54 protein-coding genes, 1 pseudogene and 1 other annotated feature (1 of these 56 running past the window's edge) are annotated in these 57,671 nt (G+C 32.9%); of the genes and pseudogenes, 14 read left to right on the top strand and 41 right to left on the bottom strand.

The window, feature by feature from the left end:
• From EF514_RS08300 to EF514_RS08195, 22 genes are all read right to left on the bottom strand, one after another.
• A protein-coding gene (locus tag EF514_RS08300) for a dihydroorotate dehydrogenase (protein ID WP_127724977.1) crosses the window boundary here: on the bottom strand, positions 1 to 183 show its 5' portion. It extends 723 nt beyond the left edge of the window; only the first 183 of its 906 coding nucleotides appear in the window; it begins with the start codon at positions 181 to 183; the stop codon falls past the left edge of the window.
• The gene (locus tag EF514_RS08295; RefSeq protein WP_127724976.1) at positions 180 to 890 is read right to left on the bottom strand and encodes a dihydroorotate dehydrogenase electron transfer subunit; all 711 of its coding nucleotides are present in this window, start codon (positions 888 to 890) and stop codon (positions 180 to 182) included. The genes EF514_RS08300 and EF514_RS08295 overlap by 4 nt, the downstream gene beginning before the upstream one ends.
• Positions 891 to 900: 10 nt before the next feature.
• Positions 901 to 2,373 (bottom strand): sodium:solute symporter family protein, encoded by a 1,473-nt coding sequence (locus EF514_RS08290; protein ID WP_127724975.1) that lies wholly within the window; start codon positions 2,371 to 2,373, stop codon positions 901 to 903.
• Positions 2,370 to 2,594, bottom strand: coding sequence for a hypothetical protein (locus EF514_RS08285; RefSeq protein WP_127724974.1), 225 nt, complete (start codon positions 2,592 to 2,594; stop codon positions 2,370 to 2,372). Before EF514_RS08285 ends, EF514_RS08290 begins: the two co-directional genes overlap by 4 nt.
• On the bottom strand, positions 2,591 to 3,874 hold the full coding sequence (locus EF514_RS08280) for a dihydroorotase (RefSeq protein ID WP_127724973.1): 1,284 nt from the start codon (positions 3,872 to 3,874) through the stop codon (positions 2,591 to 2,593). Before EF514_RS08280 ends, EF514_RS08285 begins: the two co-directional genes overlap by 4 nt.
• Positions 3,875 to 5,104 (bottom strand): M20 family metallo-hydrolase, encoded by a 1,230-nt coding sequence (locus tag EF514_RS08275; protein ID WP_127724972.1) that lies wholly within the window; start codon positions 5,102 to 5,104, stop codon positions 3,875 to 3,877.
• Between the two features lie 325 nt (positions 5,105 to 5,429).
• Positions 5,430 to 6,059, bottom strand: coding sequence for an orotate phosphoribosyltransferase (gene pyrE, locus EF514_RS08270; RefSeq protein ID WP_127724971.1), 630 nt, complete (start codon positions 6,057 to 6,059; stop codon positions 5,430 to 5,432).
• Position 6,060: 1 nt separating this feature from the next.
• The gene (gene pyrF / locus EF514_RS08265; protein WP_127724970.1) at positions 6,061 to 6,762 is read right to left on the bottom strand and encodes an orotidine-5'-phosphate decarboxylase; all 702 of its coding nucleotides are present in this window, start codon (positions 6,760 to 6,762) and stop codon (positions 6,061 to 6,063) included.
• A 93-nt stretch (positions 6,763 to 6,855) separates the two neighbouring features.
• Positions 6,856 to 7,173 (bottom strand): YbjQ family protein, encoded by a 318-nt coding sequence (locus EF514_RS08260; protein ID WP_127724969.1) that lies wholly within the window; start codon positions 7,171 to 7,173, stop codon positions 6,856 to 6,858.
• A gap of 9 nt (positions 7,174 to 7,182) precedes the next feature.
• Positions 7,183 to 8,293, bottom strand: a protein-coding gene (gene prfB, locus EF514_RS08255; RefSeq protein ID WP_127724968.1) for a peptide chain release factor 2 whose coding sequence is annotated in 2 segments (ribosomal slippage) — positions 7,183 to 8,214 and positions 8,216 to 8,293 — 1,110 coding nt in all. Because the reading frame shifts where the segments join, the coding sequence is not laid out codon by codon here.
• 11 nt (positions 8,294 to 8,304) lie between these two features.
• A complete protein-coding gene (locus tag EF514_RS08250; protein ID WP_276317182.1) occupies positions 8,305 to 9,360 on the bottom strand; it encodes a PIN/TRAM domain-containing protein in 1,056 nt (351 codons plus the stop codon).
• A 97-nt stretch (positions 9,361 to 9,457) separates the two neighbouring features.
• The gene (locus EF514_RS08245; RefSeq protein ID WP_127724966.1) at positions 9,458 to 9,943 is read right to left on the bottom strand and encodes a CarD family transcriptional regulator; all 486 of its coding nucleotides are present in this window, start codon (positions 9,941 to 9,943) and stop codon (positions 9,458 to 9,460) included.
• Positions 9,944 to 10,200: 257 nt separating this feature from the next.
• Entirely contained in the window at positions 10,201 to 11,559 is a 1,359-nt protein-coding gene (gene radA / locus EF514_RS08240; protein ID WP_127724965.1) for a DNA repair protein RadA, read from the bottom strand.
• Entirely contained in the window at positions 11,528 to 13,975 is a 2,448-nt protein-coding gene (locus tag EF514_RS08235) for an ATP-dependent Clp protease ATP-binding subunit (protein ID WP_127724964.1), read from the bottom strand. The genes radA and EF514_RS08235 overlap by 32 nt, the downstream gene beginning before the upstream one ends.
• On the bottom strand, positions 13,975 to 14,952 hold the full coding sequence (locus EF514_RS08230) for an ATP--guanido phosphotransferase (RefSeq protein WP_127724963.1): 978 nt from the start codon (positions 14,950 to 14,952) through the stop codon (positions 13,975 to 13,977). The genes EF514_RS08235 and EF514_RS08230 overlap by 1 nt, the downstream gene beginning before the upstream one ends.
• Positions 14,952 to 15,449, bottom strand: coding sequence for a UvrB/UvrC motif-containing protein (locus EF514_RS08225; RefSeq protein WP_127724962.1), 498 nt, complete (start codon positions 15,447 to 15,449; stop codon positions 14,952 to 14,954). The genes EF514_RS08230 and EF514_RS08225 overlap by 1 nt, the downstream gene beginning before the upstream one ends.
• A gap of 13 nt (positions 15,450 to 15,462) precedes the next feature.
• Positions 15,463 to 15,915, bottom strand: a complete 453-nt coding sequence (locus EF514_RS08220) for a CtsR family transcriptional regulator (protein ID WP_127724991.1) — start codon at positions 15,913 to 15,915, stop codon at positions 15,463 to 15,465.
• 99 nt (positions 15,916 to 16,014) lie between these two features.
• Positions 16,015 to 16,386 carry a hypothetical protein gene (locus tag EF514_RS08215; RefSeq protein WP_127724961.1) on the bottom strand — a complete coding sequence of 124 codons (372 nt, stop codon included), beginning with the start codon at positions 16,384 to 16,386 and terminating at the stop codon, positions 16,015 to 16,017.
• Between the two features lie 144 nt (positions 16,387 to 16,530).
• Positions 16,531 to 17,163: an RraA family protein gene (locus EF514_RS08210; RefSeq protein ID WP_205666405.1), complete on the bottom strand. Its 633-nt coding sequence runs from the start codon at positions 17,161 to 17,163 to the stop codon at positions 16,531 to 16,533.
• A gap of 91 nt (positions 17,164 to 17,254) precedes the next feature.
• Positions 17,255 to 18,607, bottom strand: a complete 1,353-nt coding sequence (locus EF514_RS08205) for a sodium/glutamate symporter (protein ID WP_127724959.1) — start codon at positions 18,605 to 18,607, stop codon at positions 17,255 to 17,257.
• A gap of 29 nt (positions 18,608 to 18,636) precedes the next feature.
• Positions 18,637 to 19,455 carry a carbon-nitrogen hydrolase family protein gene (locus EF514_RS08200; protein WP_127724958.1) on the bottom strand — a complete coding sequence of 273 codons (819 nt, stop codon included), beginning with the start codon at positions 19,453 to 19,455 and terminating at the stop codon, positions 18,637 to 18,639.
• Positions 19,456 to 19,469: 14 nt separating this feature from the next.
• Positions 19,470 to 20,201, bottom strand: coding sequence for a creatininase family protein (locus tag EF514_RS08195; protein ID WP_127724957.1), 732 nt, complete (start codon positions 20,199 to 20,201; stop codon positions 19,470 to 19,472).
• A gap of 177 nt (positions 20,202 to 20,378) precedes the next feature.
• Between EF514_RS08195 and EF514_RS08190 the strand changes: the two genes are divergently transcribed.
• Complete coding sequence (locus EF514_RS08190) at positions 20,379 to 22,139, top strand: sigma-54 interaction domain-containing protein (protein ID WP_127724956.1); 1,761 nt, start codon at positions 20,379 to 20,381, stop codon at positions 22,137 to 22,139.
• 389 nt (positions 22,140 to 22,528) lie between these two features.
• On the opposite strand, the pseudogene EF514_RS08185 reads toward EF514_RS08190, so the two are convergent.
• A pseudogene (locus EF514_RS08185) lies at positions 22,529 to 23,479 on the bottom strand (IS30 family transposase).
• Positions 23,480 to 23,583: 104 nt separating this feature from the next.
• Here EF514_RS08185 and EF514_RS08180 point away from each other — a divergent pair.
• Positions 23,584 to 23,910 carry a helix-turn-helix domain-containing protein gene (locus EF514_RS08180; RefSeq protein WP_338067658.1) on the top strand — a complete coding sequence of 109 codons (327 nt, stop codon included), beginning with the start codon at positions 23,584 to 23,586 and terminating at the stop codon, positions 23,908 to 23,910.
• Positions 23,850 to 24,758, top strand: a complete 909-nt coding sequence (locus tag EF514_RS08175) for an IS3 family transposase (RefSeq protein WP_127724954.1) — start codon at positions 23,850 to 23,852, stop codon at positions 24,756 to 24,758. Before EF514_RS08180 ends, EF514_RS08175 begins: the two co-directional genes overlap by 61 nt.
• Positions 24,759 to 24,806: 48 nt before the next feature.
• Here EF514_RS08175 and EF514_RS08170 read toward each other — a convergent pair whose 3' ends face one another.
• Complete coding sequence (locus EF514_RS08170) at positions 24,807 to 27,500, bottom strand: calcium-translocating P-type ATPase, PMCA-type (RefSeq protein WP_127724953.1); 2,694 nt, start codon at positions 27,498 to 27,500, stop codon at positions 24,807 to 24,809.
• Positions 27,501 to 27,794: 294 nt separating this feature from the next.
• Here EF514_RS08170 and EF514_RS08165 point away from each other — a divergent pair, with 294 nt between their 5' ends.
• Positions 27,795 to 29,159, top strand: a complete 1,365-nt coding sequence (locus tag EF514_RS08165; RefSeq protein WP_205666404.1) for an aldehyde dehydrogenase family protein — start codon at positions 27,795 to 27,797, stop codon at positions 29,157 to 29,159.
• A gap of 83 nt (positions 29,160 to 29,242) precedes the next feature.
• Positions 29,243 to 31,216 (top strand): M13-type metalloendopeptidase, encoded by a 1,974-nt coding sequence (locus EF514_RS08160; RefSeq protein ID WP_127724951.1) that lies wholly within the window; start codon positions 29,243 to 29,245, stop codon positions 31,214 to 31,216.
• A gap of 42 nt (positions 31,217 to 31,258) precedes the next feature.
• Here the strand turns inward: EF514_RS08160 and serS are convergent, their stop codons facing one another.
• Complete coding sequence (serS, locus tag EF514_RS08155) at positions 31,259 to 32,548, bottom strand: serine--tRNA ligase (RefSeq protein WP_127724950.1); 1,290 nt, start codon at positions 32,546 to 32,548, stop codon at positions 31,259 to 31,261.
• Positions 32,549 to 32,585: 37 nt separating this feature from the next.
• Positions 32,586 to 32,752 (bottom strand) — a binding site (T-box leader).
• A gap of 104 nt (positions 32,753 to 32,856) precedes the next feature.
• Between serS and EF514_RS08150 the strand changes: the two genes are divergently transcribed.
• Positions 32,857 to 33,525: an MgtC/SapB family protein gene (locus tag EF514_RS08150; protein ID WP_127724949.1), complete on the top strand. Its 669-nt coding sequence runs from the start codon at positions 32,857 to 32,859 to the stop codon at positions 33,523 to 33,525.
• Positions 33,526 to 33,562: 37 nt separating this feature from the next.
• Here the strand turns inward: EF514_RS08150 and EF514_RS08145 are convergent, their stop codons facing one another.
• Positions 33,563 to 34,651, bottom strand: a complete 1,089-nt coding sequence (locus tag EF514_RS08145; RefSeq protein WP_127724948.1) for an HAD family hydrolase — start codon at positions 34,649 to 34,651, stop codon at positions 33,563 to 33,565.
• Positions 34,652 to 34,943: 292 nt separating this feature from the next.
• Between EF514_RS08145 and hisG the strand changes: the two genes are divergently transcribed.
• The 6 genes from hisG to hisIE are packed head-to-tail and all read left to right on the top strand — an operon-like array spanning position 34,944 to position 40,353.
• Positions 34,944 to 36,557 (top strand): ATP phosphoribosyltransferase, encoded by a 1,614-nt coding sequence (gene hisG / locus EF514_RS08140; RefSeq protein ID WP_127724947.1) that lies wholly within the window; start codon positions 34,944 to 34,946, stop codon positions 36,555 to 36,557.
• 51 nt (positions 36,558 to 36,608) lie between these two features.
• Complete coding sequence (gene hisC, locus EF514_RS08135; RefSeq protein WP_127724946.1) at positions 36,609 to 37,676, top strand: histidinol-phosphate transaminase; 1,068 nt, start codon at positions 36,609 to 36,611, stop codon at positions 37,674 to 37,676.
• Positions 37,669 to 38,256, top strand: coding sequence for an imidazoleglycerol-phosphate dehydratase HisB (gene hisB / locus EF514_RS08130; RefSeq protein ID WP_127724945.1), 588 nt, complete (start codon positions 37,669 to 37,671; stop codon positions 38,254 to 38,256). The genes hisC and hisB overlap by 8 nt, the downstream gene beginning before the upstream one ends.
• Positions 38,256 to 38,972, top strand: coding sequence for a 1-(5-phosphoribosyl)-5-[(5-phosphoribosylamino)methylideneamino]imidazole-4-carboxamide isomerase (gene hisA / locus EF514_RS08125; RefSeq protein ID WP_127724944.1), 717 nt, complete (start codon positions 38,256 to 38,258; stop codon positions 38,970 to 38,972). Before hisB ends, hisA begins: the two co-directional genes overlap by 1 nt.
• 2 nt (positions 38,973 to 38,974) lie before the next feature.
• Positions 38,975 to 39,730, top strand: a complete 756-nt coding sequence (hisF, locus tag EF514_RS08120) for an imidazole glycerol phosphate synthase subunit HisF (protein ID WP_240649042.1) — start codon at positions 38,975 to 38,977, stop codon at positions 39,728 to 39,730.
• An 11-nt stretch (positions 39,731 to 39,741) separates the two neighbouring features.
• The gene (hisIE, locus tag EF514_RS08115) at positions 39,742 to 40,353 is read left to right on the top strand and encodes a bifunctional phosphoribosyl-AMP cyclohydrolase/phosphoribosyl-ATP diphosphatase HisIE (RefSeq protein ID WP_127724942.1); all 612 of its coding nucleotides are present in this window, start codon (positions 39,742 to 39,744) and stop codon (positions 40,351 to 40,353) included.
• 7 nt (positions 40,354 to 40,360) lie between these two features.
• Here hisIE and EF514_RS08110 read toward each other — a convergent pair whose 3' ends face one another.
• From EF514_RS08110 to EF514_RS08090, 5 genes are read right to left on the bottom strand one after another with little or no spacing between them, the layout of a single operon-like run.
• Complete coding sequence (locus EF514_RS08110; RefSeq protein ID WP_127724941.1) at positions 40,361 to 40,759, bottom strand: metal-dependent transcriptional regulator; 399 nt, start codon at positions 40,757 to 40,759, stop codon at positions 40,361 to 40,363.
• Positions 40,760 to 40,761: 2 nt separating this feature from the next.
• Complete coding sequence (locus EF514_RS08105; RefSeq protein ID WP_127724940.1) at positions 40,762 to 41,892, bottom strand: metal ABC transporter permease; 1,131 nt, start codon at positions 41,890 to 41,892, stop codon at positions 40,762 to 40,764.
• Positions 41,879 to 42,769, bottom strand: coding sequence for a metal ABC transporter permease (locus EF514_RS08100; RefSeq protein WP_127724990.1), 891 nt, complete (start codon positions 42,767 to 42,769; stop codon positions 41,879 to 41,881). Before EF514_RS08100 ends, EF514_RS08105 begins: the two co-directional genes overlap by 14 nt.
• Entirely contained in the window at positions 42,762 to 43,490 is a 729-nt protein-coding gene (locus tag EF514_RS08095) for a metal ABC transporter ATP-binding protein (protein WP_127724939.1), read from the bottom strand. Before EF514_RS08095 ends, EF514_RS08100 begins: the two co-directional genes overlap by 8 nt.
• Positions 43,491 to 43,492: 2 nt before the next feature.
• Positions 43,493 to 44,428: a metal ABC transporter substrate-binding protein gene (locus tag EF514_RS08090; RefSeq protein WP_127724938.1), complete on the bottom strand. Its 936-nt coding sequence runs from the start codon at positions 44,426 to 44,428 to the stop codon at positions 43,493 to 43,495.
• A 161-nt stretch (positions 44,429 to 44,589) separates the two neighbouring features.
• On the opposite strand from EF514_RS08090, the gene EF514_RS08085 reads away from it, so the two are divergent.
• Positions 44,590 to 45,294 carry a pirin family protein gene (locus tag EF514_RS08085; RefSeq protein ID WP_127724937.1) on the top strand — a complete coding sequence of 235 codons (705 nt, stop codon included), beginning with the start codon at positions 44,590 to 44,592 and terminating at the stop codon, positions 45,292 to 45,294.
• A gap of 74 nt (positions 45,295 to 45,368) precedes the next feature.
• Here EF514_RS08085 and rbr read toward each other — a convergent pair whose 3' ends face one another.
• The 4 genes from rbr to gltS all read right to left on the bottom strand — a co-directional run bounded on the left by rbr (position 45,369) and on the right by gltS (position 49,327).
• Positions 45,369 to 45,956 (bottom strand): rubrerythrin, encoded by a 588-nt coding sequence (rbr, locus tag EF514_RS08080; protein ID WP_127724936.1) that lies wholly within the window; start codon positions 45,954 to 45,956, stop codon positions 45,369 to 45,371.
• Positions 45,957 to 46,026: 70 nt separating this feature from the next.
• Positions 46,027 to 46,749, bottom strand: coding sequence for a TIGR03915 family putative DNA repair protein (locus tag EF514_RS08075; protein WP_127724935.1), 723 nt, complete (start codon positions 46,747 to 46,749; stop codon positions 46,027 to 46,029).
• 1 nt (position 46,750) lies between these two features.
• Positions 46,751 to 47,986 (bottom strand): putative DNA modification/repair radical SAM protein, encoded by a 1,236-nt coding sequence (locus tag EF514_RS08070; protein WP_127724934.1) that lies wholly within the window; start codon positions 47,984 to 47,986, stop codon positions 46,751 to 46,753.
• A gap of 117 nt (positions 47,987 to 48,103) precedes the next feature.
• Complete coding sequence (gene gltS / locus EF514_RS08065; RefSeq protein WP_127724933.1) at positions 48,104 to 49,327, bottom strand: sodium/glutamate symporter; 1,224 nt, start codon at positions 49,325 to 49,327, stop codon at positions 48,104 to 48,106.
• Between the two features lie 225 nt (positions 49,328 to 49,552).
• Between gltS and EF514_RS08060 the strand changes: the two genes are divergently transcribed.
• On the top strand, positions 49,553 to 50,740 hold the full coding sequence (locus EF514_RS08060) for a CaiB/BaiF CoA transferase family protein (RefSeq protein ID WP_127724932.1): 1,188 nt from the start codon (positions 49,553 to 49,555) through the stop codon (positions 50,738 to 50,740).
• Between the two features lie 102 nt (positions 50,741 to 50,842).
• Here EF514_RS08060 and EF514_RS08055 read toward each other — a convergent pair whose 3' ends face one another.
• From EF514_RS08055 to EF514_RS08030, 6 genes are all read right to left on the bottom strand, one after another.
• Positions 50,843 to 51,136: a hypothetical protein gene (locus EF514_RS08055; protein WP_127724931.1), complete on the bottom strand. Its 294-nt coding sequence runs from the start codon at positions 51,134 to 51,136 to the stop codon at positions 50,843 to 50,845.
• Positions 51,126 to 52,493 carry a hypothetical protein gene (locus EF514_RS08050; protein WP_127724930.1) on the bottom strand — a complete coding sequence of 456 codons (1,368 nt, stop codon included), beginning with the start codon at positions 52,491 to 52,493 and terminating at the stop codon, positions 51,126 to 51,128. Before EF514_RS08050 ends, EF514_RS08055 begins: the two co-directional genes overlap by 11 nt.
• 33 nt (positions 52,494 to 52,526) lie before the next feature.
• Positions 52,527 to 53,828: an acetyl-CoA hydrolase/transferase family protein gene (locus EF514_RS08045; RefSeq protein WP_127724929.1), complete on the bottom strand. Its 1,302-nt coding sequence runs from the start codon at positions 53,826 to 53,828 to the stop codon at positions 52,527 to 52,529.
• An 11-nt stretch (positions 53,829 to 53,839) separates the two neighbouring features.
• Complete coding sequence (locus EF514_RS08040) at positions 53,840 to 54,130, bottom strand: NifU family protein (RefSeq protein ID WP_127724928.1); 291 nt, start codon at positions 54,128 to 54,130, stop codon at positions 53,840 to 53,842.
• Between the two features lie 12 nt (positions 54,131 to 54,142).
• A complete protein-coding gene (locus EF514_RS08035) occupies positions 54,143 to 55,606 on the bottom strand; it encodes a 4-hydroxyphenylacetate 3-hydroxylase family protein (protein ID WP_127724927.1) in 1,464 nt (487 codons plus the stop codon).
• A 343-nt stretch (positions 55,607 to 55,949) separates the two neighbouring features.
• Positions 55,950 to 57,389, bottom strand: coding sequence for a sigma-54 interaction domain-containing protein (locus tag EF514_RS08030; protein WP_240649041.1), 1,440 nt, complete (start codon positions 57,387 to 57,389; stop codon positions 55,950 to 55,952).
• Positions 57,390 to 57,671: the final 282 nt, after the last annotated feature.

Genomic DNA, 57,671 nt, shown 5'->3' with positions numbered 1-57,671 from the left:
TATTCGGATTCCGTCATTTCCTCCTCTCGGATTTAATGTAAGTCCCTTTGAGGAGATTCCACCTACTTTTTCAAGGTCAAAGATGTCCTTGAATTCACGACCGAAACCACAGGTTCCCGATGCCAGTACTATTGGATTTTTAAATTTAACTCCTGCAAATTCCGTACTTAGTAGATTTTTCATATTTCAAATACCTCCTTTGCACTAAAGATCGGACCGTCCTTACAGACTTTTTTATTACCTTCTGTGGTCTTACATGTACATCCGAAACAAGCTCCCACTCCACAGGCCATTCTACTTTCCATTGACACTGTAAGTCTATCTTCCACACCTACTCTCTTACACTTTTCATAAAGGACCTTCATCATTATCTCAGGTCCGCAGGTAAAGATATGGTCGTAGTTTTCTACTTCTATATCATCTGTTACAAATCCGCCTACGTTTATTTTTAAGTTGTCGCAGACTTTGCCGTACTCTTCCTCTAGCAATGCTACGTCACTAAAGCCCAAGTAGATGTCTATTTTATTTTCAGGATTTAGTTCCTTTAGTGTCTTTGAAGCAAGGTAAAGTGGAGCTATTCCCACTCCTCCGCCTACCATGGCTATTTTCCCCTCCACTTCGGGAAAACTTTCGCCAAGAGGTCCTTGAAGGGTTATTTCATCACCGGGTTTTAATTTTGCAAATAATTCCGTTCCCTCTCCCACTACTTTATATAAAAAGGAGATGGTTTTTCCGTCTGAATCGTAAATACTTATAGGTCTTGACAGTAGGGGATAGTAGTCCCACGATCTCAACATATAGAACTGGCCCATTTTTACTTCTTTTTCCTCTTTTGCCTTTAAAAGATAAAAGTCCTTTGAAAGCTTTTCATTAGAAATTATATTTCCCATTTAACTCTCCTTATATTTTACTTATATTTCCAAAACCTTCCGGTAATGTATTCTTATTTTCCATTAACGATATTACCACTAATAAAATTATATTTATAAAAAACGCCCACATAAATCCAGGCCATCCCAAAGGAGTGATATTTAAAATTCTCGTGCCGAATAAAATTACAGTTCCAACTGTAAGTCCAACGGCAGCTCCCTTTTTACTTGCCTTACTCCAGTAAAGTCCCGCTATAAAAGGAGGGGCCAGCTGTGCAAGTCCGGTATAGGCCACATCTTGTACCACTTGAACTAAAGTTTCAGGAGGTCTTAATGCTATAATAGCACAAACTATTGATATTATAAGAACTATTATACGTGAAATAAAAATATTTTGTTTATCTGAAACCTTGTCCTTCCTACCAAATAGAACCAAGTCCTGAGATACTATTTGTGAAGATACCAGCAACATTGCATTAATTGTAGAAGTTCCGGCAGATATTGCCGCCGCCATTACAAAAGCTGCAACTAACCAGCTTGAATACTTTGTCATCATCAATGGAAGCACGTTGTCGGCAGCTGTAAGTTCACTTGGATTTATTAATATATGTCCTGCAAGACCTATAAACAAAGCTGAAAAAGCATAGATTATAACCTGAGATACGGGTATACTAATTGCCGAACGAGCCAACGCCCTTTCATCCTTTGCCATTAGCGACTTGTTCCAAATATGCGGACATAGCCAAATTCCAAAAGGCAGAACAATAAACTGCATAACCCAGTATTTATCGTTGTAAAGACCTTGAGGTCCCGGACGACTTAACAACTCAGGCATAGTAGCAGCTGTAGTTTCAAAAAGAGCTTTAACTCCTCCTACAGGTTTTAGAGCTATAAAAGCCGCAACTACCATTCCCACCATTAGTATAACCGCTTGAATGGCATCAAGTAAAACCACTCCGCTTGCCCCGCCGATAAGTACGTATAAAAGTGAAAATACCACTGCCACTATTATTGCAAATTGGTAACTTATAAATCCGTCTGTAACTATAGAAAGAGCACGTGCATTTCCCACATACTGCATAGATAAAAAAACCATAGTCATAAGTACTGAAATAATTGAAGCTATTATTTTTAAATAGGAGCTTTGAAATCTATCTTCAAAAAAATCTCCAATTGAAAGATAGCCTCTTCTAAGAGATAACTTTCTAATTTTATTTCCAAAGTAAATTACCATCATTGCAACCCAAACTTGGCTAAGTATTAAAACCATATAGGAGATTCCATGAGTGTAGTACATGCCCGGAGCTCCTAAAAAAGCAAAGGTACTTTGCATTGCTGCAATCATTGTAAGAGGTAGAAGTACTGCACTTACGCCACGTCCGGCCAGGAAAAATCCCACTGCAGTTTCTTCCATTTTCTTCTTTTTATTGTTTACTATGGTTATTGCCAACATAAATATTAAATAACCTATAATGATTAGAAAACTGATTACACCCGTGTTCATTTTTCCTCCTCCTCGTCTTTTTCTCTCTCAGATACCTTTACAAAATGTCTGCTTACAATAAGTACAAATATTAAATTTACCACCATGGAAATCCACCAAAATGCCAAAGGTACCGGAAGCCACCCAAATAAATAGTTTCCACCTTGAGCCGTAAATTTAAAAGGATAGACTCCAAGGAATAACAATACTAAAAAAATCGGTATTATAATTTTGTTTTTCATATTTTCCTCCCCCCATTATCTTCATATACTATATTACCATTGTGAATGGTATACTTTACTTTACCATAGAGTGTATTACCTATAAAAGGCGAATTTTTTGACTTGGATTCAAAGTCTGTTACTTTCCACTGCTCATTATCGTCAAATATTACTAAGTCAGCCACTGCCCCCTCTGCCAAGTACCCCAAGTCAAAGTCATAGAGTTCTGCAGGCGCCACAGTCATTTTTCCCAAAAGTTCGGACATGGTCAAATGTCCTTTTCGAACAAGATTGGTAATTCCCAAAGCAAGGGAGGTTTCCAAACCCATCATTCCACTTGGTGCTTCTTTAATATTTCGATTTTTCTCATCGTCGCTATGAGGGGCGTGATCTGTGGCAATTATATCTATAGTTCCATCCTTTAAACCTCTAATTAACGCATACTTATCTTTTAAAGTTCTAAGAGGCGGATTTAACTTTGCCAAAGTTCCCTTTTCCACCACTGCATACTCTGTAAGAGAAAAGTGTTGAGGTGTTACTTCAGCCGTAACCTTTGCTCCCATTTTTTTTGCAAGTCTAATAACTTCTACAGACTCCTCTGCACTTACATGCTGAATGTGAACCTTGGCTCTGGTATCTAAAGCTATCATTACATCTCTTGACACCATTGAACTTTCCGAAACATTTGGAGCTCCTTTAAAACCCAGTTTATTAGATACTATTCCATTGTTAATCCCTTGAACTCCAATAAGGGAAATGTCCTCCTCATGTAAACTTATAGGTACATTGTGTTTTTTTACTGCCAACATTGCCCTATGTAGAAATTCCGAATCCATTAAGGGAATTCCATCATCGCTAAAACCCACTGCTCCCTTTTCCAAAAGTTCTCCCATATCCGTCAGCTCTTCACCTTTTAAACCCTTAGTAACTGACGCAACTGTCTTTACATTTATTAACGCTTTATCACCCTTTTCCACCACATATTTTAAAGTCTCTACATTGTCAATTACAGGATTTGTATTTGCCATTGCAACTACAGTGGTAAAACCTCCCTTAGCTGCGGCTTTCGCCCCGCTTTCAATGTCCTCCTTATAGGTAAAACCCGGATCTCTAAAGTGGACATGTACATCAATTAGTCCGGGAGCGATTATTAAACCTTCTCCATCAATAACCTTTTCATACTCCTCAGTTACTTGAAATCTACCGATATACTTAATTTTATCTCCTTCCAGTACAATGTCTCTCATTTCATCCAATCCGGTTTTAGGATCAATCACCCTACCTCCCTTTATTAAAATCATTTAATCCTCTCCTTCCCTCAAATTAAAATCTCCCTTTAAATATTCATAAATTACACTTGCACCGTCACAAATACTTGCAATGTCTGTAAATTCATTTTTATTATGACTTATACCGTCTTTACAAGGTATGAAAAGCAAAGCAGTATCACATATTCTCGTCATTTTCATAGCATCATGACCTGCACCGCTGACCATTCTTCTATAGGGGTAGCCCAGTTCTTCAATTACACCTTCCAACTTGTCCTGCATCTTGCTGTCCATTTCCACAGGATCGGATCCTCCCAGTCTTTCCCTTATAAATTGCAACCCTCTTCGCCTGCATATTGACTTGCCTTCTTCGTAGATGTGATTTTCCATTCTATTTAAACTTTCCATGTCAATTCCTCTTGTATCTACTTGAAGCTCAACTTCTCCCGGCACTACATTTAAAGCGTTGGGCATATTTTTAACAACTCCGGTAGTTGCTACGGAATGTAAAACCGACTCCTCTAAACCTATTTTTTCAATTTCCAAAATTATTTCGGCGGCGCCACACAAAGCATCTTTTCTAATATTCATCGGTGTCGCTCCTGAATGTTCGGATTTCCCCGTAATGTGATACTTAAACCTTCTTGGCCCTGCAATAGTGGTAACTATTCCTATTTTCTCACCATGCTTTTCTAAAACCCTTGCCTGTTCAATATGCACTTCCAAATACTTTTTTACACCTTTAATTATTTCAGGTTTAAAGCTGTATCCCTTTTCTTTAAAAATTTCTCCCAGAGTTCTTCCGTCTTTTCCGGTTAAAGCTGCAAAATCACTTCCATTTCCGCTGGTAATTAATTCACTTCCCATAGTTGATACCCCAAAGTTACTGGATTCTTCACATCTAAAAGCCACAGTCTTTAAGGGAATTTTTAAGTTATCTTCCTTTGCCCACTTCATTACCAAAAGGCCGGCCAGTACTCCCGCAACTCCATCATACCTTCCTCCATCTACAACCGAATCTAAATGGGAGCCGATTAAATAATATTCGTCAAAATCTCCATTGGAAATAAAACCATTTCCCACCTGATCTACTGATGAAGTAAAACCCAATTCTTCGGCAGATTTAAAAAAAGTTTTGTGCATCAAGTCCTCAGTTTCACTGTAACCCAATCTGGTAACGCCTCCGGTCTCAATTGCTCCAATACTGTAGAATCTCTCAAACAGCTCTTCAACATAGTTAATGTCCTCTAATGAGTATCCCATATTCTCACTCCTTTATAGTATTTATTTAAAATTGGAATTGGAAAATTTAAAAAACTAAATCTCCAGATTTCCTCTGCAAATAAATTTACAAAGTAAACTTGGAGATTCTATACAATTATATGAGATTGTTATTAGTAAATATTCTAATATGTAGGTTAAACTTTACAAACTCTTCTATTGAGAAAATTCATTATAACCTAATTAACTATCTATTTCAAGAGAGTTTTTAATAACCACTATCTGAAAACGTTATACTAAATATAGCTTGAATCTATAAAAATAAAAAAGTAAACACAACTGTTTACTTTTTTAACTTCATTTAAATTTAACCGTTAATCCAACTTTCATCACTTGGATCTTTTCTCCATTTTAAAAGCTTGTCAATTTGACTTTCCTCAATATATTCTGTTTCATGGGCAACTTCTATAAGCTCTTCAAAATTAGTAAGTGAATAGTACACTATATCGTTAAGTTTGAAATTCTCTTCAGCCTTAGGTAGATTGTAGGTAAAAATGGAAACTATTCCCAACACATCAAAACCCGCTTCTCTAAGTGCAAGTGCCACCTCTATTGAAGATCCTCCAGTAGAAAACAAATCTTCCACAACTACTACCTTTGCACCTTTTTTAAGTTTACCTTCGATTTTGTTTTGTTTGCCGTGATCTTTTTTAGAAGTTCTTACAAACCCCATTGGCAAACCCATCTTATCGGCTACAATAGCAGCGTGGGGAATTCCGGCAGTAGCTGTACCCATAAGATATTCCACATCTTTAAATTTATCAGCTATTAAATTCTTTAGCGCTTCTTCAACTTCATCTCTTTGTTCAGGATATGATAAAATCAATCTATTGTCACAGTATATCGGCGATTTTATACCAGATGCCCAAATATAGGGTTCATCCGGTGAAAGAGTTACAGCTTTTATATTTAATAATATATTTGCAATATTTTTCATCTTACTCTCCTAAAAACATTTTTTTAATCTTATGGTAACTTGCCACGGGATCTTCCGACTTGGTAATTGACCTTCCCACTACTATATAGTCACTTCCAAGCTCCCTTGCATCACTTGGAGTAACCACTCTCTTTTGGTCATCCTTTGAATCTTCAGCAAGTCTTATTCCGGGAGTTACAGTTAAAAATTCATCTCCCAATTGTTTTTTTATTTCTGGAACTTCAAGGGCGGAACATACTACTCCCTTTAATCCGGATTTTTTTCCAAGCTTTGCATAGTCCAAGACCAATTCATTTAAATTAATGTCTTCTCTAATTTGAAGCTCATTATGAATTTGTTCCTCTGTCATAGAAGTTAATATAGTTACTCCTATTGGAATTACATCTACGTTAGATTCCTTTATTACATCCACAGCCTGAGCAAGCATTTGGTACCCTCCTGCAATGTGGAAATTAATCATATCTACATCTAAGCTGATAAGTGATTTTGTAGCGTGTGCCACTGTATTTGGAATGTCATGAAGCTTAAGGTCTAAAAATATCTTATGCCCCATCTTTTTAATTTCTCTTACAACGTCAAGACCTTCCTTGTATAAAAGCTCCATCCCAATTTTTAAGTACATTTTCTCATTAAAATTCTCTAAAAATTTTAAAGTTTTTTCACTGGAGTCAAAGTCCAATGCTATTATTACATCTTTCGCCATAGTCCGCCTCCTTATATTCTTAATAGATTTTACCATAAGACTTAAAGTTTTTGTATATTAAAAAAAGCGGAAAATATACTTTCCGCTTTCAATTTAATTTAATTTTACTGCAGTTCCCGATACAGATAACATAAGCATGTTACCTTGACCAAGTACTTCATAGTCAAAGGAAATACCTATAATTGCATCGGCACCCATTTTCTCTGCCCTCATTACAATTTCATCTAAACAGTCATCTCTCATAGCAATGACTTCATCTTCATATCCTGCACTTCTACCGCCCACAATATTTCTAAGACCGGCTCCTATATCTTTTACAAAATTAATTCCATTTACCTGTTCTCCAAAAACCAATCCCAAATATTTTGTAACTTCTCTTCCCTCTATATTATTCGTAGTTGTAAGTATCATAGTATTCTCCTATTTTGAAGCTTTCATCTGCAAGTAATCATTAATAAACTCATCTAAGTCTCCATCCATAACTCTGTTTACATCACCTATTTCCGTATTGGTTCTATGGTCTTTAACCATAGTGTAGGGTTGAAATACATAGGATCTGATTTGAGAACCCCAAGCTATTTGCGAATAGTTGCCCTGTAAGTCTTCTATTTTTTCTTTTTTCTCTTCTTCAGCCAAGGCTATAAGTTTTGCCTTTAACATATTCATTGCCTGTTCTCTATTTTGAATTTGAGATCTTTCATTTTGACACTGAACTACTATTCCTGTTGGAATGTGAGTAATTCTAACTGCGGAATCTGTTGTATTAACGTGTTGTCCACCTGCTCCCGAAGATCTATAGGTATCAATTTTTAAATCTTCATCTTTTATTTCCACTTCAGTAGTTTCATCTAAAACCGGATATACATCAACTGAAGAAAAGGAAGTGTGTCTTCTCTTATTTGAATCAAAAGGAGAAATTCTCACTAATCTATGAACTCCTTTTTCAGCTTTAAAGTAACCGTAGGCATTATCTCCCATAATTTTTAAAGTTACGGATTTAATTCCCGCTTCTTCTTCTTTTAACAAGTCTAAAGTTTCTATTTTATAACCTTTTTTCTCCGCATACCTTACATACATTCTGTAGAGCATACTTGCCCAGTCCTGAGCCTCCGTACCGCCGGCACCGGCGTGAATGGAAAGTATACAGTCATTGGAGTCATACTCTCCGTTTAAAAGAGTTTCCAGCTTAAAATCCTGAGACAGCTTTTCAATTACATCTAGCTCCCCTTTAAATTCATCATAAAAGGAATAGTCCTCTTCCAACTCCATTAATTCCAAAAGATCTTCTTCATCATTGATTTTTTTAATTAAGTTGTCAAACTTATCAACTTTGGATTGGTAGTGATTTTGCTCTCTAATTACCTTTTGAGCTCTCTCACTGTCGTCCCAAAATCCCGTTTCCATTTGAACTTCATTTAACTCTTTAATCTTACTCCTTAAATTAGGTAAGTCAAAGAGATTCACCCAAGCTTTCAACTAAGGATTTCGCCTCGTTAAGGCGCTCCTTTTCCATATATATATTTTGTTCCATAATCTCCTCCTCTATTTATTTCCATTTAACATCGGTTTTGCAAAAATCATCTTACCTGCTGCCGTTTGAAGTACACTGGTTACCATAACATTAATAGTCTCTCCCAAGTAACCCTTTCCCGATTCAACTACTATCATAGTACCGTCATCTAAGTATCCTAAACCCTGTCCCTGTTCCTTTCCAGTTTTAACTATTTGAATGGACATTTCTTCTCCAGGTAGGTATACAGGTTTTACGGCATTGGCAAGTTCATTTATATTTAAAACCTCAAGCCCTTGTACTATTGCAACTTTATTTAAATTGTAGTCATTAGTTACTATTTTTCCACCCAAGTCCTTTGTCAATTGAAGCAGTTTAGAATCAACTTCGTTTATTTCATCGTAAGGAGCTTGATGAATTACAATATCCAATCTTTCATTTTCCTGCATTTCTTTAATTATGTCCAAACCTCTCCTGCCTCTACTCCTCTTAAGTCCATCTGAAGAATCGGCAATATGTTGAAGCTCTTCCAAAACAAAGACAGGAATAACTATTGAACCCTCTAAAAAATTTGAAGTGCATATGTCCCTAATTCTTCCATCAATTATTACTGATGTATCTAAAATTTTAGGAATGCCCTTCAATTTGCTGCCCTTTATTTTTTCCTTAGTTCCCGTACTTTTTATTGTTCCGGTTAAGTCTCTTATCCTCAAGGTTAACTTTTCCCTATTGGCAAGTCCCATCTTTAATCCCAAGTAGCCCATTATAGCGTAGACTATAATTGAGACGGCAGGTGCTAAATAGGGAATTGGAATTAAATTAATAGGTTGGCTTATAAAAAAAGCAATTATTAAGCCTATAATCAAACCTACAGATCCCGAAATAATTTCCGAGACCGTCTTTGCCTCCAAGATTTTTTCTAAAATATCAAGTCCGTTTTTAATTACCTTAAATACCTTTGGAGATAAAAAAAAGAATATAATTGCAAAAATAACAATAATAGAAACATTAGCTGCTAAAACTATGCTTCTACTAAAGCCTAAAAAAATTCCCGTGTATCTTAACAATTCAAAACAGACTATTCCCAATCCAACGCCTATAGATGTAAATAAAAACTTAAATACCCTGCTGGCTATCTTTCCATTATTAATAAGAACCCCTCCTCTTCTACATATTTTTAAAACTTTAACTTTCCATAATTATATGATCAACGAGTTCAGACATTTCATCTATACTCTTACCATATACCAAAACCATTTCAGATATAATAATTTGTCTTGCTCCTAGAAGCATTTTTCTTTCACCGGTCGAAAGTGTTTTCTCTTCATCAAGCTTTTCCAAACATCTTACTACCTTAGCTATTTCTTCAACATTTCCGGTCTTAATTCTGTCCATATTATACCTATATCTTCGATTCCAATTTGTGGGCATATCAATTTCATCATCAACTTTTAAAACATCCAGAACTCTATTCATTTCTTCAATGTCCAAAACTTCTCTTACCCCTACTTCTCCCGCATTTAATACAGGTACCATTACTTCCATATCGTTAATAGGCATTTTAAGCACATAGTATCTTCTTATTTCACCTAAAATTTCACGATCTTCAATTGCAACTATAATACCCGCACCATGCATAGGATAAACAACTTTATCACCTATATCAAACATATTATCCCTCCTGAAAATACGCCCAATATAAGTATATCATATTTTAATTGAAATAAATTAATAATTTTATCACTAATAGGTCAAAAAGTAAAGTTTATTTCAACTTTATTTTATTTTATCAAGCGACTATTAAAATAACAAGTGAAATACTTGTTAACTTGTCAAGGATATTACTAAGAAAACTTAGAATTTATTTAATAATTACATATAAAACTTAAAGTAACCTTGAAATATAAAAAAAAGAGCCCACGGCTCTTTTAAAAGTACTTAATTACATCTAGGATAGTCTTGCACCTATATACTTTCATTTCTTTAAAGTCTTCAAACTTCGTACTTACTTCAGGTATAAAAGCTCTTTTAAAACCCATTCGTCTAGCTTCTTTAAGTCTAAGCTCCATTGACGGAACGGATTTCAGCTCGCCTGTTAATCCCACATCACCTATAAATACCGTTGAAGTATCTATGGCAATGTTGTTTCTCGCGGAAAATATACTCATCATTACAGCTAAATTTGAGGCCTGTTCCTTTAACTTTATTCCGCCGGTGGTCTTTACTACTATGTCCTTGTCCATCAATCTTAAATTGGCCCTTTGTTCCAAAATTGAAATTAATGTGTTTAAGTGTTCCCTTCTCATACACTCTCCAATTCTAGAAGGATAGGGTAAAAAGGACTGGGAGGAAAGAGCTTCTATCTCTAAAATTATAGGCCTTGTACCCTCTCTTATTACACTTAAAGCCGAACCGGGAAGTTCACTGCCAGCCTCTCTATAGGTCATAAAATATTCCGACGGATTGTCCAGTGACCTTAGCCCTTTTTGTGTCATTAAGAAAAATCCCATTTCGCCTGTGGAACCATATCTGTTCTTTGTAGTAAGTAGACTTCTCAATTCTTCATTTCCGTCATTTTCAATAAGCAATACAGTATCAACTAAGTGTTCTAAAGCTCTTACTCCGGCAAGCTCATCCTGTTTGGTCATTTGCCCCACTAAAAAAACCATTCTAGGCCTTTTAACATCTTTGGCTATCTCCACCATTTTATGCGCACATTCCATTACCTGTGTGGGGGTTCCGGCTCTTGAAGTCAGTTCTCTTAAAGTAAAGGTTTGAATTGAATCTAAAATTATAAAGTCAGGATCAATTTTTTCAATTTCCTCCAATACATTATCTAATACTGTATCTGAGTAGACATATATGTTTTCAGAAATTTCATCGGTAATTCTAATAGCTCTTTGCTTTATTTGAACTTCGGATTCTTCTCCTGAAGCATAAAGCACTTTAAAGCCCGACTTACTTAAATCGTTAGCAACCTGCAAAAGCAAAGTTGACTTACCCGCTCCCGGTTTAGCAGTTAGAATGGAGATGGAATCTCTTACGATTCCACCTCCCATTACTCTATTAAACTCTTCAATAGAAGTCTTAACTCTAAATGAACCCTTGTCCTCAATGTTCAAAAGCTTTTTTGCACTATTCTTTTTTACTGCTTTTACTGCACCCGGACTTTCACTTACTTCAATTTCACTAATTGTATTCCACTGATTACACTGTGGACACTTCCCAAAAAAACCGGGTGATATATAGTCGCAATTACTGCACTTGAACACTGTCTTTTTCTTCATTTTTTACCTCAGTTAACACTTTAACTATTAATTTTCTATTAAAGTCAACTTCAATACTATCTCCCTTGCCAAATTCGCCTTCCAACATCTTTTGTGCAAGTTCATCTTCAATATAGTTCCTTATGGCACGTTCTAAAGGTCTAGCTCCAAAATCAGGATCAAAGCCTTTGGAAGCTATATATTGAACAACTTTATTGGTAAACTTAACTTTAATGTCCATATTTCCAAGTCTCTCTTCAAGTTTTTCAAGCATTAAGCCTACAATGCTGGAGATTTCCTTTTGACCTAATTCCTTAAAGACAATTACTTCATCAAGTCTGTTTAAAAACTCAGGCCTGAAAATATCCTTTAAAGCACCGTTTATTATTTCCTTCATCTTTTCATATTCTTTTTTACTAGTATCTTCTACTGAAAATCCAATCGTCGCCTTTTTCTTTAACATACTTGCTCCGGCGTTGGAAGTCATAATAATTACAGTATCCTTAAAGCTAACGGTCCTTCCCTTTGAGTCTGTAAGTCTACCGTCATCTAAAATCTGTAACAAGACATTAAATACATCCGGATGCGCTTTTTCAATTTCATCAAAGAGCACCACGCTGTAAGGGTTAGTACGTACGGCATCTGTAAGCTGTCCGCCTTCATCATAACCCACATATCCCGGAGGTGAGCCTATTAACCTTGAAACTGTATGTTTCTCCATATACTCCGACATATCTATACGAATCATATTATCTTCACTGCCGAATAATTCCTTAGCCAGCATTTTAGCCAAGTAAGTCTTGCCCACTCCCGTAGGTCCTACAAATATAAAGGAGCCTATTGGTTTATCAGGATCTTTAAGTCCCATTCTTGCTCTTTTTATTGCTTTTGAAAGAGAGTCTATAGCTTCATCCTGTCCCTTTACGAAATGTTTTAAATTCTTTTCCAAATTTAACAGCTTTTCATTTTGCTCTTCAGTCATTTTAGTTACAGGTACCTTACTCCACTCTGAAACTATTTGAGCTATATTTTCATAGGTTACTACTGTCTTGCCAAGACTTTCCTTGTATTCTTTTTCCTTTTCTTCCAATTCTTCTCTTAGAATTCTTTCCTTGTCTCTAATTGAAGCTGCCAGTTCAAAATCTTGAGAATCTATGGCATTGTTTTTTTGCTCCTCCAGCTCACTTAATTTCTCTTCATACTCATACTTATATTCAGGAGTTTTGTAGGAATTTACCTTTAACTTAGATGATGCCTCATCAATTAAGTCAATAGCTTTATCAGGTAAAAATCTATCTGTTAAATATCTGTGGGATAATTTTACTGCTGCATCAATTGCCTCATCACTGATTAAAACATTGTGATGTTCCTCATATTTATCCTTAAGCCCTTTGATAATAGTTATGGAATCCTCAACAGTAGGTTCCTCAACTAAAATAGGCATTAATCTTCTTTCAAAAGCCGTATCTTTTTCTATATGCTTCCTATATTCATTTATAGTAGTAGCTCCGATTATTTGAAGCTCTCCACTTGTAAGCATTGGTTTTAATATATTTGAAGCGTCCATTGCACCTTCAGCGGAACCCGCCCCAATTATTACGTGAAGCTCATCTATAAATAATATTGTATTTTCACTTTCAATACTCTCTTTAATAACGGACTTTAATCTCTCTTCAAAGTCCCCTCTATACTTTGCTCCGGCAATTAAGCCTGAAACATCTAAAGTTCTTATCACCTTATCGGCTATAATTTCAGGCACATCACCTTCAACTATTTTTTGTGCTAAGCCTTCTGCTATTGCAGTCTTACCTACGCCTGGTTCTCCTATTAAAACGGGGTTATTTTTCTTTCTTCTAGATAAAACTTGAATTACTCTTTTTATCTCTTCTTCTCTTCCGATTATAGGGTCAATTTTTCCCTCAGCCGACTTTTCATTTAAATTAACTGTAAATTTATCTAAAGCTTTGTTTTGTCTTTCTTCTTCATCGCCTTCATATCTCTCATCATAGGAATTTAATATAGTATTTTCCAGAGCTGCACTGTCTATTCCCATTCGTTTTAGAATTAATACAGCAACTCCGTTACCCTCTCTTAAAATTCCCAGTAACAAGTGATCTGTCTCAACGTAGTTTTCTCCTTCTTCCCTTGCTGCTTCAAAGGACAATTCAAATATTCTCTTAGTCCTTGGAGTATAAACTAAATTGGAACTTGTAACCTCCTGTCCCTTTGCCACTACTTCGTAGGTTGCCATTTTTAAACTATCATAGCTTATTCCAAGAGAATGTAGTATTTTAGCTCCTCTTCCTGTAGATTCTCTAACTATTCCCAAAAGCAAGTGCTCCGAACCCACATAGTTGTGTCTTCCCTCTCTTGCTTCATTTTGTGCAAATAATATGGCCTTTTGACTTTTTTCTGTAAATCTAGCAAACATACCCATTAAAAGACCTCCTTCATCATCTTTCTTATATTATTGGCCCTTAAAATATTTCTGGATTTAACATCCAACAACGAGCCTCTTTCAATTTGTAAATGTCCATTTTTAAATTTATTAATGGTTTCCATTAACTCAATGTCCTTTTTAGGTTTGAGTATACTTAACTCTATACCCAAAAACAAGTCCGACATCTTACTAATCATTTCTTCCTCATCTATAATTCTACAATATTTTAAAGTGGCATAGGCTCTATTAACTAAATCCTCTAAATCGATAATTCTCTCAAGGTATAATTTTTTTCTGTTTTGCTCCTCCATATCCACTACTTCTTTTAAAATATTTGTAAACTTATCAATATATTCCTCTTCCCTTTGCCCTATAGTTCTATCGGGAGATATCCTAAAAATAGAACCCACAAACTTTGAGCTGCCATTAGTAAAGGGCGTTGCAGAATAACCCAATCTCTTTAAACTACTTAAAATTGAATTTGCACCAAGATAATCTGTAGCAGGAAGGTGCACTATAGATTCTAAAACCATTCCTGTTCCACATCTCTGAGGATTGGAAGTTAAATAACCGAAATCCTCTCTATAAGCATAGATTAACTTGGAGTCAAGTAGATCATCAACCTTTGATACTTCCTCATAAATTTCTTCAAAATTTAACTCATCAGAAGATTTTGTAATCATAATATGATCTTCGCCATTTAGTAATACAGCAGGACTTCCTTCCTGTAAAAAAACCGCACTTAGCTTTTCATTTTCCAAAACTCCAGCAGTAATTTTACCCTCTTCAAAAAGATCTAATTTTTCAAAGGAATTTAAACCCTCAATAGTAAATTTCTCGTAGCCTTCCTCTAATAGAGGAACTGATACCTCATCCACTATTTCCTGTGCTTCTTCATAGTTTAATTTACTTGGAAAATTATATCCGCTTATATTTCTATAAAGTTTTATCTCTGAATTGAGTAATACCTTCATTATTTTCCCCTTAACTCTTTTAATTTATCTCTTAATACTGCAGCTTCTTCATATTCTTCAAGCTCAATGGCAACGCTTAATTTATCTAAAAGCTCATTTTCTTCTCTTTTGGAAATTATTTCACTCCCTGCTCCTACAGGAATTTTACCCTTATGTCTTGAAGAGGATGTGAAACTTGAAAGCATTTCTTCTATTTCCTCTTTAAATTCCTCATAACACATTTCACAGCCCAACTTATTATTTTCTAACTCTGCAAAAGTTGTTCCACAGTGTTTACAACTCTTATTTGGAGTGCTATTGTTAAACTTTCCTGTTAACTTAAAGAGATCTTTTAAAAAGCTTTCCATTTTTTCACTTACAGCATTGTTAAAAACCAAGTCTTTTTTCATCTTTTCCTCTGCACACTCTGCACAAAGATGAACTTCTTCTATATCATTTCCCTGCATCTTCGTATATGCAATTATCGCTTCTCTTTTTCCACAGCTATCACAAAGCATAATATCCTCCTACTTAAAAAATTACTAACAAAATATTTTTTAAGATATTTGCCCTCATTTCATTTTTTTCTTCACCAGAAAGACTTAACGACCTATCACTTAATGCTACTCTAATAATTTCTCCCTCTCGTTCATCTATATAATCCAATCTCATTAATTCATTGATTATTTGGTCAGCCTTATCTTTAGTTATAGCATTTCCTATTTCTTCATTAAATAACTTATCTACGGAATTTTTATTCTTAAACTCCACTCTTACAATTCTAATATAACCCCCGCCGCCTCTTCGTGATTCTACATAGTAACCTTTGTAGGGAGTAAACCTTGTAGTTAGTACATAATTTATCTGTGACGGAGCACAGTTAAATCTTTCTGCCAACAAAGCTCTTTGTATCTCAACTGTTCCATTTGCTTCCTCTATTAGTTCTAATAGAAAGTCCTCTATTGAATTTGATAATTTTGCCATAATATCATCCTTTTGACCATCTTTGTCCTTTAATATAAAAAAATATTCTAATGCTAATATCATAGTAACATTAAAATATCTTTTTGTAAAGACTATAGTTTACTTAGAAAGTATAATAAACATCATTATAAGACCAACCTCTGCAATTACGAATACAGAGCCTAATCTCTCCACTTTTCCAATGGGATTTCGCTGTAAAAAAGCCTGATATTTCATCTCATCTATTTCCAAAGTAGTAAAGGTATAAGTCAAAATCACATTTACCATTGAAATAAGTATAATTCCATAATATACAATTGTAGGTACTATTGACCTTAGTGACGGCCACAAAAGTAAAAGAGTTATAGGCCACATTATGCAAAGTAAAATTATAAGCATCGCTTTCTTTTTTGCAACCTTTGTTTCCTCTTCACTTAAAACAACCTTGTCTAAATTAACAGACTTTATTTTCTTATTTTTTTTCTTTGCCATTCCTAACTCCTAAATCCAACTATCATTTATTTTAAATACATATTTTATCATTATATAATACTTATAAAATATAATCCAATTTTTAAAAATTATCAATTTGATTTTTTTCAATATAAAATATGAATATTTAAATGCCTTATCCATCTATATTTTTTTCAGCTCATTAATATATCCCTGAGTATCATTTTCAATTAATTTATCTATGTTAAGATAATCACTCATAATTCTACCAGACTTAAATGCTTTTATCCATTCTTCTTCATTTTTATCTGCCGCTTCAGCCTTTTCTACTAATTCTTCTAATAACTCAGGTTTAATAACAATAACTCCATCAGAGTCACCAAAAATAATATCACCTGGATTTACTACGGCTCCTCCACAAGAAACTTGTATATCAAATTCCCCAGTTAATCCAATATGTCTAGTAGTAACTGGAGATAGACCAGTAGCAAATACCGGGAATTGCATCTCCTCAATCGCCATACTATCCGTTGCCGGTCCATCAACGACTATACCCTCCATTCCCATTTCCTTTGCTAATAAAGCTACTATTTCACCACAACAAGAAAATGTTTGATCTCCTCCACGGTCAATTACAATTACAGATCCTTTTGGAGCTCGTTCCATTGCATAGTAAACTATTGTTGAGTCATCACCTATAGCCCTAACAGTATACGCCGGACCTGCAATTTTTGCATTTTTGTATATGGGCTTAATTTCAGGCTTCATATAACCACCTTCAATAAAATGTCCTATCTGCGCAGGATCTGTCGTCATTAATCTTTTTTTTATATTATCATTAAACATAATTACTCCTCCAAAATTAAACTTAATTTCATAACTAGAAAATATTATAATTCTATTATTACTATTCCCTCAAAATCTTTTTATTACGTCTTCCACATAATATTTCTCCTAATAGGAAAAATACTATAAATAATACTATACTTATTACAATTACAAGATTAGGTTTTGCCATCACCACCAACGGCATTAATATTGTATAGGGAAGTTGATAAGCATATCCTAAAGTACTGGCTATTGAAACACTTTCAGTTGCAGATGTTTCATAATTTGGATCAACTACTTTTATAAGAAGTAGTCCAGTTGCTAGAACGCCCATTGTCATTCCAAAGGCACCTATCATAATTTCATACCAATCAGACTCGTTCCACTTTTTAGACATATACCTCACTAATAAATAATTTAAAAGTACGATTATAGCTGATATAATAACAAAAGGTAACCAATATTTCTTGAATATTCCAACTGAAGTAGTCGCTATTGCAGATGCTATCATATATTCTAATGCTAATCCCGTTATTCTATTCATAGAATCCCTATCGATATATTCAACGTACTTAGTTCTATTTATTATAGTTCCCACAATTAAACTGGATATAAATGTTGTAGCAAAGATAGGAAAATTCTCCATCACAGGACTGATTTTTAAAAGAAAATATCTCATTATCATACCACAGATTATTACACAACCTACAATGGCAAATTGTAAAGCCAAGGGATCAAGAGCTGAAGGATTTGCCACCCCCTCACCTATTGAAACTCTTTTTCCCACTGGAACATATCCGGTTAAGTCTTCTTCATCTAAATTTTCAATACTTGCAGTAGTAGCCAAATATCCTTCTCTAATTCCCTTATTTATTAAAACCATTCCAAATACTACACCGCAGATTATTCCAATAGTTGCAAATGTCATTCCTGCGCCAATTCCATCACTCCAATATCCAGCCTCTTCAAAAATTATTCCAGCTGCATTTGCCATACCATGGCCACCATAAAATCCGTATACAGGTAAAAGACCAAATCCCATCGGCAAATTTTTCATTATAGTTTTTGAAAATATAAGTGTAGCTACAAGCCCTACCACTGCTTGCATTTGGTGTAAAGTACCATTTATAAAAGTTGCCGATACCGCATTTTTATTTATTTTACCCATTTTAATTCCAAGAAAAGTTGGACCAAATACAAAACAAAAAAGCACTGTAGACCACTGTGGTACTGTTTCAGAAAATGGTATGTAAATAGGAGAAACTTCCCCTAAAATTTGTGGTCCTAATAATAAACCTAGAACTCCTGCTATTAAAGATACAGGAATAAAATAATTCTGTAAGATTTTCACCTTTTTCCTTAAGAGAAATCCTAGAACCAATAAAATACTAACTGCTGCAAAATCGTACATGATTTGAACAAGTGTGGTCATTTCTTCACCCCCATCGTTTTAACAACATCTTAAGAATTTTTAACTTTCAATTCGTATACATCTCCTCTTCTGTTATTTAATGAAGGTACTTGACTTCTTACTTTATCCAAGTAATCTAAATCAATCTCCGCTACAATAACCCCTTCTTTATCAGAAGATTTTGCAATTACGTCTCCCCAAGGATCAATAATTAATGATTTCCCATAAGCAATATATTCAGGCTGTTGTCCTGTTTGTCCTGCTGCTACTATATAAACAGTATTCTCTATTGCTCTTGCTCTAAGTATAGACTCCCAATGATCCTTTCCAGTATTCATAACAAAATTTGCTGGAGTAAAAATAACCTTTGCTCCATTTAAAGCTAAAATCCTATATAATTCTGGAAATCTTATATCATAACATATACTTAACCCCATCTTACACAAATCAGTATCAACAGTTACAATTTCATTTCCAGGAGTCTTTGAGTCAGATTCCCTATATGCAGGTCCATCAGAAATATCTACATCAAACATATGTAATTTTCTATATTTGCTAATCATATTTCCTTTGCGATCAAAAAACATAGTTGTATTATAAGGTCTTTTAGTTCCATTTTCTTCAGAAATTGATCCCCCATGAATATATACTTTTTTTTCGCTAGCCAGCCTTGAAAACAACTGATATGTTTTTCCGTCCAGTTCTTCACTCTCAAAGTCATTCCCAGAATAATTTACATTTTCAGGAAATGAAATTAAATCTGCTTTTTTTTCTACAGCTTCAAGTATAAATTTTTCAATTTTTTTAAGATTGTCCTCTTTTGATTCCGTTGATCTCATTTGTACAACTGCTATATTAAACTTATTCATAATATTCTCCTATTCTATTTTCTTAAATAGTTATTAATAAAATCAACTATTTCAGCTATTCCTTTTTCTACTACATGTTTTCCTTTTTCAGCAGTAGCCACCGTTGCATCACCCATTGTTCCAGTATTTGAATATTCATCATACTTTTTATACTTTTGGATATTTGGATACTCATCTTTATACAATGATGGAGAATTTGGAGCTTTCTCCATATCAACTAATTCTGGATGTAGATATAACATTACAGAAGTACCAGCCTCGCTTGCATGTCCATGAGGAGAATCACTTTCAAATATTCCTTCAAACTTCCAAATATATTGCCACCAACCTATTAATCCTGCTTTTATACCATATCCATCTTCTAATTCTTCCATAAGAGAATTTAATGGTCCTGTGTTATGTAAATGAGTATTTAAAATAAAAAACTCTTTAAAACCCCATTTTATATAACTCTCACAAATATCCCTGTATACTTCTTTAATATTTTCAGGTTTACAATATACAGTTCCTGGGAATCCAAATAGGTTACTTGACTGTCCTACCTCAAGGCAAGGAGCCACTAATGCGTTTACTTTTTCAGATATTAAATCAGCTAGCTTATTTGCCACAATAATATCAGTTCCTAAAGGCATATGTGGTCCATAAACCTCAATTGCTCCACTGGGAACAATTAATGTTTTTGTTTCTTTCCTCCTTTCATCAAATTCACTCCATGACATATCTTTGATAAAATTAGTTTTTTTCATTTTCAACATCCTTTCTATATTTTCTTATATATATCTATTGCAAGTTTCATTCCAAAAATATTTTTTTAAAAGCTTGATTTTTTAGCCATTTTAAATATATAATTATGATATATTCTCAAATTTAAGAACAGAAAGCTCAAATTTGAGAATATTATCAATTTTGAGAGGAGAAATTTTATGAATAGTATTTTGTTGGAATTAAAACCTTTTCTTGACACACTAATACTTTCCTTTTCTGCTGTTTTAAATTTAGAATTTACAATAATTAGTGCCAATCCTACGCGCAGAATTGCAGGGACTGGTATTTATAAGAAAGCCTTAAATCAAAAAGATTGGAACAATACTTACACTGACTATGTTATAAAAACAAAAAAAAATCTTACCGTCCTACGCCCCGAAAAAATATATCCAAAAATAATTGACGGTTGCACAGGTTCTTATTACTCTATAATACTGGAACCTATAATGCTTGAAGATTTAGTATATGGAGTTTTAGTTATTGCTTCTTTTGATGAAAAACAGCAAAATTTTCTTATCAATAATAAAGAAAAACTCATAAATTATCTAAAACATATATCTTCTTTAATTACAGCTAAAATAATTGAAACCGAACTTAAGAATAAAATAACAATCTATAATAAAAACCTTGAGGAAATATTAAACTATCTAAATGAAGGAATTTTACTTTTTGAAAAAGATAAAATCATAACAAATTCAATTGCAAATTCAATTTTATATATTAACGAAATGGATATATACAATGATTTAATTAAAAAAATAAAATTTGAAGTTGAAAACTGTCTTAAAATAAAAAAAGATATAAACACTAAAATAATAAAATATTATAATAATTTATCTTTTGTGCTATTTCTAGAGTTAAAATATTTAGACGAAAACAAAGTACTTGTATTATTAAACACACTGGATAAAATTCAAGAACAAAATTTTTCTAATTCAGAGTTTGACAACTCACTTAAAGCTATAGTTACTCAAGATCCTGAAATGTTAAACCTTAAAAAAAACATACAGGCTATCTCAAATAATGATTCAAATATATTAATTCAGGGAGAAACAGGTACGGGTAAGGAATTATTTGCAAGAGCTATTCATTTTTCAAGCTATAGAAAAAATAATCCATTTATATCTATAAATTGTGCTTCAATACCTGAAACTCTACTGGAAAGCGAATTGTTCGGATATGAAAGTGGAGCTTTCACCGGAGCTAGTAAAAGCGGTAAAGTAGGCAAAATAGTACTTGCTAACAATGGTACATTGTTTTTAGATGAAATAGGAGATATGCCACTTTATTTGCAAGCAAAGTTGCTTAGAGTTCTTAATGACTCTTACGTTGAACCAATTGGAAGTGAAAAAAGTATTAAAGTTAATATACGAATAATCTCCGCAACAAATAAGAACTTGTCAGAAATGATCAAAAACAATGAATTTAGAAGTGATTTATATTTCAGACTTAATGTTATACCAATTAATATCCCACCTTTAAAAAATAGAAAAAAAGATATTCAATTATTAATTAATTATTTTATAGATAAATATAATAAGAAATTCGAAAAAAACGTAACTGGGATTGACTTAAATACTCTTGACATACTAAGTAATTACAGTTGGCCTGGCAATGTAAGAGAACTTGAAAATACTATAGAATACGTAATGAATTTTAAAGAAAAAGGCATTATTAAATCAGAAGATTTACCTAATAAACACTTCAATATAAATTTCATTGAATTACAAAATCCAAAAATGGAATTAGATACATATAATAAAAGTTTGACTTTTAAAGATAATGTAAAGCTATATGAAAAAACTATTATTGAACAAGAAATACAAAAATATCCCTCCCCTTTATCAAGGGATAATCTTTTAAAAATATGCCACAAATTGAATATAAGCCCCGCAACACTTTATAGAAAAATAAAATAACAATATTAATTTTTCAAATTGAAGAGAAAAGGCATTTTAAATCCTATTTTTAATCTAAAATGGGACTGTCAAATTAAGTGTTTTAGTATTTTTTAGTACATTAGATTTTTGAATATTTTTTTAACGTTCAGAGATTTTTTATTGATCAGTAGTTGATTGAGTATTATATACTAATTACAAATAGTACATTTCCCCACTTTTTTAGTAATTCTATAATTCTTAAATATAATATTTTTAAAAGAGCATTTCAGATATGAAGTGCGCACCCCAAATGTTAGACATTTATGATGCCATAAATAAAAAAACATAAGGGGTGTTTTTCTATGTCAAAAAATAAAAAATATACGGGAGATTTTAAAATTGTTGAATTGCAATAATTATTGCGACACTTACTCTAAATTATTAATCTCGTATAAAAATACCTCAAACGGTGTATTGAATTCCAGACATTTTCTTGGTCTGGAATTCATTTTGTAAAATGTGTTTTTTAAATGTTCATCCGTAATTTTAGCTAAATCAGTTTTCTTAGGGTGGTATTCCCTTAACAACCCATTGCTATTTTCGTTCGTTCCTCTTTGCCATGCTGAGTATGGATCGGCAAAGTAGAAATTAATTCCCATTTGTTCTATTTCTCTATAACAGTCAAATTCCTTTCCTCTATCCGATGTAAAGCTCTTAAATACCCCTTTAGAAAAGGATTATACTAATTGATTTATAGCATTTAACATGGAACTCTTACTTCTATCTTCCATTTTTATTGCTATATATAATCTACTTTTCATTTCAGCAAACGTAGCAAAACAAAAACAGCCCTTACTTTTACCTCTTGAGGAAACAACGGTGTCTATTTCTCAATGACCAAACTCAGTTCTTTCTTTTATGTACTTAGGTCGGTTAGAAATAGAAGTCCCTATGTTGAATTTTCCTCTAAGTTCCGTAGGTTTTCTACTTTTACCTTTACGACGTAGACTAGTTAAATTGACGTTTAATACATTCGCATAAATCCAATTATAGATGGTTTTAATGGTTTTAAAAGAGAGTATTCCATTTAGAAGTCTACCAACAATTTGTTCTGGCGACCAAGCTTCGTCTAGATGAGTTTCAATAATACTCTTTAAGTTATTTGTAATTTTCTTTTTTCTACCTTTTAACTTAGACAATTCATTTCTCTTAGCTTGTGCATCACGTGCATGATAAAAATCTTTACAACGGTTAAGCTCTCTGCTAATCGTTGAATGATGAAATCCAAGTATTGTAGCAATCTTTCTAGCAGAGTATCCCTCTTTATTAAGTACTTCTATTTTATTTCTATCATCCATGGTAATATATTTATGATTCATAACAAGTTCCTTTCGTGTTTGATTATTGTGGTGATTAACATTTTACACGAAATATAAATTTGTTATGAGTTTTTTTATTTTAGGGTGTCGCATTTAATTTTACAATCTATCAAATTAAAGTAATAGAAACTATGAGAAATGAAAACTTAACTTATTCAGAAACTTTAAGTAAATTTAATATTCCTAGTCATTCAACCATCATAAGGTGGAAAAGAATATATCTTGAAGAAGGAAAAGAAGCCTTACATGAAGAAAGACGAGGACGTTCAAAAGTATCTGATGGGGTTAGAAAAGGAAGGCTAAAAAAATTATCTAAAGAAATAACAGATGATTTAATTAAGGAAAATCAACGTTTGAAAATGGAGAATGAATACTTAAAAAAATTAGATGCCTTAATTCGTTCAAAACAAAATCAACAAAAAAAGAAATAGCTTCAATTGTAGATAAATTAAGGCGAAAATATAATTTTAATGCTTTATTGAAAGTTTCTAATTTAAAAAGAAGTACTTTTTACTATTACACTAAAAACATATCAAAAACTGATAAATACAAGGATATAAAAAATATAATTCAAGAAATTTATAGTTTACATAAGGGTAGATATGGCTATCGTAGAATTCATTTGGCGCTTAAAAACCAAGGACATAAAATAAATCACAAAACAGTGTATAAGTTAATGAAAGAACTTGGTTTAAAATCTCTAGTTCGCCCTAAGAAATATAAGTCTTATAAAGGAACTGTTGGCAAAGTTGCACCAAATATCATTAATAGAGATTTTGAAAGTAATAAGCCCAATACTAAGTGGGTTACAGATATCTCTGAATTTAAAGTAGGAAGTAAAAAATTATATCTATCTCCTATCTTAGATTTATATAATCGGGAAATAATTAGTTATAGTCTGTCAGAAAGCCCGAACTTCAATCAAGTTAGAAGTATGTTAAATCAAGCCTTTGATAAGTATAAGGATTTAAAAAGTTTAATTCTTCATTCAGATCAAGGATATCAATATCAGTTGAAACAGTATCAACAAATGTTATTATCTAAAGGAATTATTCAAAGTATGAGTAGAAAAGGCAATTGTTTAGACAATTCAGTTATGGAAAATTTCTTTGGCTTATTGAAATCAGAGTTATTTTATTTAGAAAAATTTAAAAATATACAGGAACTAAAAATAGCTATTGATGAATATATATATTATTATAATAACTATAGAATTAAAGAAAATTTAAAAGGACAAAGTCCTATAAATTTTAGAACTTCGTCCTTATTAACAGCTTAATAATTTGTCCAACTTTTTGGGGTCAGTACATGAAACAGAGTCGTCTTATTATTTCTTTTTAAATCTTATTACTTTTTGAATTTCTCCCAGTACTAAAGGTATAAATGAAGCTATTAATACTACAGACCAGTCTCTAAGACCAATATTATCAAGTTCAAATATCTGTCTTATTCCGGGCACATACATAACTATAACCGTTAGTGCAAAAGAAAACGCCGTGGCCATTACAAGCTTTTTATTAGAAAATATTCCTATGTGAAATACTGTACTTCTAATAGATCTTGCAGAATAAGCCCTTAATAATTCGGAAAGTATTAAAGTGGCATAGGCCATAGTTCTAGCATCCATCAACCCTTCTCCAACGTCCCCATGCCATGAAAGCCCTATTAAATAAGCTCCCAAAGTTGCAACTGTAATGGCTATGGATTGAACTATTACAGTTATTTTTAATTCAGAATCTAATAGAGGTTCATTTGGATCTCTTGGAGCCTGCTCCATAATATCATCGTCACCTTTTTCAACCCCCAAAGCCAATGCTGGAAATGAATCCGTAACTAAGTTTAACCACAACAACTGTATAGGAATTAAAGGCACAGGTAAATTTAATATTATGGAAATAAATACTATTAACACTTCTCCAATATTACAGGATAATAAATAACCTACAAACTTTTTAATGTTGGAGTAGATAATTCTGCCTTCCTCAACAGCATTGACTATTGTGGCAAAATTATCGTCAGTAAGTATTACCTCGGCTGTATTTTTTGCAACGTCCGTACCGGTAATGCCCATTGCAATACCAATGTCAGCTCTTTTAATAGCAGGAGCGTCATTTACTCCATCTCCTGTCATTGCAACAATGTGTCCGTTGTCCTTTAAAGCCTCAACAATTTGAACTTTATTTTCAGGTGATACTCTTGTAAAGACTCTTTTCGTCTTAACCGTCTCTCTAATTTCCTCAGCAGTCATTGCATTTAATTCTCTGCCCATAATAGCCTGAGATTCATTTTCCGCTATTCCCAGTTCTTTTGCAATGGCATAACCTGTTTCTATATGGTCTCCTGTAATCATTATAGGTATTATTCCTGCAGTCATACATTCGTTAATTGCAGATTTCGCCTCAGGTCTAGCAGGGTCAATCATACCTGTTAAGCCTACAAATACCATATCGTTCTCTATATTCTCACTACTTAAATCACTTGGAATCCTATCAAATTCCCTATATGCAAAGGCCAAAACTCTCAAAGCCTGTTTTGCAAAACTGGAATTAATCCCCATTATTTCATTTCTTTTTTCCTCCGTTAGCTCTCTGATCTCTCCATCTTCCATATAATATCCGCATTTTGATAGTATGATGTCGGGAGCTCCCTTTGTAAAAGATACTATTTTATTTTCAATAAACCTCTCGTGGAAGGTAGTCATCATTTTTCTAGCAGAATCAAAAGGTATTTCGGCTATTCGCTCGTATTTCTCATTTAATTTATCAATTGGATTGACCGCTTTTTCAGCAAAGGTTAACAGTGCTCCCTCAGTAGGATCTCCAAGTATACTTGTATTTATTCCGTCAATATTTAGTTTGGCATCATTTGTAAGTCCAGCTATTGCAGACATCAATCGTAAATCTTTTAAACTGTCCTTGGAAACACTTTCTCCCTCAAAGGTGATTTCACCTTCAGGATTATAGCCTGTTCCTGAAACTTCTAATACTTTATTATCAACGTAGGCCTTAGTAACAGTCATTTCATTTTGGGTAAGAGTACCTGTCTTATCAGAGCAAATTACAGTTGTAGTTCCTAAAGTTTCAACAGCAAGCAGTTTTTTAACAATGGCATTTTTCTCCGCCATTTTCCCCATTCCAAGAGATAAAACTATTGTAACAATTGCCGGAAGACCTTCAGGTATTGCAGCAACTGCTAAAGAAACAGAAGTCATAAACATTTCCATAAAATCATGTTTATATAAAACACCTACTCCCAAAACAACTAAACAAATTACAACTACCAGCGTTCCCAATAATTTTGAAAGACCTGCCAGTTTCTTTTGTAGAGGTGTTTCCTCTCTATCTACTGTTTGAATAGACTGGGCTATTTTACCTATTTCAGTCTTAGTTCCCGTTTCAACTACTACACCGGTTCCCCTGCCATAGGAAATTATCGTTGAGGAATAAGCCAGGTTTTCTCTGTCTCCTATTTCCATTACACCGTCATAAATCTCTGCAGCATGTTTTTCCACAGGTACCGATTCCCCCGTTAGAGAAGACTCATCAATTTTTAGGTTATTACTTTCCACTAATCTTAAATCAGCCGGAACTATATCTCCCGTTTCAAGAATAATGTAATCTCCCGGAACTAATTCTGCGGAATCAATTTCTATAATACTGCCACCTCTAACAACTTTTGCCTTTGGCGAAGACATCTTTTGAAGTGCAGCAATGGCTTCTTCCGCTTTTCCTTCTTGGTAAAGAGATAAAAGAGCATTTACAGCCACAATTGCTATAATTATAATTGCATCTACCACTTCACCTATAAAGGCGGATATTAAACTTGCAATAATTAAAATAATAATCATAGGATCTAAAAACTGATCTGCAAGTTTTTTTATAAATGGTTTCTTTTCTTCTTTTTTCAGTTCATTTCTGCCAAATTCCTGCAATCTTTTTTCTGCAATGTCTAAAGTCAGACCATCTTTGGAACTTTCTAATTCCTGTAGTGCAGTTTCCGAACTCTTGTTATACCACTCCATTAAATTCCTCCTAATAATTAATAAAAAAGACCACTGCTCTATAGAACAGTGGTCTTGCTACCCTTCGGTCTTTCAGCCGGGACTTTGCCGTAATGACGACTGAAAAATAATTAGCTACTCCCCAATGTAACTATAATTATACTCTTTTTAAAAAAGATTTCAAATATATTTTTCAATATGGTAATATTTTAAATACATTAACATAAGTTATAAATTAATTATACAATATTTACACTTCACCGTCTCTCAATTATTTATAAATTTAAATTTACAAATATGTAAAGGATGATTAAATTGTTTAATAAATTAATAAGCTCTCAAAAAAAATTTTTCCATACAGGTGTTACCCGCAGTTATGACTTTCGAATAAAGGCTCTTGACTCATTACAAAAATCAATTTTAAAATTTGAAAGCTCCATATATAAGGCCCTTGAGAAGGACTTAAATAAATCAGCTGCTGAAACTTATTTAACTGAAATAGGTATAGCCCTAAATGAAATATCCTTCCATAAGAGACATTTAAAAAAATGGATGAAAATAAAAAAAGTTAAGAGCTCCCTTGCCCAATTTCCCGGGAAAAACTATATATATTCCGAACCCTATGGACTTGTATTGATAATTGCACCTTGGAACTATCCCTTTCATCTTTGTCTTTTACCCTTAATAGGAGCAATATCAAGCGGCAATACTGTAGTAATAAAACCTTCTGAACATTCTGCGCAGTCAAGTTCTGTAATCGCTGAAATAATTTCCTCTACATTTAAATCTGAATATATTTCAGTAGTTCAAGGAAGTGTAGATGAAAGCACAGCTCTGTTAGAGGAAAATTTCGACTATATTTTCTTTACGGGAAGTACTCAAGTTGGCAGAATAGTAATGGGAGCGGCCTCAAAGAATCTAACTCCTCTAACTTTGGAGCTTGGCGGAAAAAGTCCGGTTATTATAGATAGCAGCGCAAATATTTCCCTTGCCGCCAAAAAAGTTGCTTTCGGAAAAATAATAAATGCAGGCCAAACCTGTGTCGCTCCGGACTACTTATTAATAGAAGAAAGTATAGAAAAACAATTTATAACTCAATTTGAAACTGCAGTTAATAAGTTTTTCTTTGAAGATAAGTCTAAAGACGCCATGGTTAGAATAGTCAACAAAAAACATTATAACCGTCTTAAAAATCTGTTAAAAGATGGCGATATTGTATTTGGAGGAAAGTTTAACGATGATGAAAACTTCATTGAACCCACACTAATTAAAAATGTAACTCTTAAATCAGCTATTATGAAAGAGGAAATTTTCGGCCCTCTCCTGCCTATAATAACTTATTCAAATATTGAGGAAGCCATAGAATACGTTAGGAATTTTAACAAACCGCTATCTCTTTATATTTTTTCACAAAGTAAAGAAAACATTGATAGGATACTGAAAAACTGTTCCTTTGGAGGGGGATGTATTAATGACGTACTAATGCAATTAACCAATCCCAACCTTCCCTTTGGAGGTATTGGCAGTTCGGGTTTTGGAAGTTACCACGGAAAAAAGAGTTTTGATACCTTTACTCACTACAAAAGTATTTTTAAACAAAGCGGTTTTTTTGATATGCCTTTAAGGTACCCTCCTTATAGTGAGAATAAACTTAAATTAATAAAAAAGATTTTAAAGTAATTCTTAAGCAGCCCATAAATTTTCTTTAATAATATTATATGGTACTATAGAATTATGGAAATTCATTATATAAGAGGTGGACTATGATAAAAAAAAGAAGATTTAAATTACTTACACTCCTTTTATCCTTTTTACTACTAGTTGGATGTAGTTCTGACACTATAAGCTATAAAGATGATTTTTATGAATCCGTAAATGAAAAATGGTTGTCTGAGGCTAAAATCCCAGATGATAAAAGTAGTATAGACGGTTTTGAAATTATAGGAGAATCAGTAAAAAATACTTTGAAGACGGATTTTGATTCCATATCCAAAGAAAATAAGGAAACAGATATTCCTGAAATGGTTGAGTTTTTTAAATTTTATAAGTTGGCTAATGACTATGAACGTAGAAATCTTGAAGGTGTGGAACCTTTAATTCCAACTATTGAAGAAATTGAAAATTTAAACTCCCTTGATGACTTAAATAATTCTTTAGCTGAATTTGAACTAAAGGGACTTACTCTTCCCTTTACATTGGGAATTAATGCAGACTTTAAAGATGCTAATTTAAAAGCTATTTATATTCAGCCTGCCGCTCTATTTCTATCAGATGAAAGCGACTACGGTGAAGATAAATCTCCTGAAACCCAAGAGTTTTTAAAAAATTATAAAAGTATGCTTCAATCTATGCTGGTAATGACAGGTAAAAATGAAGAGGACGCTGCTAATATAGTTGATGAGGCTTTGGAATTTGATGCAACAATGGCTAAATATATAGACTTTGAAAAATTGGATACCAACAATATAAGTGATATCTATAATCCTGAATCTATAGATGTTTATTCTAAATATAGCAGTTATTTAAAATTTGACATGATGTTTGATTCTCTAGTTGGTAAAGCTCCGGACTATATTATTAATTATCTTCCGGAATTTTTCCATGAATTTGACAAAATCATCAACCCGGAAAATTTTAATAAGCTAAAAAGCTGGATGATTATAAAAACTTTGGAAAATGCAACTCCTTTCCTTTCCGAGGAATTTGAAGAAGTTGGAAGTAAAATGGACATGCTTGAAAGCGGTATTAAAGAACTTTCACCTTCAGACCAAAGAGCCTTTGACTTATCTTTAAGTCAATTTAATGATTTGGCCGGCATCTACTACGGTAGAACTTATCTGGGCGAGGAATCTAAAAAAGATATTGAAACAATGGTACAAAATTTTATAGAGGTCTATAAAAATAGAATTGCTAATATAGATTGGCTGACAGAAAGTACTAAAGAATCGGCAATAAAAAAACTAAATACTATGGTGGTGCAAATCGGTTATCCTGAAGAAATTCCGGAGATATATTCAAAAATTATTATTGATACAGATAAAAGCTGCTATGAAAATATACAATCAATTACAAAACTTTCTCAGGAATTGGACTATTCCAAATTCTACACCCCTATTGATAGAAGTTTATGGGAGATGGCAGCTTATGAAGTAAACGCCTACTATTCTCCGCAAACTAATTCTATTACCTTCCCTGCCGCTATACTTTCAGCTCCATTTTACAGTGCCGAACAAAGCGACAGCGAAAATTACGGTGCCGTTGGAACTGTAATAGCCCATGAAATTTCTCATGCTTTTGACCCAAACGGCTCAAAGTTTGATGAAAATGGAAATATGGTCTCTTGGTGGACTGAGGAGGATTTTACAGAATATGAAAAGAAAACTGCCGAAATGGTAAAATTATTTGACGGAATTGAAATATACGGCGGAAAAGTAGACGGTGAACAGACCTTGGGAGAAAATGTGGCCGATGCTGGAGGACTGGCAGTCGCTTTGGAAGCTTTAAAAACTTTACCTGATGCCAATTTAGAGGAATTTTTTACAAGCTGGGCAACTATATGGCGGAGCAAATCTACTCCGGAATATGAAAGTCAACTTTTAAATGAAGATGTACATGCTCCGAATAAACTTCGTTGCAATATTCAACTTTCCAATACAGATGACTTCTATGAGGTGTTTGATATAGTTGAAGGTGATGGAATGTATATTCCACCTGAAAATAGAGTAACTATTTGGTAATGAAAAAAGAGCTTGAGATTTAAATTTCAAGCTCTTCATTTATTATTTTTTATTCGGTACAAGTTCCTTTATTCCACCCATGTAAGGTTGTAAAGGTCCAGGTATTTTTACCGTACCATCTTCTTGTAAAAGATTTTCTAAAAAGGCAATTAACATTCTTGGAGGAGCAACTACAGTATTATTTAAAGTGTGCGCCAAGTAGGTGCCATTTTCACCTCTCAGTTTAATATTTAATCTTCTAGCCTGTGCATCTCCCAAATTAGAACATGAACCAACTTCAAAATACTTCTTCTGACGCGGAGACCAAGCCTCAACATCAAGGGATTTTACTTTTAAATCAGCTAAATCGCCTGAACAACATTCCAAAGTTCTAACGGGAATTTCCAAACTTCTAAAGAAGTCCACTGTATTGTTCCAAAGTTGATCATACCAATACGGAGAATCTTCAGGCTTACAAATTACAACCATCTCCTGCTTTTCAAATTGATGAATTCTGTAAACTCCTCTTTCTTCAATACCGTGAGCTCCAACTTCCTTTCTAAAGCATGGAGAATAAGAAGTAAGGGCTTGAGGCATATCTTCCTCCGGATTTATAGTATTTATAAACTTTCCAATCATAGAGTGTTCGCTGGTTCCTATTAGGTACAGGTCTTCTCCTTCTATTTTATACATCATATTTTCCATTTCCGCAAAACTCATTACTCCTGTAACCACTTCTGATCGAATCATAAAAGGAGGAATATAATAAGTAAATCCTCTATCAATCATAAAATCTCTGGCATAGGAGAGAATTGCAGAATGTAGCCTTGCAATATTACCCTTTAGATAATAAAAACCGTTTCCTGAAGTTTTTCTTGCCGCATCTAAATCAATACCGTCAAAGCTCTCCATAATATCTATATGGTAAGGTACTTCATATTCAGGTACTGCAGGATCGCCGAATTTTTCAAGTTCCACATTTTCAGTATCATCTTTACCTATTGGAACAGTAGGGTCCATTATTTGTGGTATTACCATCATCTTACTTAGAAGAACCTCATCAATTTCTCTTTCCTCATTTTCAAGATCAACTAACCTATCGTTAATGTTCTTTACTTCTGCCTTAGTTTCTTCAGCTTTTTCAGTTTCCTTGTTCTTCATAAGGGTACCTATGTCTTTTGAAAGTTTATTTCTCTTTGACCTTAACTCATCGCCCTCTGTCTTTATAGCTCTTAACTTTTCATCAAGCTCAATAACTTCATCTACTAAGGGAAGTTTTTCATCTTGAAATTTTTTTCTAATGTTTTCTTTTACAACTTCCGGATTTTCTCTGACAAACTTAATATCTAACATTACATACCTCCATAAAAAAAAGAGTCTTATCCATCCCCCAAGGGACGAGTAAGACCCGCGTTGCCACCCTAATTAACCTTTAAAAAGGTTCTCTTGTTTAAATTAACTCAAAGGCGGATTCAAATAGATTAAATGTTTATTTTCACCAACCATAAACTCTCTAAAAAATAATACTATTTTACTATTCCTTATCAACGTTATATTAATAATATGAAATAATTATACCAAAGTCCCCCTCCTTTTACAAATAGAATTGCTAAATAACAATAAAACTTATGATATAATGAGGTTACAAAGCAGGTGATAGTATGAATGTTTTAAGTAGTTTAAATGAAAATTCCACATACATTGTAAGAATTTTAATAGCTACTCTATGTGGATTTATAATAGGATTTGAAAGAGCCAATAAAAATAAAGATGCAGGTATAAGGACTCACTGTATAGTTGCCTTGGGTTCCTGCCTCTGTATGATAGTCTCGGCCTATGCCTTTCCTTCAGTATACAAATCCGACCCCGCGCGAATGGCAGCCCAAGTAGTTTCAGGCGTGGGTTTTCTAGGTGCCGGTTTAATATTTGTAAGAAGGGATAGAATTATAAGCGGACTTACTACGGCAGCCGGTATCTGGACCACGGCTATAATTGGACTTGCCATAGGTTCAGGTATGATATTTATTGGATTCTTTTCAACTTTGATAATGCTTTTAATCCAAATTCCCATCTCTAAATTTATTCAATTTCTACCCTACTTCGGTGAACAGAACATCTCCATAATTGCCGATAGTAAAACTTTTAATTTCAATGATCTATTGGAATATCTGGACGCTTTGGAAATTGAGCCTCTTTCCATTGGCTCTGAAAAATTGGACAACTATGAATATAATTTTTTACTCTTTGTAAATATTCCTAAAAACGTAAACTTATGGACTCTTAGTGAGAATATTTTAAAACTTAATGGAGTTAAAAGTGTAAAAGTATAAGACCTGAAACTAAGTACAAACTTAATTTTAGGTCTTATTACATTCTTGTAATGCTTTTAGTTGAATTTCTAAAACTGTAATTTATTTCATCTCTTCCTTGAAGCAGGTAAAGTGTACCCTCTTTACATTCTTCCTTTGCCTTTCTTTTAAGAGCTCCTATTAACTCATCATCATTGGCGTTAACAATCAATGCCACCTTTAGTTTTTCATAAGTAAGGGCATAATAATCTCCGTCACTATCTCCCATAAATAAAATAGGAGGCTTAGAATATAAATTACTTAAATAGTTTAAATATTCTCTCTTCCCTTCTAAAATGGGAACCATCCCCTCTTCATCAACTTCAGGTAAAAATTTTCCCCTTTCATCCACTAAAAGTTTTAACCCCTTTACCTCTCCTCTTTTAAAACCATATCCAAGCTTTTCATTTAATGCAAATTCCTCAATAACTATTTGAAGAGACGACGTACAAATATAAACATCTATATTGCTCTCTCTCAAAGCACTGAATAAATTAATTTGCTCCTGAATCTTTCGTAAACCCACTTTAAAATCATAGTTAATCCTTTGACCTTTTCTTAACCGGGCATTGAAATTTATTATTCCCATATCCCTTTTCAACCAATGCTCTATGGCTTTTTGAGAAAGAGTTCTCACTTCCTCCTCCGCCATATTATAAAATAAATAAAGCATTCTATAGCAGTAGATTTTATAACCCATCTCAAAGTTTACTTCCATATGGATATAGACCATTTTTGCAATAAAGTTACTATAACACTGCTCCTTTTTTATTTCCTCAAGGGACAACTTTTCTTTTAAGGCACAGAGTTTTTCATAGTCCTCAACTATTTCACTTATTAAATTATCTATAAAATCTTCTTTGCCCTTGGGATATACTATGTCTTTTTCTAGAATATATTTTAGTTCAAAAGAATTAAAATTATAATCCAAGTTCTCCAACTGATATAGAAATACCGCATCTTGAACATCATACATTAAGACTGTATTGTCCCAATCGGATACTACAAAATTTTTTTCGTACTTATCTTTAAAATCTTCTATTCCGTATTTTTTTATTATGTCTTTTAAAACATTGTAATTTCTATCTGTCCACCCTAATTTATCCAACACTCTTCCTCCAAAATAATTATGGTCTTATTATACTACAATAACAAAATAAATTAATACTTTGATAAAGTTTTTATTGACATTTTCCCTTACTTAATATATTCTTTTTAAAAGGAGTTTACTATGAAAAATTTATTTAATTCTTTAAAGTGTAAAATTAAATTAAACTCAATCCATCACAGCCACCTATAGTTATGTGGCTTGGTTTTGATTGTTTCTAACGAGCCACTTGGTGGCTTTTTTTATTACCTAAAAGAGCCGCGATGGCTCTTTTTTTATTATGGAGTGAGATATGAAAAATTATTTTATAAATGGATCCAAATACTTAGTTGACCAACAGATAAGCGAAATAAATAAAATAGGAAGTACGATTATAGACTGTGCCAAAGAAGAAGGCTACATTCAAATTAGCACACCCTATTTTGAAAACTATGAATTGTTTAAAAATTATGGAAAATTAAATACTTTAACTATGACTAAATTAATCGATAAAGACGGTGAAGTTTTAGTTCTGCGCCCCGATGCCACTATTGCCGCTGCTAAAATAGTATCCTCAGTCTACAAAAATTCCAAGGAAGTTATTAAACTTTGCTACTTAGATACTATCTTTCGCGAATATAAAAGCCCTAAAAACTATGGAAGAGATTTTTTACAGGGCGGTATTGAAATATTCGGATTAGATAGTCCTGAAGAAGATTGCGAAGTTATTGAAATGGCTCTTAAGATGTTAAATCAAATAGGCATGGTCAATATCCAATTGGATATTGGAAATGTAGCCTACCAGGAGGAGTATTTTAAAACTTTAAATATATCAGAAAATTGTAAATGTAAAATTAAAAACCTAATTGATTCCAAAAATCTAAGTGACTTAAATGAATTTTTAAAGGTACTGGACATTGACTCCACAGATAAGTACTTTATTAAGCTGCTGCCGAATTTATTTGGAGAGTTTGATAAAACCTATAAACTTGCTAAAAATTACTGCAAAAATTCTTTAATGGAAAGTGCATTAAATCGCCTGAAATCCATTTACACCATACTTAAAAGAGATACCAGCCTTAATTTAAAATTGGATCTATCCTTTACCAATAATTTAAACTACTACACAGATTTAATTTTTAAAGTTTACGCAGGCTCCCTTCACGTTCCGGTTGTAAGCGGCGGACGATGTAACAACTTAGCAGGAGATTTCGGTATGCAAAGACCTTGCTGCGGTTTTGGCATAAATGTAAATTTCATACATGAATTTTGGGAGGAGGATAGCTACGATAGCATAGTACACATAGCCTTGGCAAAGGGCAGAGTGCATAAAGAGGCTATGAAACAATTTGAAAAGTGCGGTTTAAGCTTTCCGGAATATTCTGAAAACAGCAGAAAACTTCTCTTCCTTGATAGCACAGGCACTGTTGAAATTATATTGGTGAAATCGCCTGACGTTCCCATCTATGTGGAAAACGGCGCTGCGGATATTGGAATAGTTGGAAATGACATTCTTTTAGAAACGCCCTATGAAGTTTATGAGCTAATGAACTTAAATATTGGCAAGTGTAGAATTTCCACAGCAAAACTTAAAAACACAACTATTAATTACAATAAAAAACTTTCAGTCGCCACAAAGTACCCTTCTATAGCCAATGATTTTTTCAATAAAAAGGAAATGCCCATAAATGTAATCAAATTAAACGGTTCTGTGGAACTGGGCTCCTTAGTTAAAATGTCGGACTTAATAGTAGATATTGTAGAAACGGGAGAGACTTTAAAAGAAAATAATTTAGTAGAGGAGGAGAAAATTTTAGATATATCTTCAAGACTTATTTGTAATAAAGTCGCATTAAAAACAAAGAACCAGCAAGTTAAATCCATTGTAAATATGTTAAAAAATCTTGAGTTAAAAGTTGAGGACTAGACTGCAATGGTAAAAATACTATTATAAAAACAGAATTAAGAAGAGGTTAAAATGGAAAAATATTTAAAGAAGTGTTTACTTGACTTTTCAAACTATAAAACTGTCGACACTAAAGAAAAATATAGAATTAATGCCAATGAAAGCCCCTTTAATCCCGGAGAAAATCCCATCTTGAAAAAATACTTTAAAGAGGTTATTGAGAATTTCAACTTTAATCTATATCCCGACTCCAGTGCAAAATCCTTAAGAACTGAGCTTTCAAACTACTTAAGTGTAGGACCTGAAGATATAATATGTACCAATGGTGCCGATGAGTTAATAAATTTAATTATCCTAACCTTTGTGGAGCCGGGAGATAAAATAATAGTTCACAGTCCCAGCTTTGAAATGTACGAAATCAGTTCTACTATTAACTATGGTGAAGTTATAAAAATTCCTGATTTGAAAAATTACATCGTAGATAGTCAGTCCATAATTGATGCAGCTAAGAAAAATAAAGCCAAATTAATTTTCCTCTGTAATCCAAACAATCCTACAGGATACCTTATTCCGGATGAGGAAATTAATAAAATAATCTCTGAAACAGATTCTATAGTGGTAATAGATGAAGCTTACGTGGAGTTTTCTGAAAAAGAAGAGGTTGGTTTACTAAATGACAGAACTATAATTATCAGAACTCTATCTAAATTGTTTGGCCTTGCCGCCTTGAGAATTGGATATGGAATTGGAAATCCGGAAATTATCAGCGCTTTAAATAAAGTTAAACCGCCTTATAATTTAAATGGACTAACTCAGGAACTGGCCACTGTGCTTTTAAGAAACAGAGAAAATATTTTAAGCCAAATTGATTTTTTTAAAACTGAAAGATCCAGAATGATTTCAGAACTTAGAAAGCTTGATTATTTAACTGTATACGATAGCAATACCAATTTTATTCTTATTAAAATTAAAGACGAATACAAAAGTATAATTTTGGAAAATTTTAAAAAAAACAGCATACTGGTAAAGGTCTATGAAAATAAACCTGAACTGGAAAACTGCATTCGAATTTCCCTTTCAGATAAAAATATAAATGACTTGGTTATAAAGTCATTGAGTATAGGAGAATATTATGAGTAGAATTTCGGAAATAAAAAGAAAGACCCTAGAGACTGATATAAAAGTAAGGTTGAATTTAGATGGACATGGAACTTTAAAAGGATTTACAGATATAGGCTTTTTTGACCATATGCTAAATACACTTGCTAAACATAGCGGATTTAATTTAGAAATTTCAGCAACTGGAGATACAAATGTGGACAATCATCACTTAGTTGAAGATTTGGGAATTGTGCTGGGACAATCTCTGGATAAGGCACTGGAAAATAAATTTGGAATTAAAAGATTTTCAACCTTTTCCTGTCCTATGGATGAAAGTTTAACAACAGTAAGTTTAGACCTAAGCGGAAGAGGCTATCTTGTCTACAATGTGGAACTAAAACGTGAAAAAGTGGGAGAGTTTGAAACAGAAACCTTAAAGGAATTTCTATATGCTTTTGCCATTAACGGGAAATTCAATCTCCACATTAATAATCACTACGGCGAAAATGACCACCATATAATTGAGTCCATATTTAAAGCCCTTGGTAGGGCCTTAGGAGAAGCCTGTAAAATTGAAGGCGAAAATATGGAAATGCCATCTACAAAAGGAGTTATATAATGATAATTTTACCTGCAATTGATTTAAAAGAGGGAAAGTGTGTAAGACTTCACAAAGGTGTGGAAAGCAAAGTTACCTACTACTTTGACAACCCCCTAGAAGTGGCTCATAACCTAGTAAAGGAAGGTGCTGAGTATATTCATATTATCGATTTAGACGGCGCTTTTAATAAGGAGAATAACAATCTTAAAATTATAGAATCCATTGCCAGTTCAATAGATATTCCCTTACAGATTGGCGGAGGAATAAGAAGTTTGGAAACTGCGGAGAATTTAATTTCCATGGGAGTTAATAGAATAATTTTAGGTACTGTTGCCATAGAAAATCCTCAATTTGTCAAAAAATTAGTTGAAAAATATAGTGATAAAATTGCAGTCTCACTAGACTGCTACGGAGAAAAGGTGGCTGTAAAAGGTTGGGTTGAAAAAACCGAAAAAAATCTCTTTAAGCTATGTAAAGAATTTAAATCCTACGGTATAAGCTCTATAATTTACACCGACATTGAAAGAGACGGAACTTTATCAGGACCTAATTTAGTCCTTTTAGAAAGACTGCAAAAAACCTTTGGCGACAATATCATTGCTGCCGGAGGGTTAAGCAGTGTAAAAGATTTAGTTAACTTAAAAAAAATAGGTCTCTATGGAACCATAGTGGGAAAAGCACTTTATGAGGGAAAAATTACTATGGAAGATATTAGAAATTTTGAAAGGGAGTAATTATGGTTAAAAAAATAGTTGCATGTTTAGATTGTAAAAACGGCAAATTAGTTAAGGGAATTCAATTTTCCAATATTAAAGAAATTGATAATCCTGTTGAAAGGGCTCGCTACTATTTGGAAAAAGGAATAGATGAAATTATTTATTACGACATTACAGCATCTCTTGAAGGTAGAAAAAATCAAATGGATACTGCAAAAAAAATCGGAATTTACTGTAGCAAGTTCAATGTTCCCTTTACTGTAGGCGGTGGCATCTCCACCTTAGAGGATGTGGAATCAGCATTACAAAATGGTGCAAGTAAAGTTTCCATAAATAGCGCCGCCATTAAAAAACCCCGATTTATTCAAGAAGCAGCTTTAAAATATGGTTCTGAGAAAATTGTAGCTGCTATAGACGTTAAAAAAGAAGGAAGTAGTTGGAGTATTTATTCCAAGGGAGGTCAAGAGAATACTCATCTCAATGCAGTTGCCTTTGCAAAACAATTAGAGAAATCAGGAGCAGGAGAGCTATGTGTTAACTCCATTGATAGTGATGGGAAAAAATCGGGGTATGATTTGGAGTTAATTGAAACCCTTGCTTCCAATTTAAACATACCCATAATTGCCTCAGGAGGAGCCGGCATCAAAGAAGATTTTAAAAACGCCTTTGAAAAAGGAGCAGCCTCCGCACTTGGAGCCTCCGTATTTCATTTTAACGAAGTCGATATTTATGAATTAAAGAACTATTTGAAACTAAACAATGTTGAAATCTGTTAGGAGTTTAAAATATGAATAATATAAAATGGAGTGAAAATAATTTAATTCCGGCAATTGTACAAGATGCTCTTACAGGAGAAGTTTTAATGCTGGCATATATGAATGAGGAGTCTCTAAAGAAAACCCTTGATACAAGAGAAACCTGGTTCTATAGCAGGACAAGAAAGAAACTTTGGAATAAGGGTGAAAGTTCAGGTAACAAACAAAAGGTAGTTGAAATCATTTTGGATTGTGACTGTGATACCTTACTGGTAAAGGTCATCCCCAGCGGTCCTTCATGTCACACAGGAAAAAATTCATGCTTTTTTAATGAAGTGGCAAAGTATAAAAAAATGCCCAATAGACAAATTCTCTTTGAAGAATACAAAGTAATTGAGGGAAAAGCCAAAAATCCAAAGGAGGGCTCCTATACTAACTACTTACTGGAAGAGGGGCTGGATAAAATATGTAAAAAAATAGGCGAAGAAGCGGCAGAAACTATAATTGGAGCTAAGAACAATTCCAAGGAAGAGCTGATCTATGAAGTTTCAGACTTGCTTTACCACTTAAATGTCCTATTATACAATCAAGAAATTACCTTAGATGAAATAATGTTGGAAATAGAAAGAAGAGCAGAAAAATAAATCTGCTCTATTTGTTTTTATAAATAATTTTCCCACAGGGACACTCTTTCGGATAGTTTAAATACTTGTTTAACCTCTCCACTAATTCCTCACTTGCCACATGCTCTAAAAGATCCGCCTGTCTGTGCATCTCTTCGGAATCCATACCCAAGTGCTCACTTAAAAAATACTCCCATAGTCTTCTAGCTGAAAGAATATCTTCCGCCTTTAATTCTCCCATTTCACTTAGGCTAATCTTATTTCTTTCAACCTTTAAATAACCTTCTTCTTTAAGTTTTTTTATCATTTCACTTACAGAAGACTTTGAAATTTCAAAAAATTGTGAAATCTCCTTATTTGTAGCGTAACCCTTTTCCTCAACAAACCTGTGTATAACTTGTAAATAATTCTCCCTACTTGAATTCATTTTTACACCCCGTAATTCTTTTTTATTTCATTGTACTTTTGAATTCCCTTTTCTGTTAAATAATAAACCTTATCTCCCCTAATACCTAGAAATTCTTTTTTGATTAACAATTTTTCCTGCCGATTTATCTCATCCTGCGTCCACATTAAATGATTTTTAATGGTGCCCTTTCCCAGTTCCTCTTTTAAATTTTTATCGTTCATATGATTCCCCAAGTACATAATAAATAACTCAGTTTTTAAAAGACTTTTATTCTTTTTCCTTATTAAAACAGAGGTTAGAAAACCCTCTCTATTAAATAAAAAGGTTAAAAAGAAAGTTATACCGGCAACTACTGCCGTCATTCCGGACATGGATACATTTAATTTCATTGCAAGGAAAAAACCCAGTATTGAATTTGCAACTGCATAAATACAGGACAACAAAAGCATTTCTTTTAAACTTCTTGAAATTAAATAAGCCGAGGAGCCCGGCGCTATTAAAAAGGAAATTACCAGTATTGCCCCTACTGAATTAAAAGCAGTAACTGTAGTCATAGAAGTTAAAATCATTAAAGCATAAAATATAAATGAAGCTGAAAATCCTGCTATATTTGCAAATTCCTCATCAAAGCTAGTAATTTTAAGCTCCTTAAAAAATATAACTATAAAACCAATATTTACACATAGCATAGTAATCATTTGAAATAGTGATTTAGAAATTGAAAATCCCATAAAATTAATTCTATTTAAAGGAGCCAGTATTACCTCTCCCATTAAAACAGTATCAGTGCCGAAGGGAATATTTCTGGCATACTTGGTAATTAAAATAACTGCTATTGAGAAAAATAAAGGATATACTATTCCTACAGCATCATCACCTTTTACCAACTTTGTACTTGATAACCCCTCAACGGATAAAACTGTAACGACCCCAAAAACAGATGCTCCCAACAGCAAATAAGGAGAACTCCCATCTCCTGTAATAAAAAATGCCAATACAATTCCTAGTAAGACTGAATGGGATATCCCATCTGCTAACATAGACAACTTTCTCAAAACTAAAAATGAACCTATTAGGCCGCAGGCTATAGAGGTAATTATTAAAATTAAAAGAGGTTCATATTCAATAGGTATTAAATCAATTCCATTCATCTACCCTACTCCTTCTTTTAATATTTAAAATCATTCCCCTAGGTCCAAATATCAACGATATAAAAGAAAATATACTCATTATTAATATAATTACAGGACCTGTACTCATACCGCTATAAACTGTTGAAATATAAGTTCCTATAAAGGCGGAAATCCCACCTATCACCGCAGCTATTAAAAGAACACTGCTAAATTTTTCGCTCCACTGTAGCGCTGTTATTGATGGTATTATTAAAAGAGAAGATATTAAAATCGTTCCGACAATTTTAAGGCCGACAGCGATTATTCCAATTGTAATTAATAAAATTATTCCATAGAGTACTTTAGTGTTTAAACCGATAGTCTTAGAATAGGTCTCATCAAATAGAAATATTTTTATTTCCTTATAAAAAACCGATATTAAAATAATCGTCGGAATTGAAACAAGTAAGATCAATTTTACATCCTCTTTCATAATATAGGCAGCCTGTCCAAATATATAATTTTGAAGCCCTGACTGAGATGCTGCTGAATAATTTTCATTTCCTTGAATATAACTTTTTAGGACCATTCCCAATCCAAAAAATGATGACATTACAATAGCAAGTATAGCATCTAAATCCAATTTTGAATTGTTCCTCACCATCTGAATTAAAATAAAGGCAATTGCCCCTGAAAAAATTGCTCCGATTATTAGTAAAATAGGATCTTTCTGTAGAAACAACATAAAAGACAAAACTATTCCCGGAAAAGTAGCATGCCCTATGGCATCGCCTATTAGAGACTGCCCCTTTAACACCGTAATACATCCTATGGCTCCTGCAGTCATTGAAAGTACTACTGTACCAATAGCTGCAATAAAAAAAGAATAACTGCTTAAGACTTCAAAATCAATCAATTCCATCACCCACTACCATTGAAGCTCTCTCCAGATTTTCTCTATTATATACCTCACTTACCTTGCCTTGCGCCACTACACTTTTATTTAATATCACCAAGTGATCAAAATATTCTCCAATGGTATTTAAATCATGATGGACAACTATTGAAGTTCCGCCTTCCCTTTGAATCTCTTTTAAAAAATTCATAATGACTTTTTCAGTTTTTTTATCCACGCCTGCCAAAGGTTCGTCCATAAAGTAAATAGCAGCCTTTTGGGCAATAGCTCTTGCTATAAACACTCTTTGTTTTTGCCCCTCAGACAATTGAGAAATCTGTCTATCTTTGTATTCCAACATATTAATTTTCTCCAGAGATTCTTCAGCTATTTCATAATCTCTCTTCTTTGGTCTTTTTATCCAGCCCAGATGAACATACCTTCCCATTAAGACCACATCTATAACCCTTGCGGGAAAATTCCAATTTACTGAATTTGACTGAGGTATATAGGCAATTTCTCTCTTTACATCTCTTATACTCTTTCCCATAATATAAACCTCGCCTGAAAGCTTTGGATGAATATTGAGAATCCCCTTTAATAAAGTTGTCTTCCCCGCTCCATTTGGTCCTATTATAGCTGTTCTTGAATTTTCAACTATACCTATATGTGCATCCCACAACACCGGCTTATCATCGTAAGCCATTGAAAGATGCTCCACTTCTATTATGTTTTTTCCCATAATTATTTTAAATTCTCCACTATTAATTTTATATTATGTTCATACATTTCTATAAAAGTATCGCCTTCTTCTCCCTTTGGAGCAAGAGAGTCTGAAAATAATTCCCTATCCTTACCGCTTACTACCATAACCTCATGTCCTTTTGCCTTACAGTCCTCTTTTAGTTTTTCCATTCTTGCAGGATCTGTAGTAGATTCCACAAATATAGCTTTTATTTTATGTTCAACTATAAAATCAACAGTTTCTTGAATATCTTTACTTGCCACCTCTGAATCGCTGCCAATTCCCTGAGGTGCCATTACAGGAATGTTGTAGTACTTTGACAGATAGTTAAAAGCCTCATGAGGCGTTATTAAATACCTTTGATCTTGAGGAATTTCAGCTATTAATTTTCTATTATTATCGTCCATTTCATTTAGCTTGTTTAAATAATTTTTTTTATTTTCCTCAAAAGTATCTTTTTTTTCAGGAACCAATTCCCCTAGTTTTTCACTTACTTGTTCCAAGGCCAACTTATATAAATCTAAATCAAACCAATAATGAGGGTCTATATTACCATGTCCATGGCCATCTTCTTCACTTAAAGCATACAGTTTTTCTTCTGGAAAATTCTCCGTAACCGCATACCCTTTACTCTCCAAAGCACTTATTAATTGACCTTCATAATCAAGTCCATGGTATAAAACCAAATCAGCTTTTTCTATTTTTTGTAAATCCTTTGGCTTAGCTAGATATGAATGAGGATCTTCACCTGCCGGAATAATAACTTCTATATCTACAATATCACCTGCCAATTGAAAAACCATATCCTCCAAAATTGATGTTGAAACAGTTACACTTTTACTACCTTCTGTTTCAACAGTCTGATTTTCCATTTCGTTTTTTTGACAACCTATAAGACTTAACATTATGGCAAACATAATTAAAATTTTTTTCATACCTACCTCCTTAATAAAATAAAGTTCGCCGCACCTTACTTTTAGAGTATAAATAGAACTTAGTGCTTTGTCAATAAAATAATTTTTTCTCTTTAAAACTGAAATGATTAGGAATATACTTTTGTGGTATCTATTAGGCGAAGGCAGTTAGGAGGAATACTATGTTAAAATATATAGACAGTAATAATATGGGCCAAAGCGGTTCACATTGGTTAAAAAGCATACACCATTTTTCTTTTTCCAGCTATTACAATCCCGATAATATGAACTTTGGAGTGCTAAGAGCAATAAATGACGATGTGCTAAAACCACATAGCGGCTTTGACACTCACAACCACAAAGATATGGAAATACTATCCTATGTAGTTAAAGGAGAACTTACACATAAAGATAGCATGAGCAACAAAAGAACCTTAAGCAGAGGACAGGTTCAATATATGAGTGCAGGAACGGGAGTTTCCCACAGCGAACACAATCTTGGAAAAGAGTCCTTGAGATTTTTACAAATTTGGATATATCCTGACAAAAAGGGATATGAAACCAACTATGGAGATTTGAAATTTTCATGGGAAGAACGTAAAGATAAATGGCTTGCAATAGCGTCGGGAGATGGAAATTCAAAGTTTCCGATTCAAATTAATAGTGACGTCCATATATATGTAACTGAAATCACAGAGGGAAAAACTTTAAACTTTAAAATAGATAAAAACAGACAGGCATACCTTGTACAAATTGAAGGACACTCAACTATAAACTCCCTTAATTTAAAAGAAGGAGATGCTCTGGAAATAGTAGAAGAAGAATTGGAAATTTCCGCCAAAACAAATTCCCATATTTTAATAATTGAAATGGCAAAACCTATTTAAAGTAATTGAAGTAGGTCTAATAATTAAATATTTAAAATAAAAATAGGCCCATTTAAAACTAAGGCCTATTTCTTTTAATAAGTTTCTACAAAAACTTCAAAGTATCCTTGCGGATGATCACATGCAGGACAAACTATAGGTGCTTCAACTCCTTCGTGAATATATCCACAGTTGTTACATTTCCATAAAACTACTTCATCTTTTTTAAATAAGTAGCCTGTTGCTAAATTTTCATGAAGTTTTAAAAATCTCTTTTCATGAGCTTCTTCCACTTCACCGACTTCAATAAATACATCAGCTATTTCAGCGTAACCTTCTTCTCTTGCAATGCGTGCAAATTCAGGATACATATCACTGTGCTCTTCATTTTCTCCACCGGCAGCAGCCAATAAATTACTCTTAGTATCTCCTAGATGTACAGGGAATGAAGAAGTTATTTCAATTGTCTCATCCATTAAATCAGCATTTAGAAATTTATAAAATCTCTTAGCATGTTCCGCTTCATTTCGCGAAGTTTCTTCAAATATATTCGCTATTTGAATTAACTTTTCCTTTCTTGCTTCCTTTGCATAGTATGCATATCTCATAGAAGCCTGTGTTTCTCCTGCAAAAGACTTCATTAAATTAACAGCTGTTTGTGTGTTTTTTTCTAATTTTTTCATATTATACCTCCCAATTTATTTTACTCCCAATAATCATTATACCTAATTACATGGGGTTTTAAACGAAATACTAATTTTTCTCGGTTAAATACTTCCAATATTTCTTTGGCATATTAGACTTCATAAGTCTGTGATTTTCTCTTTCCTTTATTTTTACAGTCTTATAAAATAATTTCCAAGCTTCGCTAAAAAATTCTTCATCAAAACTTTCAAAAACTTTTAAATCTAAAACATCATAATAGTTACATTTCCCTTTAAAATATATAGAACACCTCCTTCTTCCTACATCGCAAATAATAAATTTTTCTCTTGCCATTCTCTTTATAAAGTGATTCGTTAAAATCTCCAAAATGTTATTCTCCGGTTCAAATTCCGCAAATAAAAAGCCCTCTTGAATTTCTTTAAATCTTAATAATCCTTTATAAAAATGTGCTTCAGATGAAACTTTTTTGGAAATTTTATTAAAGAGTACGCTGTTTTTTGATGAACTATTTAAAAATGTACTACCTTCTAAGTACATACTCTTTAAAGTTTTTAAAATTATCTCCTCTTTTTTTATATGTTCCGAAAGGTAGCATAAATACATTTGTAGAAAAAAACTATAGCTAAATCTTTTTATAATGGAATTTTTAACTCTTTCGTATTTGTTGCTATCTGTTCTCACTTCTACTTTATTCTGAAAAAAATCAAGCTGCCCGTCATCTTTTACTACAGAAATATTTTCAATATCTTTATAACTTTCAAAGGCAAGGGTTAAAAGACCTTCAAAGGTTCCATCATATAAATAAATCATTTTAATCACCAAAAAAACTTAACTGTTCACATCTGTGCGGATCGCCTAAGCTAATATACTCTTTTAATTTTTCTCTGGTAGAATAGTTAATACCTCTATAAACGCCACCAACAGTAATAAAATTTTTTGCTCTCTTTAGGGAAATCTTAAGTGTAGTTAAGTCGTCATACTTAAGCGCGCAGTGGGACCTTGCACCTATAATCCTTCTGGCATAAGTAGGACCGAATCCGGGAATTTTTAACAACTCTTCATAAGTAGCTCTGTTTATTTCAATTGGAAATTTATCAATATTGTCAATTGCCCAATTAGCCTTGGGATCAATTCTCAAATCAAAATTCGGATTCTTATCACTTAAAATTTGTAAAGCATTAAAACCGTAAAATCTTATTAAAAAATCAGCTTGATAAATTCTATGCTCTCTTATTTTAGGTGATTCCACTATTTTTTCTGTCAGCTTTGACTTAATTACAGGAACGTAATTTGAATAATAAACTCGCTTCATTGAAAATTCATTATAAAGAAATTGAGCTCTTTTTATAATTGTAAAATCACTTTCTCCATTTGCCCCAACTATCATTTGAGTAGTCTGTCCTGCCGGAATAAACATAGGTGCATTTTTAAAAATTTTTCTATCTTCTATGTTTTCGATTATATTGTTGGAGATACTGGTCATTGGTTTAAAAATACTTCCATAACTCTTTTGAGGAGCCAGTAACACCAGAGATTTTTCTGTAGGTAGCTCTATATTTACACTTACTCTGTCCACCAGTTTCCCCAGTCTTTTTAAAAGCTCTTCACTACATCCCGGTATGGCCTTCATATGTATATAGCCATTAAAGTTTTCTTCTTCCCTAAGTTTTCTAGCCACCTCTATAAGTCTTTCCATGGTGTAGTCAGGGCTTTTTATTACGCCACTGGAAAGAAATAAACCCTCTATATAATTTCTCCTGTAAAAATTCACAGTTAAATCCACCACTTCCTGGGGAGTAAACTCAGCTCTTGGAATATAATTTTCAACCTTATTTATACAGTACTCGCAACTATATATACATTTATTGGTATAGAGAATCTTTAATAGGGAAATACATCTGCCATCCTCACTCCAACTATGACATATCCCACTTACCGAAGTGTTTCCCAATCCGCCTTTATTCACTCTATTTGAATTACTTGAGGAACAACTTACATCATACTTGGCTGCATCTGTAAGTATTTTTAACTTTTCTAGAACTTCCATAAGTATCACCTTAAATAATTCTACCAAACAAACGTTCTTTTGTAAACATATGTTTTTGTTTCTTAGATTTAATAAATTAAAAAAAGACACTACTTAAAGTGTCTTTTCAAATCTTTCTTACATCTTATCTGCGATGTTCATAAATAGCGTAATAATTGCAGCATTAGTAAAGTTACTAAACATTCCTCCAATTATTGGAACTATAAAGAAAGCCAATTTTGAATAGGAATACTTATCACTTACTACCTTCATATTTGCCATGGAAACAGGTACCGCTCCAAGACCGAAACCAATATGACCGGCTGAAATTACTGCTGAATCATAATCTTTACCCATAAGCGGGAATGTAATATATCTTACAAAGATTATAATCAATATAACTTGTGCAATTAATAAAATTATCAATGGAAGTGCCAATTGTGCAAGTTCCCATAATTTCATGGACATAATTGCCATAGTTACGAATAATTCCAAAGAAATATCGCCCATTACATCTATTTCCACTTGAGGAATAGCATCTTGTTTTTTCTTTGAAAACATTGGTATTATGTTAGTTAAAATACATCCGCCAACCATTCCCATAACGTGAACCGGAATATTAACACTAGATGGAAGTACAAAATCAAAGAAATCTTTTATATAAGATCCCATACCCAAACCTATAAATACCAATATTGTAGCTGTGGTAAATACTTTTAAACTAACCGGTCTTACACCGCTATCGCCTTCAGCTAAATCCAAATCATCGCTACTATCCTTCATATTCGGATTCCAAAGATTTTTCTTTTTAATTAAGCCATCTGCAAAAGGTCCCCCTAATAAACTGCCTGATACCAGTCCAAATGTAGCAGCTGCTACAGCTACGTTTAAGGCGTTGGTATAGCCCATATCAACAGCTATAGGCCCAAAACTTGCCGCATTTCCGTGACCACCGGTCATCGGTATTGAACCGGTCATCAAACCGATCATAGGTTCTACGCCCAAAGGTATTGATAGACCAACTGCTACAACGTTTTGTAAAAATGCCAGTAGAGCAGCTAATCCTAAAAAGATTATTATCTTTATTCCACCTTGTTTTAATAAGGCAAAGCTGGCTTGGAAACCTGCACATGTAAAGAATACGTACATAAAGAAATCTTGCATAGTTGAGTCAAACATAAATTGCGCAGTTCCCGTTAAACTAAGTACTAAATTAATAATTGCAAAAGTAAGACCACCTGCTACTGATGACGGAATACTGTACTTTACCAAGAAAGGAAACCATTCTCTAAGTTTTCTTCCCAGAACCATAAGTATTACACAAATTAGCAAAGTCTTTTGAACATTCATAGTTATTTCCATAAAAAACCTCCTTTTATTTACATTTGTTTAAAATGTTTACATAAATCTTACATAAAACCTAAACATTTACATAAAATTTACATACTGTGATATTATCACCCTGTACTCACTTTGTCAACGATTTCACTAACCAATATCTATATTAAAATTATATAGGTAGAAGCTTTACCTTTTAATATTGTTATATTTCTTTTTTACAATATAATGAAAGTAGGAGGTTATTTTATGAACAATACAGCGCTTTCTAATTTAAAGATTTTAGATTTTACAACTTTACTTCCCGGGCCCTATGCTACTTTAATGTTGGCTGATATGGGAGCAGAAGTATTGAAAATAAGTTCACCTTCCAAGTATGATCTTGTACTTGAAGGCGATGTCCCCTTTAAAAATTCAACCTTAACTCCAAACGCCCTATGGCTTAATAGAAACAAAAAAACTTTAGCTTTGAATCTAAAAACCAAAGAAGCTATTGAAATTATTAAGAAACTTGTTATGGAATATGATATTGTAATTGAACAATTTAGACCGGGAATTATGAAAAAGCTAGGACTATCCTATGAAGAACTATCTAAATTAAATCCCAAATTAATATACTGTTCCATTACAAGTTATGGTCAAAATGGACCTGATAAAGATAGAGCGGGACATGATATTAACTTTTTAGCCAGAAGCGGTTTAATGTCTCATTCCGGTAGAGTTAATTCAGGTCCTGTTCTTTACAATACTCAAATAGCAGATTTGGCAGGAGGAGCTTTGCACTCTATTATTGGAATTCTTGCAGCTCTTAACTATAGAAATCTTACAGGTCAGGGACAGTATATAGATATTTCTATGTTGGATTGTATAATACCATTAAACTCCCTTGACGGTGCAGGATTTTTAGCTGGAAGTACAGATCCTAGACCAGAATCAGGTCTATTAAACGGTGGTTCCTTCTATGATTTTTATAAAACAAAAGATGATAGATATATTTCAATAGCATCTCTTGAACCTAAGTTTCTAAAGATTTTTTCTGAGGCTATAAACATACCTGAACTTCTTCGGGAGTCTGACATAAATAAAATCAATCCATCTACTAAGGAGAGAATTAAATCTAAAATTGAAGAAAAGGACTTTTCCTATTGGAGAGAGTTTTTTAGTAAGTTAGATTGTTGTGTCGAGCCCGTTTTGTCTTTGAAAGAAGCTTTAATTGAAGATGAACATATTAAATCACGAAATGCAATTGTAGAAATGCCCGTTGGTGAAGAAAATACTGTAAAGCAATTTGCTATGCCCATAAAGTTTTCCAAAACTAAAGCTTGCTATAAACATGTAGGAAGGGAAATCGGAAATGACACTACAGAAATTTTAAAATCTCTAGGTTATAGTAATAATGAGATAAAAGAACTTAAAAACAAAAATGTGTTTAAATAAATAACTAGACTTTAAAAGTCTTATTGAAGATTACTAAATAAAAGGAATGAGTAACTATAAAATAATACTCATTCCTTCCTCCACAATATAAAATCGAAATAATTAAATATTTTTCTTCAAGAGGTTGTCAATTAACTCAATATATTGTAAATAATTATTGTCATCTAAATTCACAACTCCATTTATACCAATATAGTTTTTTACTTCTGCACATTTTATATGACAACCCGATATTACAATAATGAAGTTATACCTTACATTCTCTTTTACATATTGAAAATCAACATTAGGATAACTTTCTTTTATTTTTGTAAATAATTCCGATCTATTGTACTTACTCTGACATCCTCCACAATATTTTATTCCAACTAGTAAATTATTTATATTACCATTCATCTGACTCTTCTTTTTTTTCTTCAAGTTTTTCTTTTGTTCCACTAAATAAGGTCAAATACAATATTATACCTACTGCTAATCCCCACGCTGCTCCTTTAGCAACTATAATAGCCCCCATAACCCCCGCTATACCTTTATCTATATCGTTCACTGATAAATCTATAGCTAAACGAACACAAATAAATCCTTGTACTAAAAGTGTTAAACTTAAGGCAGCTGGCAGAATCGGCTCTACAAAAGTAACTATCGGAACTGTTGCTACAGCTATAAATGTAAACCATCTGAATGTACCTACCCCTGAGTAGATACTGTCCATTTTATCTCTACCTTCTTTATACCTTTCGGATACAGCTGCTGTTACTGCTGCCCATAATGGACCAGCTAAAGTTGGATAAGGTGCTACCAAAGCTAATATTAAATTTCTAATTCCGCTTATCAAGTTTGATCTATTTGCATTAAAAGTAATTTTTTCGTCCTGTCGTGCTATATCTGCTTCATGAATTAAAGCTTCTGATGTTACAAAATCACCGAAAGCTATTATATAAATTACAGCTGCCATTGGTATAGCTTGTATAAACATATCAATTGAAGGAAAACCTATTGCAAAAGGACTTACTGTATTAATAATTCCTGCAAAATCCGGCATTTTAAATAATGGCCAAAAATCCACTTGCGGAAAAGCATATTCTTTTACAAGAGGTCCTATAGCAATGGCTATTAAAATAGCAGGGAGCATTCCAAATCCACCTAAAAACTCAAAAGCCTTATTTTTTTGTCGGAGTTTTTTAAACCTCTCTGAGAACAGTAGATAAAATGCAATTACTGCTCCTATACCTATAGTAATAGGAGTTATATTAAACCTTCCTCCAACATTAAATTCTCCTAATACCGCAGCAAAACCTGCTCCCATTAAAATACCTGCTTTTATGGATTCTGGTACTATTCCCAATAATTTCCCTGCAATTCCGGTAAGACCCATAGTAAAAAATATTATGGCTATTAAAAGTTGTAAAGCAACCAATGCTTGTATACGTTCAGTTCCTTCGTTAAAGGTTGCTAAATAGGCTACCGTTAAAGGAATTGCAGGAGTAATCCAACCTGGTACTACTGGATCTCCTAGGGTAGAATGTAAAGTATATAAAAATCCATTTATAATTACCATTCCCCATGCAATTTCAAAAGGGATACCTAAATTTTCCGTCATTACTGGTATTGCACCAAGGCATGTAGCGCACATAATTAAAGCTTGTAATGCTTCTGAAATCTCTAACTTATAATGTACTAGTGGTATTCTAATTACAAACGGTCCAAAATTAATCCCCGGTTGTTCCGTTCCGTATTCTCTATTTATTGCCATATGATCACATCCCTATTATAATATTATGAGAAATTAAATTTCCAAATTTTCTTTGAATTTTTCATTATGATAATTAATTAACTCTTCTCTGAAATCAGGATGGGCTATATTAATTAGAGCCTTCGATCTTTCTCTCAAGTTTTTACCTTTGAGTTCTGCAATCCCATATTCAGTTACTATATAATCAACATCATTTCTACTAGTTGTAACTGCAGCTCCTTCATCTAGATTTGGAACTATTTTAGATATCTTTCCTTTTACCGTACTTGGCATTGCTATGATTGCTCTGCCATTTTTTGCCATTGCTGAACCCCTTACAAAGTCAACCTGCCCTCCAACACCACTAATTTGTGTCGAACCAATTGACTCAGAAGCAACTTGACCCATCAAATCCACTTGTACACATGAGTTAATTGAGACAATATTATCCTCCTTCATTATAATTACGGGATTATTAACATAATCTACACTTCGCATTTCTATTTGAGGATTATTATCTACAAATTCGTATAGCTCTTCAGTTCCCATTAAAAAGGTTACTACCATTTTCCCAACATGCGTTTTTTTCTTTTTATTTGTAATAACACCTTCTTTTATTAAATCCACTACACCATCAGAAAACATTTCAGAATGTATTCCTAAATCTTTTTTATCTTTTAAAAAGGTTAGAACAGCATCAGGTATAGCTCCTATTCCAAGTTGCAACGTATCCCCATCATTAATTAACGAAGCACAGTTCTTCCCTATTTTCTTTTCAACTTCTCCTATATGAGGCTTTGGTAATGTATATATCTGTTCATCAAATTCTACTATGTAGTCCACATCTGAAATATGGATAAAACTATCTCCCATTGTCCTTGGCATATTTTTATTTACTTGAGCAATTACAATTTTTGCATTTTCACATACCGGTTTAGTATAATCCACAGAAATTCCAAAGCTCATATATCCATTTACATCTGGCTTTGACAACTGTATTAACGCAACATCTACATTTAATTTTTCTCTAAATAACCTAGGAATTTCTGAAAAGAAAACTGGTGTATAATCTCCTCTCCCTTCTTTTACTGCATTTTTAGTAGTTCCACCAAGAAAAAGTCCATTATGTCTAAAATGTTTTTCCATACCTTCCTTACAATATCCAGCCTTGCCCATTGCAACCATGTGTACTATTTCCACATTTTCATACTGATCCTTATTATCCACCATTGCTTCTACTAATTTAGCAGGTTCACCGCAGGCATGTCCTATTACTACTCTGTCTCCAGACTTAATATATTTAACAGCTTCTTCCAGACTTACTTTTTTTCTTTCATACTCTTCTTTCCAATTCAATATTTCAACCCCTATTCATTTAATATTTCTTTTGCAAAATTCCATAAATCCTCACTTACCTCAGAAGAAAGTTTTACATCCTTTACCTCTTCTGGCAATCTCTGCAATAATTTTTCTTTTACAATTTCCTCTGTTGTTATTTGAGCAGCTGGACAATTGTTACAACTACCGCTTAAGGTAATTGTAACAATTCCATTTTCTATTGATTTAATATCTATAACTCCTCCATGACTTTCAATCACTGGAGCTATTTCATTGTCAATAACTTTTTTCACCTTTAGATTTAAATTTCCCTCTGCCATTTTTATATCCCTTTATTTATCCTTTGATGGATCTACATGAGCTATTTTTCTTGCCATTTCTTTCTTAGCTTCAAGATTTCCTTGTCTAGCTATCATTATTCTCTGTGCTTGAGGAGATCCTGCACCGTGCATAGATTCTGTTCTATAACCTACTGCTGCAGTTCCCAATGACAAGTTCTCTATTAATCTTAAAACTCTCATTCTGTTTTCTGTAGATGTTCCAACTTTACCCTTTAAGAACTTTTCAACCCATGGTCCAGTTACTTCATCTTTGAAATCCTTTTCTGAAGGCATTGTAACCATTAAGCCTCCTGCAATATCCTCTGCAAGTCTTGCTATTTCATATGGGAATCTTGTAACATTTTGTTTACATACGTTAGCGAGCAACATATCTATCAAATATCCACCTGAAGCAGTTTTACTTCCTTCAGCTGAACAAGCTAATGAGCAAGCCCACATTGTTTCGTTTAAATGTTGCATTTCAATAATCTTATCTTTTATATGACTTGCCTTAGGTACACCATTATAATCAGCTGCTAGTGCTGCTGCACCTATTAATACATCTCCTACTCCCGTTTTACATGCATAAGATTGTCTGTGGAATCCTGCAAATCTTTCTACTAACATACCTGCATATTTCCATTCTTTACACATAAATATTCTTTCATTTGGAACAAAAACATCATCGAATATTACTAAAGCTTCATGTCCACCAAATGTGTTATTTCCTAAATCAATATCCGCTCCTTCTTCCAGTTTTCTAGTATCACAAGATTGTCTACCAAGAATCATAAAAACGCCTTCTGCATCAGTAGGAACTGCAAAACTCACTGCATAATCCGCATCATCTTCTCCAAGTGCAATTGTCGGCATAATTAAGTGTTCATGTGAATTTATAGAACCGGTTTGGTGAGATTTAGCTCCTCTGACTACAATCCCATCTTCTCTAATTTCTTTAATATGAACATACATATCCGGATCTTCCTGTTTAGATGGTGCTAAACTTCTATCACCTTTTGGATCTGTCATAGCTCCATCCACTGTCCAGTCATTCTTTTGACATAACAATAGATACTCTTTGAATCTTTCATGGTAATTTGTTCCATACTCTTGATCCATTTCATATGTAGTGGAATATATAGCATTAAATGCATCCATTCCAACACATCTTTGAAAACAACTTGCAGTTTTTTGTCCTAATAATCTCTGCATTTTAATTTTCTTAATTAAATCCTCTGTGCTTTGATGAATATGACAAAATCTATTGATTTTTTCTCCCGTTAGATGGCTTTTTGTTGTTAATAGATCTTCATATTCTGGATCATGCGCCAAATCATAGGTCATTGCTACAGAATTTGTAGATGGTCTGATTATCGGATGATCTATAGGATCTTTAACTAATTCTCCAAACAAATACACCTTAATATCAAGTTTTTTTAAACTTTCAATATACTCTTTCCCTGTCATTAATGTCATTTTTTACACCCCTTTAATATTTATACTTAAAATCTCTTACATATAAATATTATGCAAATATCATTCCAATTAAATTCTTTCTAAAATACACATAAATTATTTATATAATATTTAAATATTGCATTTTTACAATCTATCTATTTTGTATCGACTATAAAATGGTTCATCTTCCTATTTACATGTAAAAAACAAAATATTGCATAAATGCAATATTTTGTTTTTTTACAATAATTCAATATTAAATTCTTATTTTCCTATTAACAATAATTTTTATTTCTATAGTTAACATAAAAACATAACACTCTAGCAACTATTTAATGATTTATGTATTATAGATTAAATTTTAGTTTCTAAAATATTTCTGCTTTTTCCTTGTAAATGTTGATGGATCCATCCCCAAATATTTTGCTGCATCTTTTAACGTGTTCGTATTTTTAATAGCGTTTTCAATTAAACTTTTTTCCAAATTCTCCACAGCATTTTTTAACGTATATCCGCCATATTTACTTATACAATCTATATTTTCTATATTCAATATATTATCAGGTAAATCATCCTTATCTATAATATCATTCATAGTAAGTATGTATAATCTTTCAACTAAATTTCGCAACTCTCTAACATTCCCAGGCCAATTATAATCATACAGGATTTTCATAGCTTCTTCACTAAACCTTTTCTCCTCACCATACATTCCTTTCATTTCCTCTAAAAAATAATCTAATAACACTATTATATCTTCCTTCCTTTCTCTTAAAGGTGGTATATAAATAGGGATAACATTTAATCTATAATATAAATCCTCTCTAAACTTACCCTCTTTTATTCTTTCTTCTAAATTCCTATTTGTAGCTGTTATAATTTTTACATCAATGTCTATACTTTTTTCCCCTCCAATTCTTACAATCTTTTTATCTTGAATTACTTTTAATAATTTCGCTTGTAAATCTATAGACATTTCACTAATTTCATCTAGGAAAATTGTTCCTTGATTTGCAAGTTCAAAAACTCCTTTTTTCCCATGCTTAGATGCTCCTGTAAAAGAACCCGGTTCATATCCAAATAATTCAGATTCCATTAAAGTTCTTGGAATTGCCGAACAATTAATTTCAACAAAGGGTTTGTCTTTTCTATTACCCACTTTATGTATTAATTTAGCTATTACATCTTTTCCAACACCCGTTTCTCCTGTTAACAATACTGTAGTATCATAAACTGATACTTTTTTTGCTCTCTGTGCAATTTTTTCCATAATTCGCGATCTATAAACTAAATCGTTTTCTTCTCCTACAATATACTTCAATTTATTAATCCTTTTTTGCTTTTCTAAAACTTCTTCCTGCAATTGATTCAATGTGGTTATATCTCTAACTATTGTAACAACCTTGTCTATTTTTTTGTTTTCATTATATATTGGAGTACCTGTAATTAAAACACTTTTCCCGTTATTCAATACTTGATTCATAGTTATTTCTTTTTTATATTTTATTACATCTAACGTCGCTGACTTATCTATCAATCCCTCTTTAACTACTTCATGCATATTTTTCCCCAAAAATAAATCTCTATTTGTTCCACTAATATATTCATATGCCTCATTAACAAAAATTGTATTTGCATTCCCATCAGTAATATAAATTCCTTCACTTATTTTTTCAATTAACTTATATAAACTTTTTATCTCCCTATTTTGCTCTTTTTCTATATATTCTATAAGTTCTTCTTTAGTCATGTCATTAAGTATTATTCTATCTAATTCATTCAATTTATATACTTTCTCCATTTTAAACTCCTAATCTATTTATTTTAAAATAATACTATTCTCCCTGCACCTATATAACCTGCAAATTTCGTACCCAATTGTTACTTTAGCATTATATTAATAACTATATAAGAATAATTTTCAATTTTATGCTCCAAATTTACAAACCTTTAAATTATCATTAATAAAATACATTCCTTTTTATTTCAAATCATTTATATAAGAACTCAAATCTGTTATTAATAGCAAAAAAAATTAAGTTGTAAATTTCAAATTTACAACTTAATTTTTTTCTGTTCATTA

The organism is Anaerosphaera multitolerans (assembly GCF_004006535.1).
Lineage (GTDB): Bacteria > Bacillota > Clostridia > Tissierellales > Peptoniphilaceae > Anaerosphaera > Anaerosphaera multitolerans.
The sequence above is the reverse complement of the archived record's forward strand: the minus strand, read 5'-3'. Positions and strand labels throughout refer to the sequence as shown.

Excerpts from the sequence above, each read along its gene's own strand:
- serS (WP_127724950.1), bottom strand. The coding sequence starts at position 32,548 with ATGTTAGATATTAAGTTTGTCAGAGAAAATCCGGAAGTTGTAAAAGAA.
- EF514_RS08050 (WP_127724930.1), bottom strand. The coding sequence starts at position 52,493 with ATGGCAATAAATAGAGAATACGGAACGGAACAACCGGGGATTAATTTT.
- EF514_RS08235 (WP_127724964.1), bottom strand. The coding sequence starts at position 13,975 with ATGGGTATGTTTGCTAGATTTACAGAAAAAAGTCAAAAGGCCATATTA.
- EF514_RS08105 (WP_127724940.1), bottom strand. The coding sequence starts at position 41,892 with ATGAATGGAATTGATTTAATACCTATTGAATATGAACCTCTTTTAATT.
- EF514_RS08110 (WP_127724941.1), bottom strand. The coding sequence starts at position 40,759 with ATGAATTCAAGTAGGGAGAATTATTTACAAGTTATACACAGGTTTGTT.
- EF514_RS08040 (WP_127724928.1), bottom strand. The coding sequence starts at position 54,130 with ATGGCAGAGGGAAATTTAAATCTAAAGGTGAAAAAAGTTATTGACAAT.
- EF514_RS08060 (WP_127724932.1), top strand. The coding sequence starts at position 49,553 with ATGAACAATACAGCGCTTTCTAATTTAAAGATTTTAGATTTTACAACT.
- EF514_RS08160 (WP_127724951.1), top strand. The coding sequence starts at position 29,243 with ATGATAAAAAAAAGAAGATTTAAATTACTTACACTCCTTTTATCCTTT.
- hisB (WP_127724945.1), top strand. The coding sequence starts at position 37,669 with ATGAGTAGAATTTCGGAAATAAAAAGAAAGACCCTAGAGACTGATATA.
- rbr (WP_127724936.1), bottom strand. The coding sequence starts at position 45,956 with ATGAAAAAATTAGAAAAAAACACACAAACAGCTGTTAATTTAATGAAG.
- hisG (WP_127724947.1), top strand. The coding sequence starts at position 34,944 with ATGAAAAATTATTTTATAAATGGATCCAAATACTTAGTTGACCAACAG.
- EF514_RS08295 (WP_127724976.1), bottom strand. The coding sequence starts at position 890 with ATGGGAAATATAATTTCTAATGAAAAGCTTTCAAAGGACTTTTATCTT.
- gltS (WP_127724933.1), bottom strand. The coding sequence starts at position 49,327 with ATGGAAATAACTATGAATGTTCAAAAGACTTTGCTAATTTGTGTAATA.
- EF514_RS08230 (WP_127724963.1), bottom strand. The coding sequence starts at position 14,952 with ATGAAGGTATTACTCAATTCAGAGATAAAACTTTATAGAAATATAAGC.
- pyrF (WP_127724970.1), bottom strand. The coding sequence starts at position 6,762 with ATGGCGAAAGATGTAATAATAGCATTGGACTTTGACTCCAGTGAAAAA.
- EF514_RS08280 (WP_127724973.1), bottom strand. The coding sequence starts at position 3,874 with ATGATTTTAATAAAGGGAGGTAGGGTGATTGATCCTAAAACCGGATTG.
- EF514_RS08205 (WP_127724959.1), bottom strand. The coding sequence starts at position 18,607 with ATGACCACACTTGTTCAAATCATGTACGATTTTGCAGCAGTTAGTATT.
- radA (WP_127724965.1), bottom strand. The coding sequence starts at position 11,559 with ATGAAGAAAAAGACAGTGTTCAAGTGCAGTAATTGCGACTATATATCA.
- EF514_RS08200 (WP_127724958.1), bottom strand. The coding sequence starts at position 19,455 with ATGAATAAGTTTAATATAGCAGTTGTACAAATGAGATCAACGGAATCA.
- EF514_RS08285 (WP_127724974.1), bottom strand. The coding sequence starts at position 2,594 with ATGAAAAACAAAATTATAATACCGATTTTTTTAGTATTGTTATTCCTT.
- EF514_RS08215 (WP_127724961.1), bottom strand. The coding sequence starts at position 16,386 with ATGGCAAAGAAAAAAAATAAGAAAATAAAGTCTGTTAATTTAGACAAG.
- EF514_RS08090 (WP_127724938.1), bottom strand. The coding sequence starts at position 44,428 with ATGAAAAAAATTTTAATTATGTTTGCCATAATGTTAAGTCTTATAGGT.
- hisIE (WP_127724942.1), top strand. The coding sequence starts at position 39,742 with ATGAATAATATAAAATGGAGTGAAAATAATTTAATTCCGGCAATTGTA.
- EF514_RS08055 (WP_127724931.1), bottom strand. The coding sequence starts at position 51,136 with ATGAATGGTAATATAAATAATTTACTAGTTGGAATAAAATATTGTGGA.
- EF514_RS08170 (WP_127724953.1), bottom strand. The coding sequence starts at position 27,500 with ATGGAGTGGTATAACAAGAGTTCGGAAACTGCACTACAGGAATTAGAA.
- hisA (WP_127724944.1), top strand. The coding sequence starts at position 38,256 with ATGATAATTTTACCTGCAATTGATTTAAAAGAGGGAAAGTGTGTAAGA.
- EF514_RS08195 (WP_127724957.1), bottom strand. The coding sequence starts at position 20,201 with ATGAAAAAAACTAATTTTATCAAAGATATGTCATGGAGTGAATTTGAT.
- EF514_RS08085 (WP_127724937.1), top strand. The coding sequence starts at position 44,590 with ATGTTAAAATATATAGACAGTAATAATATGGGCCAAAGCGGTTCACAT.
- EF514_RS08095 (WP_127724939.1), bottom strand. The coding sequence starts at position 43,490 with ATGGGAAAAAACATAATAGAAGTGGAGCATCTTTCAATGGCTTACGAT.
- EF514_RS08260 (WP_127724969.1), bottom strand. The coding sequence starts at position 7,173 with ATGATACTTACAACTACGAATAATATAGAGGGAAGAGAAGTTACAAAA.
- EF514_RS08220 (WP_127724991.1), bottom strand. The coding sequence starts at position 15,915 with ATGGCAAAATTATCAAATTCAATAGAGGACTTTCTATTAGAACTAATA.
- EF514_RS08275 (WP_127724972.1), bottom strand. The coding sequence starts at position 5,104 with ATGGGATACTCATTAGAGGACATTAACTATGTTGAAGAGCTGTTTGAG.
- EF514_RS08225 (WP_127724962.1), bottom strand. The coding sequence starts at position 15,449 with ATGCTTTGTGATAGCTGTGGAAAAAGAGAAGCGATAATTGCATATACG.
- hisC (WP_127724946.1), top strand. The coding sequence starts at position 36,609 with ATGGAAAAATATTTAAAGAAGTGTTTACTTGACTTTTCAAACTATAAA.
- EF514_RS08070 (WP_127724934.1), bottom strand. The coding sequence starts at position 47,986 with ATGGAAGTTCTAGAAAAGTTAAAAATACTTACAGATGCAGCCAAGTAT.
- EF514_RS08210 (WP_205666405.1), bottom strand. The coding sequence starts at position 17,163 with ATGACGACAGATCCTGCGCAGATAGGACATTTTATTGAAGGTGGTTAT.
- EF514_RS08290 (WP_127724975.1), bottom strand. The coding sequence starts at position 2,373 with ATGAACACGGGTGTAATCAGTTTTCTAATCATTATAGGTTATTTAATA.
- EF514_RS08150 (WP_127724949.1), top strand. The coding sequence starts at position 32,857 with ATGAATGTTTTAAGTAGTTTAAATGAAAATTCCACATACATTGTAAGA.
- EF514_RS08035 (WP_127724927.1), bottom strand. The coding sequence starts at position 55,606 with ATGACATTAATGACAGGGAAAGAGTATATTGAAAGTTTAAAAAAACTT.
- EF514_RS08245 (WP_127724966.1), bottom strand. The coding sequence starts at position 9,943 with ATGTTTGATATAGGTGATAAAGTTGTTTATCCTATGCATGGTGCGGGT.
- EF514_RS08075 (WP_127724935.1), bottom strand. The coding sequence starts at position 46,749 with ATGATTTATTTATATGATGGAACCTTTGAAGGTCTTTTAACCCTTGCC.
- EF514_RS08030 (WP_240649041.1), bottom strand. The coding sequence starts at position 57,389 with ATGGAGAAAGTATATAAATTGAATGAATTAGATAGAATAATACTTAAT.
- EF514_RS08190 (WP_127724956.1), top strand. The coding sequence starts at position 20,379 with ATGAATAGTATTTTGTTGGAATTAAAACCTTTTCTTGACACACTAATA.
- pyrE (WP_127724971.1), bottom strand. The coding sequence starts at position 6,059 with ATGAAAAATATTGCAAATATATTATTAAATATAAAAGCTGTAACTCTT.
- hisF (WP_240649042.1), top strand. The coding sequence starts at position 38,975 with ATGGTTAAAAAAATAGTTGCATGTTTAGATTGTAAAAACGGCAAATTA.